General features: G+C 51.5%; 51 protein-coding genes, 1 tRNA gene and 7 pseudogenes (2 of these 59 cut by a window edge). 40 read left to right on the top strand and 19 right to left on the bottom strand.

From position 1 onward, the window contains the following. Positions 1–1,566, top strand: a pseudogene (locus tag MKQ70_RS04940) (bifunctional alpha,alpha-trehalose-phosphate synthase (UDP-forming)/trehalose-phosphatase); it begins 590 nt to the left of the window's first position. A gap of 67 nt (positions 1,567–1,633) precedes the next feature. On the opposite strand, the gene MKQ70_RS04945 reads toward MKQ70_RS04940, so the two are convergent. The 12 genes and pseudogenes from MKQ70_RS04945 to MKQ70_RS05000 all read right to left on the bottom strand — a co-directional run bounded on the left by MKQ70_RS04945 (position 1,634) and on the right by MKQ70_RS05000 (position 11,065). Continuing rightward, entirely contained in the window at positions 1,634–3,418 is a 1,785-nt protein-coding gene (locus tag MKQ70_RS04945; protein ID WP_248068755.1) for a glycoside hydrolase family 15 protein, read from the bottom strand. A gap of 42 nt (positions 3,419–3,460) precedes the next feature. Further along, entirely contained in the window at positions 3,461–4,015 is a 555-nt protein-coding gene (locus MKQ70_RS04950) for a DUF8685 domain-containing protein (RefSeq protein ID WP_248068757.1), read from the bottom strand. Positions 4,016–4,162: 147 nt separating this feature from the next. Further along, positions 4,163–4,786: a hypothetical protein gene (locus MKQ70_RS04955; protein WP_248068759.1), complete on the bottom strand. Its 624-nt coding sequence runs from the start codon at positions 4,784–4,786 to the stop codon at positions 4,163–4,165. Between the two features lie 305 nt (positions 4,787–5,091). Further along, the gene (locus tag MKQ70_RS04960; RefSeq protein ID WP_248068761.1) at positions 5,092–5,403 is read right to left on the bottom strand and encodes an iron-sulfur cluster assembly protein; all 312 of its coding nucleotides are present in this window, start codon (positions 5,401–5,403) and stop codon (positions 5,092–5,094) included. Between the two features lie 3 nt (positions 5,404–5,406). Then, complete coding sequence (locus MKQ70_RS04965; RefSeq protein ID WP_248068763.1) at positions 5,407–5,838, bottom strand: SufE family protein; 432 nt, start codon at positions 5,836–5,838, stop codon at positions 5,407–5,409. Positions 5,839–5,840: 2 nt separating this feature from the next. Beyond that, on the bottom strand, positions 5,841–6,017 hold the full coding sequence (locus tag MKQ70_RS37715) for an aminotransferase class V-fold PLP-dependent enzyme (RefSeq protein WP_308199411.1): 177 nt from the start codon (positions 6,015–6,017) through the stop codon (positions 5,841–5,843). An 88-nt stretch (positions 6,018–6,105) separates the two neighbouring features. Next, positions 6,106–7,084: pseudogene (locus MKQ70_RS04975) on the bottom strand (aminotransferase class V-fold PLP-dependent enzyme); the annotation flags it as partial. A gap of 27 nt (positions 7,085–7,111) precedes the next feature. After that, positions 7,112–8,436: pseudogene (sufD, locus tag MKQ70_RS04985) on the bottom strand (Fe-S cluster assembly protein SufD). Between the two features lie 6 nt (positions 8,437–8,442). After that, positions 8,443–8,613, bottom strand: a complete 171-nt coding sequence (locus MKQ70_RS43215) for a hypothetical protein (RefSeq protein ID WP_443656936.1) — start codon at positions 8,611–8,613, stop codon at positions 8,443–8,445. After that, on the bottom strand, positions 8,610–9,206 hold the full coding sequence (gene sufC / locus MKQ70_RS04990; RefSeq protein ID WP_443656937.1) for a Fe-S cluster assembly ATPase SufC: 597 nt from the start codon (positions 9,204–9,206) through the stop codon (positions 8,610–8,612). Before sufC ends, MKQ70_RS43215 begins: the two co-directional genes overlap by 4 nt. Positions 9,207–9,228: 22 nt before the next feature. Further along, positions 9,229–10,566, bottom strand: coding sequence for a Fe-S cluster assembly protein SufB (sufB, locus tag MKQ70_RS04995; protein ID WP_308199415.1), 1,338 nt, complete (start codon positions 10,564–10,566; stop codon positions 9,229–9,231). Between the two features lie 172 nt (positions 10,567–10,738). Beyond that, complete coding sequence (locus MKQ70_RS05000) at positions 10,739–11,065, bottom strand: HesB/IscA family protein (RefSeq protein ID WP_248068770.1); 327 nt, start codon at positions 11,063–11,065, stop codon at positions 10,739–10,741. Between the two features lie 109 nt (positions 11,066–11,174). Here MKQ70_RS05000 and MKQ70_RS05005 point away from each other — a divergent pair, with 109 nt between their 5' ends. The 14 genes and pseudogenes from MKQ70_RS05005 (at position 11,175) to MKQ70_RS05055 (ending at position 32,983) form a co-directional block, all read left to right on the top strand. Beyond that, positions 11,175–11,819, top strand: coding sequence for a helix-turn-helix transcriptional regulator (locus MKQ70_RS05005; RefSeq protein ID WP_248068773.1), 645 nt, complete (start codon positions 11,175–11,177; stop codon positions 11,817–11,819). A 210-nt stretch (positions 11,820–12,029) separates the two neighbouring features. Continuing rightward, positions 12,030–12,374, top strand: a complete 345-nt coding sequence (locus MKQ70_RS05010; RefSeq protein WP_248068775.1) for a hypothetical protein — start codon at positions 12,030–12,032, stop codon at positions 12,372–12,374. A gap of 1 nt (position 12,375) precedes the next feature. Then, positions 12,376–13,239: an IS3 family transposase gene (locus MKQ70_RS05015; RefSeq protein WP_248068777.1), complete on the top strand. Its 864-nt coding sequence runs from the start codon at positions 12,376–12,378 to the stop codon at positions 13,237–13,239. A gap of 739 nt (positions 13,240–13,978) precedes the next feature. Then, a complete protein-coding gene (locus tag MKQ70_RS05020; RefSeq protein ID WP_248068779.1) occupies positions 13,979–14,935 on the top strand; it encodes a hypothetical protein in 957 nt (318 codons plus the stop codon). Between the two features lie 106 nt (positions 14,936–15,041). Then, on the top strand, positions 15,042–16,022 hold the full coding sequence (locus MKQ70_RS05025) for a DUF11 domain-containing protein (protein ID WP_248068781.1): 981 nt from the start codon (positions 15,042–15,044) through the stop codon (positions 16,020–16,022). Beyond that, positions 15,989–16,570: a DUF8696 domain-containing protein gene (locus MKQ70_RS05030; protein WP_372490091.1), complete on the top strand. Its 582-nt coding sequence runs from the start codon at positions 15,989–15,991 to the stop codon at positions 16,568–16,570. Before MKQ70_RS05025 ends, MKQ70_RS05030 begins: the two co-directional genes overlap by 34 nt. Continuing rightward, positions 16,555–16,623, top strand: a pseudogene (locus MKQ70_RS43705) (hypothetical protein); the annotation flags it as partial. The gene MKQ70_RS05030 and the pseudogene MKQ70_RS43705, both read left to right, overlap by 16 nt. Before the next feature lie 27 nt (positions 16,624–16,650). Next, the gene (locus MKQ70_RS43710; protein WP_248068785.1) at positions 16,651–19,101 is read left to right on the top strand and encodes a cadherin-like domain-containing protein; all 2,451 of its coding nucleotides are present in this window, start codon (positions 16,651–16,653) and stop codon (positions 19,099–19,101) included. After that, complete coding sequence (locus MKQ70_RS05040) at positions 19,007–30,601, top strand: Ig-like domain-containing protein (protein WP_248068787.1); 11,595 nt, start codon at positions 19,007–19,009, stop codon at positions 30,599–30,601. The genes MKQ70_RS43710 and MKQ70_RS05040 overlap by 95 nt, the downstream gene beginning before the upstream one ends. Positions 30,602–30,605: 4 nt before the next feature. Next, complete coding sequence (locus MKQ70_RS37725; protein ID WP_282456230.1) at positions 30,606–31,040, top strand: PorP/SprF family type IX secretion system membrane protein; 435 nt, start codon at positions 30,606–30,608, stop codon at positions 31,038–31,040. Then, on the top strand, positions 31,037–31,411 hold the full coding sequence (locus MKQ70_RS37730) for a type IX secretion system membrane protein PorP/SprF (protein ID WP_282456231.1): 375 nt from the start codon (positions 31,037–31,039) through the stop codon (positions 31,409–31,411). The genes MKQ70_RS37725 and MKQ70_RS37730 overlap by 4 nt, the downstream gene beginning before the upstream one ends. Continuing rightward, complete coding sequence (locus tag MKQ70_RS42000) at positions 31,366–31,533, top strand: type IX secretion system membrane protein PorP/SprF (protein WP_372489933.1); 168 nt, start codon at positions 31,366–31,368, stop codon at positions 31,531–31,533. Before MKQ70_RS37730 ends, MKQ70_RS42000 begins: the two co-directional genes overlap by 46 nt. A 9-nt stretch (positions 31,534–31,542) precedes the next feature. Beyond that, entirely contained in the window at positions 31,543–32,679 is a 1,137-nt protein-coding gene (locus tag MKQ70_RS05050; protein ID WP_248068790.1) for a tetratricopeptide repeat protein, read from the top strand. Further along, positions 32,660–32,983, top strand: coding sequence for a hypothetical protein (locus MKQ70_RS05055; RefSeq protein ID WP_248068792.1), 324 nt, complete (start codon positions 32,660–32,662; stop codon positions 32,981–32,983). The genes MKQ70_RS05050 and MKQ70_RS05055 overlap by 20 nt, the downstream gene beginning before the upstream one ends. Positions 32,984–33,056: 73 nt before the next feature. Here MKQ70_RS05055 and MKQ70_RS05060 read toward each other — a convergent pair whose 3' ends face one another. Further along, on the bottom strand, positions 33,057–33,356 hold the full coding sequence (locus MKQ70_RS05060; RefSeq protein WP_248068795.1) for a hypothetical protein: 300 nt from the start codon (positions 33,354–33,356) through the stop codon (positions 33,057–33,059). Between the two features lie 429 nt (positions 33,357–33,785). Here MKQ70_RS05060 and MKQ70_RS05065 point away from each other — a divergent pair. From MKQ70_RS05065 to MKQ70_RS05095, 7 genes and pseudogenes are all read left to right on the top strand, one after another. Beyond that, a pseudogene (locus MKQ70_RS05065) lies at positions 33,786–35,062 on the top strand (circularly permuted type 2 ATP-grasp protein). 17 nt (positions 35,063–35,079) lie between these two features. Next, positions 35,080–36,024, top strand: a complete 945-nt coding sequence (locus MKQ70_RS05070; protein ID WP_248068798.1) for an alpha-E domain-containing protein — start codon at positions 35,080–35,082, stop codon at positions 36,022–36,024. A gap of 9 nt (positions 36,025–36,033) precedes the next feature. Then, a complete protein-coding gene (locus tag MKQ70_RS05075) occupies positions 36,034–36,969 on the top strand; it encodes a transglutaminase family protein (RefSeq protein ID WP_248068801.1) in 936 nt (311 codons plus the stop codon). A gap of 178 nt (positions 36,970–37,147) precedes the next feature. Beyond that, positions 37,148–38,068: a DEAD/DEAH box helicase gene (locus MKQ70_RS05080; RefSeq protein ID WP_248068804.1), complete on the top strand. Its 921-nt coding sequence runs from the start codon at positions 37,148–37,150 to the stop codon at positions 38,066–38,068. Then, positions 38,065–38,535 (top strand): hypothetical protein, encoded by a 471-nt coding sequence (locus MKQ70_RS05085; protein ID WP_248068807.1) that lies wholly within the window; start codon positions 38,065–38,067, stop codon positions 38,533–38,535. Before MKQ70_RS05080 ends, MKQ70_RS05085 begins: the two co-directional genes overlap by 4 nt. A gap of 141 nt (positions 38,536–38,676) precedes the next feature. Beyond that, on the top strand, positions 38,677–39,150 hold the full coding sequence (locus MKQ70_RS05090; protein WP_248068810.1) for an RNA polymerase sigma factor: 474 nt from the start codon (positions 38,677–38,679) through the stop codon (positions 39,148–39,150). After that, the gene (locus tag MKQ70_RS05095) at positions 39,137–39,664 is read left to right on the top strand and encodes a hypothetical protein (protein ID WP_248068812.1); all 528 of its coding nucleotides are present in this window, start codon (positions 39,137–39,139) and stop codon (positions 39,662–39,664) included. The genes MKQ70_RS05090 and MKQ70_RS05095 overlap by 14 nt, the downstream gene beginning before the upstream one ends. 40 nt (positions 39,665–39,704) lie before the next feature. Here the strand turns inward: MKQ70_RS05095 and MKQ70_RS05100 are convergent, their stop codons facing one another. Then, the gene (locus MKQ70_RS05100) at positions 39,705–40,691 is read right to left on the bottom strand and encodes a carboxypeptidase-like regulatory domain-containing protein (protein WP_248068815.1); all 987 of its coding nucleotides are present in this window, start codon (positions 40,689–40,691) and stop codon (positions 39,705–39,707) included. Positions 40,692–40,912: 221 nt separating this feature from the next. On the opposite strand from MKQ70_RS05100, the gene MKQ70_RS05105 reads away from it, so the two are divergent. Next, positions 40,913–41,230, top strand: coding sequence for a hypothetical protein (locus tag MKQ70_RS05105; RefSeq protein ID WP_248068818.1), 318 nt, complete (start codon positions 40,913–40,915; stop codon positions 41,228–41,230). A gap of 3 nt (positions 41,231–41,233) precedes the next feature. Here the strand turns inward: MKQ70_RS05105 and MKQ70_RS05110 are convergent, their stop codons facing one another. Beyond that, the gene (locus MKQ70_RS05110; protein ID WP_248068821.1) at positions 41,234–41,656 is read right to left on the bottom strand and encodes a hypothetical protein; all 423 of its coding nucleotides are present in this window, start codon (positions 41,654–41,656) and stop codon (positions 41,234–41,236) included. A gap of 106 nt (positions 41,657–41,762) precedes the next feature. Continuing rightward, positions 41,763–42,233 (bottom strand): hypothetical protein, encoded by a 471-nt coding sequence (locus MKQ70_RS05115; RefSeq protein WP_248068824.1) that lies wholly within the window; start codon positions 42,231–42,233, stop codon positions 41,763–41,765. Positions 42,234–42,627: 394 nt separating this feature from the next. Here MKQ70_RS05115 and MKQ70_RS05120 point away from each other — a divergent pair, with 394 nt between their 5' ends. The 7 genes and pseudogenes from MKQ70_RS05120 to eutC all read left to right on the top strand — a co-directional run bounded on the left by MKQ70_RS05120 (position 42,628) and on the right by eutC (position 50,089). Next, entirely contained in the window at positions 42,628–43,452 is an 825-nt protein-coding gene (locus MKQ70_RS05120) for a carboxypeptidase-like regulatory domain-containing protein (RefSeq protein ID WP_248068827.1), read from the top strand. Next, positions 43,397–44,455, top strand: a complete 1,059-nt coding sequence (locus MKQ70_RS05125; protein ID WP_248068829.1) for a hypothetical protein — start codon at positions 43,397–43,399, stop codon at positions 44,453–44,455. The genes MKQ70_RS05120 and MKQ70_RS05125 overlap by 56 nt, the downstream gene beginning before the upstream one ends. Further along, positions 44,434–45,441: a TonB-dependent receptor domain-containing protein gene (locus tag MKQ70_RS05130; protein ID WP_248068832.1), complete on the top strand. Its 1,008-nt coding sequence runs from the start codon at positions 44,434–44,436 to the stop codon at positions 45,439–45,441. The genes MKQ70_RS05125 and MKQ70_RS05130 overlap by 22 nt, the downstream gene beginning before the upstream one ends. A gap of 10 nt (positions 45,442–45,451) precedes the next feature. Beyond that, a complete protein-coding gene (locus MKQ70_RS05135) occupies positions 45,452–46,540 on the top strand; it encodes a phytase (protein WP_248068834.1) in 1,089 nt (362 codons plus the stop codon). 70 nt (positions 46,541–46,610) lie between these two features. Beyond that, positions 46,611–47,899: pseudogene (gene eat, locus MKQ70_RS05140) on the top strand (ethanolamine permease). Positions 47,900–47,961: 62 nt separating this feature from the next. Next, a pseudogene (locus MKQ70_RS05145) lies at positions 47,962–49,325 on the top strand (ethanolamine ammonia-lyase subunit EutB). After that, positions 49,322–50,089, top strand: coding sequence for an ethanolamine ammonia-lyase subunit EutC (gene eutC, locus MKQ70_RS05155; protein WP_248068839.1), 768 nt, complete (start codon positions 49,322–49,324; stop codon positions 50,087–50,089). Before MKQ70_RS05145 ends, eutC begins: the two are co-directional and overlap by 4 nt. On the opposite strand, the gene MKQ70_RS05160 is transcribed toward eutC, so the two are convergent. Then, on the bottom strand, positions 50,072–50,608 hold the full coding sequence (locus MKQ70_RS05160) for a DinB family protein (protein WP_248068841.1): 537 nt from the start codon (positions 50,606–50,608) through the stop codon (positions 50,072–50,074). The two genes, eutC and MKQ70_RS05160, sit on opposite strands and share 18 nt — an antisense overlap. A gap of 110 nt (positions 50,609–50,718) precedes the next feature. Here MKQ70_RS05160 and MKQ70_RS05165 point away from each other — a divergent pair, with 110 nt between their 5' ends. The 3 genes from MKQ70_RS05165 to MKQ70_RS05175 are packed head-to-tail and all read left to right on the top strand — an operon-like array spanning position 50,719 to position 52,729. Beyond that, positions 50,719–51,465, top strand: a complete 747-nt coding sequence (locus MKQ70_RS05165; RefSeq protein WP_248068843.1) for a putative DNA modification/repair radical SAM protein — start codon at positions 50,719–50,721, stop codon at positions 51,463–51,465. Then, on the top strand, positions 51,426–51,971 hold the full coding sequence (locus tag MKQ70_RS05170; protein WP_248068846.1) for a radical SAM protein: 546 nt from the start codon (positions 51,426–51,428) through the stop codon (positions 51,969–51,971). The genes MKQ70_RS05165 and MKQ70_RS05170 overlap by 40 nt, the downstream gene beginning before the upstream one ends. Next, entirely contained in the window at positions 51,971–52,729 is a 759-nt protein-coding gene (locus MKQ70_RS05175; protein ID WP_248068847.1) for a TIGR03915 family putative DNA repair protein, read from the top strand. The genes MKQ70_RS05170 and MKQ70_RS05175 overlap by 1 nt, the downstream gene beginning before the upstream one ends. Position 52,730: 1 nt before the next feature. Here the strand turns inward: MKQ70_RS05175 and MKQ70_RS05180 are convergent, their stop codons facing one another. Further along, on the bottom strand, positions 52,731–53,030 hold the full coding sequence (locus MKQ70_RS05180; protein WP_248068848.1) for an energy transducer TonB: 300 nt from the start codon (positions 53,028–53,030) through the stop codon (positions 52,731–52,733). A 306-nt stretch (positions 53,031–53,336) separates the two neighbouring features. Here MKQ70_RS05180 and MKQ70_RS05185 point away from each other — a divergent pair, with 306 nt between their 5' ends. Together MKQ70_RS05185 and MKQ70_RS05190 are read left to right on the top strand one after the other, a co-directional pair. Further along, the gene (locus MKQ70_RS05185) at positions 53,337–54,134 is read left to right on the top strand and encodes a HipA family kinase (protein ID WP_248068850.1); all 798 of its coding nucleotides are present in this window, start codon (positions 53,337–53,339) and stop codon (positions 54,132–54,134) included. After that, positions 54,112–54,495, top strand: a complete 384-nt coding sequence (locus MKQ70_RS05190) for a DUF3037 domain-containing protein (RefSeq protein WP_248068852.1) — start codon at positions 54,112–54,114, stop codon at positions 54,493–54,495. Before MKQ70_RS05185 ends, MKQ70_RS05190 begins: the two co-directional genes overlap by 23 nt. Before the next feature lie 41 nt (positions 54,496–54,536). Here MKQ70_RS05190 and MKQ70_RS05195 read toward each other — a convergent pair. Beyond that, positions 54,537–54,609: transfer RNA gene (locus MKQ70_RS05195), tRNA-Lys, on the bottom strand. Between the two features lie 211 nt (positions 54,610–54,820). Between MKQ70_RS05195 and MKQ70_RS05200 the strand changes: the two genes are divergently transcribed. The 5 genes in view from MKQ70_RS05200 to MKQ70_RS05220 are tightly spaced (at most 60 nt apart) and all read left to right on the top strand, a layout consistent with a single transcriptional unit that may run on beyond the window. Then, complete coding sequence (locus tag MKQ70_RS05200; protein WP_248068854.1) at positions 54,821–55,099, top strand: DUF2185 domain-containing protein; 279 nt, start codon at positions 54,821–54,823, stop codon at positions 55,097–55,099. Beyond that, on the top strand, positions 55,099–55,935 hold the full coding sequence (locus MKQ70_RS05205; RefSeq protein ID WP_248068857.1) for a helix-turn-helix domain-containing protein: 837 nt from the start codon (positions 55,099–55,101) through the stop codon (positions 55,933–55,935). Before MKQ70_RS05200 ends, MKQ70_RS05205 begins: the two co-directional genes overlap by 1 nt. Before the next feature lie 60 nt (positions 55,936–55,995). Further along, complete coding sequence (locus MKQ70_RS05210) at positions 55,996–56,658, top strand: ferredoxin reductase domain-containing protein (protein WP_248068858.1); 663 nt, start codon at positions 55,996–55,998, stop codon at positions 56,656–56,658. A gap of 12 nt (positions 56,659–56,670) precedes the next feature. Then, positions 56,671–57,570, top strand: a complete 900-nt coding sequence (locus MKQ70_RS05215; protein WP_248068860.1) for a cation diffusion facilitator family transporter — start codon at positions 56,671–56,673, stop codon at positions 57,568–57,570. Between the two features lie 34 nt (positions 57,571–57,604). Further along, on the top strand, positions 57,605–57,671 hold the 5' portion of the coding sequence (locus tag MKQ70_RS05220) for a hypothetical protein (RefSeq protein WP_248068862.1). 344 nt of this gene lie beyond the right edge of the window; the window shows 67 of its 411 coding nt (coding positions 1–67); the start codon lies at positions 57,605–57,607; the stop codon falls past the right edge of the window.

The following is a 57,671-nucleotide window of genomic DNA, read 5'->3' on the forward strand; positions in this document are numbered from 1 at the left end:
GTGATTACTTCGTCTAACATGATCACCTATAACGACCGTTCGGTGGTGGTGGAGACGTTCCCGATGGGCATCGATTATAAAAAATATGAATCGTTGTCTAACATGCCTACTGTAGCTCACCAGGTGCGCAATTTGCGCGAACGGTTCCAGTTGCAGCACATCGTGCTCACGATCGACCGGCTGGATTACAGTAAGGGCATTCTGCAGCGCCTGCAGGCGTTTGAACTGCTGTTGCAGATGCACCCGGAATACATTGAGAAAATTGGCATGTGCATGATTGTCGTGCCCTCGCGCGATAACGTACAACAGTACGCCGCGCTCCGCGATGAAATAGACAAACTGGTCGGCAATATCAACGCCCGCTATCGCACCATGGGCTGGGCGCCGATCCATTATTTCTATCGCTCGTTCCCACTTGAAATTTTATCTGCTTTATATAACCTGGCGGATATCTGCCTTGTATCACCAATGCGCGACGGGATGAACCTCGTTAGCAAGGAGTACGTAGCCAGCCGTGTTCATCACGACGGTGTACTGATCCTGAGTGAAATGGCGGGCGCCTCCAAGGAGCTCATTGATGCGATCATCGTGAATCCTAATAACATCGGCGCTATTGCCCGTGCCATCGATGAGGCCATCAATATGCCCGTCCTGGAGCAACGGCGCAGGATGCTGCCGATGCGGCAGCTCGTGGAAAAGTTTAATATTCATCACTGGGTAAAATTATTTATGGATACGCTTAATGAAGTGAAACGTAATCAGCAGTCAATGCTCGCGAAGAGGATCAATACAGAAATGGCACAACAGCTGGCGGCTAAGTACGCCGCTGCGAACAAACGCGTACTCTTCCTCGATTATGACGGTACACTGGTTGGGTTTAAAGTAAACATCGAGCAGGCTAGCCCGGACGAAGAATTGTATGCCCTGCTGGAAGAGCTGGCAGCCGATCCGCGCAACAGTCTTGTCATGATCAGTGGCCGTAAATTCGAAACCATGGAACAGTGGTTCGGCCGCCTGCCCATCGACCTGATCGCAGAGCACGGGGCCTGGTTTAAGTTGAAGGACAAGGAATGGAGACAACAACCCGGGCTGCATGATCAATGGAAAAAGGATATTCAGCCGATACTGGAAACCTTTACCGATCGTACGCCTGGTTCTTTTATTGAGGAAAAGAGTTACTCGCTCGTGTGGCACTATCGTAAAGTGGAAGAAGGGCTTGGAGAGCTGCGTGCAAACGAGTTAATGAATACCCTGCGATATTACACGAGCGACAAAGCGTTACAGCTGCTCGCGGGGGATAAGGTGATCGAAGTGAAGAACGTGGAGATCAACAAAGGCAAAGCGGCCAATAGTTGGCTGCAATCGCGTGACTACGATTTTATCATGGCCATGGGCGATGATCTGACGGATGAAGACATCTTTAAAGCATTGCCGGAAGAAGCGGTGACGATCAAGGTAGGAAGCTATATGAGCGCGGCGCGGCTTTACTTACGGAGCCACCGGGAGGTGCGGCATGTGCTGAAGATGCTGGCCAAGGCAGCGGCGCCGGCGGTAACGGAGAAGTAATTAATATGTATAATGGAAAAGGCGGGCCATCTTTGGGATAGTCCGCCTTTTTTATGGAAAGTCTTATTTACAGGAATATCGGCCTGTCCAATTTCATCGCAATCCTATAAGCTGCATTCATCAGCCCCACATGGCTGTACGCCTGCGGGAAATTTCCCCACTGGCTGCCATCCTTTTCATCCACGTCTTCACTGAACAACAGCAGGTGATTGGAATACTGCAACAGGTGCTCGAATTCACGCATCGCGTCATCGAGGCGGCCCACGCAGGCCAGGGCCTCCACGTACCAGAAGGCACACACCAGGAACGTGGTTTTCGGTTTCCCGAAATCATCGGAGTGCAGGTAGCGGTAGAAAAGACCGTTTTCGCCTTTCAGTTCTTTTTCGACGGCAGCGAGGTGATCGCGGGCGCGCTCGGATGCCGGATCCGGGTAGTTCATCATGATCAGCTGCAGGGTAGAGGCATCCAGGTTCAGGCTCCCTGCTGCATTCGTGTACACCTTGCGGGTGGCATCGTAGCAACTTTCGATATGGATGCCAGCCTGGTCCTTCAGCTTCACCGCCTTGGCCTCCAGCTCTTTGTTGCCGATCGTCTTCGCCATCTTTTCGGCCGCAGCGCACCCCGCCCACTGGAACAGGTTACTGTAACAGTGAATGTTCGCGATGTTGCGGAACTCCCATATGCCGGCATCGCGCTCGTCGATCGTACGTTCAATCTTGTTAAGAATGAACTCGATCCAGCGCTCACTATCCTTTCTTTCCGAGAATATAAAGCGGTGGTCCGTATACAGCGGCAGCATCGAAATCAATACCTGCCCGTAAATATCATTTTGTATGTGCTCGTAGGCCTGGTTGCCGATGCGCACCGGCTGATTGCCCATGTAGCCGTCCAGGTGCGGCAGGATCGTTTCTACCAATGCCTTTTTGCCGGTTATACCATATAGCGGCTGATACCTGAAGTCTTCCGACAACGAAATATCCGTTACATAGTTAAAGTAATGCTCCATCTCCTCGAAGTGCCCGATGTGGTTCAGGGCCGTCAGTACGTAATAGGTATCGCGCAACCAGCAGTAACGGTAGTCCCAGTTACGGCCGCTGCCGGGAGACTCGGGTAGACTGGTGGTGCTGGCGGCAATGATAGCGCCGGTATCCTCGTACTGGTGGATTTTAAGGGTTAAGGCGGACCTGATCACATAAGTCTGGAAGAAACCCGCGATCGAAGAGTGTTTGATCCAGGTGCGCCAGTAGGCGGTGGTTTCGCGCAGGAAGTGTTCCGCAGTGCTTTGCAGTGGGGCTTCCAGCGGATTGCCGTAGGTCATCACCAGGTATTTTGTTTCATTCAGTACAAAATACTGCTCTTCGATGAGGTAGTTGATGGGAATATTGGTGGTTACACGGATACGCTCCTCGCAACCTGCAAATTCAATGTGGTTGCTGCCCCTGAACATGCCCAGCTGCGCGCCACCGTAATCGCATACCGGCCGGCAGGTTACTTTGATACGCGCGGAACTCGTCAGCGGTTCTATTTTCCGGATCAGCATCAGCGGTTTAAAGAAACGCTCGAACTGGAGGAAACGCGGCGCAAAGTCCGTTATCCGGTAGCTGGTGTCGCCATGTGTGATCTCGGTACACAGGATATTGGTGTTATCCATGTAGTATTGTCGGGAGGTGTATTCCCCCTCAGGCAATATTGAAAACTCACCGCCCTTTTGCTTGTCCAGCAGTCCCCCGAAAATGAAGGAGCTGTCCATTCGCGGCCAACAAAGCCAATCTACGTTCGTATTGCGGTTAATGTGCGCCAGGAAAGCGCAGTTTCCAATAATGCCGGTCTGGTAGGTATGTCTTGTTTTCATCTTGGATGATTAACAAAACATGTTCCAAAATGGTTGATTCCGCTAATCTTCTTTTGCCCCTTTTTCTCCCGTGAACCAGTGTTCTTTATCGCGGAAAAGTACATTGAAGGTCGTCAGCGAGCCATAAATGCGCGTAATGTATTGCTGCAGGTTCACTTTGTCCTCGTCGCTGAGCAGTTTATGGGCGTTCAACTGTTGCTCCAATACGCGTAACCGGTCGCGCACCATGACGATTTTGTGGAAGAATACATCGATCGGAATTTCCTTCGGTTTCATACCACCGTCTTTAGGTTGCAGTATCAGTGTACCGCCCGTCCAGCGGTCACCGAGTTTCACGGTTTCGGTAACGCCGCCCCATAAACGAAGGATTTTCAGCAGTGATTTCTCCACTTCCGATACCGTTTCCACCTCGGTGGTCTTATTCTCCGAATACAGCACCTCGAAGCGCGGATCTGTTTTGTCGACCTCTTTAATGCCGTCGTTCATGAATGTCACCACGTATTGCGCGTATTTTACGCCTATAACCACGCCGGGACCATATTGCGTATGTTGTACACGAGATCCGACGCCCAGTACCAGTTCTTCCATTTCCTCCATAAGAATGTGAGTTTTAGAAAGGCAATATAATAAATATGGCGACAAACATTAATGCTTAATAAAGGCCCTGTGCAACCTTGCCGGCCAACCACTGCCGGTGAGTTGCACAGGGACATTTCTATTCCTGACCGAAAATCAACAAACAATTTAGAAAGACCGGAGCCAACCTGTAGGGTCTTCGTTGGTAGCCTTACAAAGGCCATCGTTACCTGTTTCGCTCAGGTTCAACGCACATTCCAACTCATCACCCGCCAGGTAACTGTGGCGACCCTCGTTACGGATAATTAACCGTCCATTGGATTCGCCGAGGGCGTGCGACAAATACATGGTGCCGATAGCGCCATAGTAATCGTGATCGCTGCATTCCATGACGAGGCCGGGCGTGTTTACACGCATGCCCTTGCCCGCGCAGTCGAAAGAGCGCATCAGGTAGCCGTATTCAGATACTTTATTGGTATCTGTATGCGGTAAAAGGTGACGGCGACGAATGTAAATGGTGTGGTTGCCATCGTGCCGGTATACAATGAATGTTTCCAGGAAACGCTCCGCCACCGCGGATTTACGGGCGTCGGGTAAAATGGTTACGGATTTGCTGTTCAGCAACTCAGCTGCGTTTACTGCATGGTAACCTAATTGTTCAGGGTCCGCCATAGCTAATGTAGACAGGGATGGACGGGTACTGATCCGTTGTTTTTTGTGGTCCTGCTTGCAGGCGCCGAAAAGTACGACCAGCGCTATAAGCGCCAGGAGGGCAACAAAAGTCTGTTTCATTTTTCTTTTAAAAATGATGATGAAATAAATGATTAATTACGGAATTAATGGGCTAACTGTGTGGAGAAGTACACAATGGTTTTACATAAAATCTGGAGGAACGTTTTGCATTCTTTGCTAAGTTTTTAGTAATGCAAATATAGGCAATCCTCCGTTTCTTCCAAATATTTTTATTCGTTCAAGAAGCTTGCTGCTGTTGAAGTGTGCGACGCAACGGCTGACTGGTAGCGGGTTTGGGCTGACTAAAATAAATAAAAAAGCTGAAAGGTAGGCTCCTTTCAGCTTTTCAGTGCGTTATGAATGCATTACATAAAACCGAGTTCCAGTCGTGCTTCTTCGCTCATCATCTCTTTATTCCACGGTGGGTCAAAGGTGAGGCGAACATCGGCAGTGGAAACGCCTTCTATGGCTTCGATTTTTTGCGTTACTTCTTCTATAATGCTTCCTGCTACCGGGCAACCGGGAGCGGTAAGGGTCATAATCACCAGCACGCGGCCGTCTTCCATAACATCCGTCTGGTAAACGAGTCCAAGCTCCACGATATTTACCGGGATTTCCGGGTCAAAAACAGTCCTTAATGCTTCGTCTACTTTATCTCTGATCTGTGCTCCGTCCATAAGCTAGTTTTTTTGTGCCTGTTGAACTTTATACCCCAATGCGTACAGTTTGATCTGCTTCACCATGGAAGCAAGTCCGCCCGCGCGCGTTTGGCTCAGGTGGCCTGTAAGCCCTATTTCATTGATGAAATACAACTCTGTATCTGCAATATCCGCCGGCGTATGCCCCGACACCGCGCTGATCACCAGCGCCACCAGTCCTTTCGTAATCTGTGCATCACTATCTGCCGTAAAATGCAGTAAACCATCTTTAAAATCCACATGCAGCCATACTTTCGACTGGCAACCGCGGATCAAATTCTCGTCTACCTTGTATTTCGGGTCCATTTCAGGCAAATCTTCGCCCATCTGGATAATGTGCTCGTATTTATCTGACCATTCCTCAAACAGCGAGAAATCCTCTACAATTTTATCCTGGCTCTCTTTAATCGTCATTGTTACCTATTAAGCAGTTTCATGGCTTTGTTGATGCCTTCTACCAGGCGGTCGATTTCTTCCGGCGTGTTGTAGAAGGAGAGGGAAGCGCGCGCTGTGCCGGGGATGCAATACCAGTCCATTAACGGCTGGGTGCAATGGTGCCCGGTGCGTACTGCGATGCCTTGCTGGTCCAGCAGCTCGCCTACATCCGTAGGATGGCTTTCCGATCACGAAGGAGAAAGTAGGGCCACGGTGTTCGGCCGTGCCTATCAGTCTTAGTCCGTCGATCGCGGAAAGGCGCTCCAGTGCGTATTCAGTGAGCAGGCGTTCCGTAGTGGCGATTTTGTCCAGCCCGATACCAATGAGGTATTTTACACCGGCAGCCATACCGATGGCGCCTGCAATATTAGGCGTACCGGCTTCAAAACGCAGGGGGATCGGCATACACCGTTTTATCGAACGATACGGTTTTGATCATATCGCCGCCGCCCTGGTAGGGTGGAAGCTGTTCCAGCCAGCTCAGTTTGCCGTACAGCGCGCCGATGCCGGTAGGACCATACAACTTGTGTCCCGAAAAGGCCATGAAATCTACGTCCAGTTCCTTCACATCGATCGCGATATGCTGCACGGCCTGTGCGGCGTCCAGCATTACCGGGATGTTGCGGGCATGGGCGAGTTTGATGATATCGCGTACGGGGTTTACCGATCCCAGTGTGTTAGACACATAAGTGATGGCAACCAGTTTCGTTTTATCTGATAACAGCTTTTCGAACTCGTCCATCATCAGTTCGCCCTTTTCGTTGATAGGGGCTACTTTGAGGATGGCTTTCCGTTCTTCGCAGCACAACTGCCGGGGCACTATGTTAGAGTGGTGCTCCATGGCCGAAATGATGATTTCGTCACCTTCTTTGATAAACTGTTTTCCGAAGGTGTAAGCCAGCAGGTTAATCGCGTCCGTAGTGCCTTTCGTGAAGATCAGCTCTTCCGGTTGCGCGTTAATAAAGCCTGCAACGGTGGTACGTGCTTCTTCATACGCCATGGTAGCCTTTTGGCTAAGGGTATGAACGCCGCGGTGCACGTTGCTGTTATAGGTGTTATAATAGTGTTCGATCGCGCGGGTAACAGCCAGCGGCTTCTGCGTGGTGGCCCCGTTATCGAAGTACACCAGCGGTTTGCCGTTCACGGTCGTATGAAGAATGGGGAAGTCCAGTCTTATCTTTTCAATATCCAGCGGTATTTGTATCAACGTTTCTACAATCTTCATGACACTATCAAATTTAAGCCGCGCTTTTTAGTTTGGCAGATGGCTGGCGATCAGCTCATCCACGTGTGCGCGGAGTGCGGGGATCTTGATTTTTTCGGTAATGTCGAACGCAAATGCGTGTACCAACATGGTACGTGCGGCTGCTTCGCCGATACCGCGGGAACGCAGGTAGAACAACGATTCTTCGTCGAACTGACCCACTGTCATACCGTGGCTGCATTTTACATCATCTGCAAAAATTTCCAGCTGTGGTTTGCTGTACACCGTTGCTTCATCGCTCAGCAGCAGGTTGTTGTTCTGCTGGAAAGCGTTGGTTTTTGTGCATCTACGTGTACATACACTTTACCGTTGAACACACCTGTTCCCTTGCCGGACAATACGCCTTTATAGTGCTCATTGCTGTTGCAATTAGGAATACGGTGGTCCATTAATGTGTGGTTATCTACCAGTTGGGTGCCATTCACGGTACAGGCCGTACAGGTTTGTTTCCGGTGTTCGCCTTCATGGCGGATTTGCAGGTTATTGCGCACCAGGTCTGCATCAGAAATGGTGAGCGTATAATTGCTGTACACGCTGTCGCGTTCCTGGCGGGCCACTACAGTGTTGATCAACCGGGCATTTTTACCGCCACTTTGCAGGTGGTAATGCGTGAGGTTGGCCGTGGCTTCGGTCACGATTTCAGTAACGCTGTTGAGCAGGATGGTGGCCTTGGTGTCGAGGCAAACAGCCGACTCAATTAACGTTGCTACGCTGCCTTTGCGGGCCACCCAAAGGTGACGCGGCTGCAGGAAAGCGTTAGCCGAAGTATGGTACAGGTGAATGATGTGCAGTGGTTTCTCTACCGCTTTTTTCGCTTTCACTTCAAAGAAAAGACCATCGGTGAACATCGCGGTATTCAGATTACCGAATTGTTGTTTACCAAGGATTTCGTTCGTGTTGAAGTATTCGCTGTAGGCGGCTTCGCTGCGTGCTTCGCTCAGTCGGCTGATGGTCATTTCTGCTGCATCGGGCAGGGAAGAAAGACTGGGGATCAGCTGCCCGTTCAGCAGCACCAGGCGATAAGCGTCAAGCGCAGGAATGATCGCTTCTTCAGGCAGGGAAAGACCTTCGGCAGCATCGTACAGTTTGTTCGTATCTGTCTCAAACTGGTCTTTCAGGAAGGGGAGGATATTGGTATATTTCCACTCTTCCATCTGCGTGGTGGGGAAGCCCATTGCACGGAACTGCGCAAATGCGGACTTGCGCAGCTCAATGAGGTCGGCCGTTTCCTGCTGACCGCGCTGGCTGATAAAGCCGGCGAAGCTTTTGGAAAGGCTTTCGTATAATGGTATATTTTGTACTTGTGTCGTCATGTTTGCTTATTGTACTTCCTGAATAGCTGCTTCTTCTTTCAGCCAGTCGTATCCTTTTTCTTCCAGTTCCAGTGCCAGTTCTTTAGTGCCGGATTTGATGATGCGGCCATTCCAGAGCACGTGTACGAAATCGGGAACGATATAATCAAGCAAACGTTGATAGTGTGTGATGATCACGAAAGCATTGTCCTGCTGCGCAGCTTGTTCACACCGTTAGCCACGATGCGGAGGGCATCGATGTCCAGGCCGGAATCCGTTTCGTCGAGGATGCTCAGCTTTGGATTCAGCATCGCGAGCTGGAAGATTTCGTTACGTTTCTTTTCGCCACCGGAAAAACCTTCGTTCAGGGAACGGTTCATCAGTTTAGCGTCAAACTCCACCAAAGCCTGCTTTTCGCGGGTAAGGGCTAAAAATTCTTTTGCAGAAAGAGCGGGCTGATTGTGGTAAGTGCGCACTTCATTCACCGCTGTTTTCAGGAAGTTGATATTGGAAACACACGGAATTTCTACCGGGTACTGGAAGGCGAGGAACATGCCTTCGCGCGCCCTGTCTTCGGGCGACATTTCCAGCAGATCTTTACCATCGAAAATCACTTCGCCGCCTGTTACTTCATACTGGGGACGACCACTCAGCACAGAAGCCAGGGAGCTTTTGCCGGAACCGTTAGGTCCCATAATGGCATGTATTTCGCCTGCGTTGACCTTCAGATCAATACCTTTCAGAATTTCTTTGCCTTCTACTCCTGCTTGCAGGTTTTTAATGTTAAGCATGTCTTACTTTAATTTTTATAAATCAGCCCACGCTGCCTTCCAGCGTAATGGACAATAATTTTTGTGCTTCTACCGCGAATTCCATCGGCAGTTGATTCAATACTTCTTTTGCGTACCCGTTAATGATCATCGCCACTGCTTTTTCAGAGTCGATGCCGCGGGCGTTCAGGTAAAAACACCGGTCTTCTCCGATCTTGGAGGTAGTAGCTTCGTGCTCTACCATCGCAGATGCATTTTTAGACTCGATGTAAGGGAATGTGTGCGCACCACAGCGGTCGCCGATCAGCAGCGAATCACACTGGGTAAAGTTGCGCGCATTTTCGGCCCTGGGGCCTATTTTCACCAGTCCGCGGTACGTATTGTGACCGTTGATGGCGGAAATACCTTTAGAGATAATGCGGCTGCGGGTATTTTTACCAAGGTGGATCATTTTTGTTCCGGTGTCGGCAATCTGTTTTTTAGACGTTACCGCTACGGAATAAAACTCTCCGATCGAGTTATCGCCCGCCAGGATTACACCAGGATACTTCCGGGTGATGGCGGAGCCGGTTTCTACCTGCGTCCGGGAAATTTTTGAATTCTTACCTTTGCAGATACCGCGTTTGGTCACAAAATTATAGATACCGCCTTTACCGTCTTTATCACCGGGATACCAGTTTTGCACGGTGGAGTATTTGATTTCAGCGTCGTCGAGGGCGATCAGTTCCACCACGGCCGCATGCAGCTGATTTTCATCGCGCATGGGGGCGGTACAACCTTCGAGGTAGCTAACATAGCTGCCTTCGTCGGCAATAATGAGCGTACGCTCGAACTGGCCGGTATTTTTTGCATTGATACGGAAGTACGTGCTCAGCTCCATCGGGCAGCGAACACCTTTCGGAATATATACAAAAGAGCCGTCGGTGAATACGGCGGTATTAAGTGCGGAGAAAATGTTGTCGGAATGGGGCACTACAGAGCCTACATATTTCCTTACCAGGTCAGGGTGTTCCTGCACCGCTTCACTAAATGAGCAAAAGATGATGCCCAGTTCAGAAAGCTGTTTCTTAAACGTGGTGGCTACCGATACAGAATCAAACACGGCATCAACGGCTACACCGGTGAGCGCCATCTGCTCTTTCAAAGGGATACCCAGTTTCTCGAAAGTGGCCAGCAGCTCAGGATCTACTTCATCCGGGCTATTGTATTTCTTTACATTTTTAGGGGCAGCATAATATGATACAGCCTGAAAATCAATTTCGGGCAGGTCAAAATTCTGCCACTTCGGCATACGCAGTTTCTGGAAGGTATGGAAACCCTTCAGCCTCCACTCCAGCATCCACTCCGGTTCATTTTTCTTTTGCGAGATAAGACGGATGATATCTTCATTGAGGCCCGGGGGGCTATATCCATGTTGATATCCGTTTCAAAGCCGAACTCGTACTCCCGTTCCGCTATCTCTTGTAATATTTCGTTGTCCGTACTCATACCTTGGTTGTGTATATATTCAGTTCTTCTTTCCTTATTAAATAACCCTGGGCTGCAAAAATAAGCTAAACCGCGAAGCTTTCCCCGCATGAGCAGGTGCGCGACGCGTTCGGATTATTAAAAGTCAGGCCTTTACCGTTTAATCCGCCGGTGTAGTCCAGTTCTGTGCCGTAAAGGTACAGCAGGCTTTTGGTGTCTACTACTATTTTTACGCCTTTATCTTCAAAAACCTGGTCATGAGGCTTTTGCTCGGTATCGAACTTCATTTGATACTCAAGCCCGGAACAGCCGCCGCCTTTCACACCCACGCGTACAAATGTACCCGCTGCATGATTTTCGCTCACCATCAGCTGATCTATATAATTCTTCGCCTGTTCAGAAACTGTTATCATAATTCGCTGTATTTTAATGAGTTATTGAACCATAAGCGAAAAAATATTTTCGCCAATGATTGAAATATGGGGCAAAGTTACGACATTTGCTATTAAAACAAGTAAGAACTTGGAAAATTATAAGACCCAAATATCCACCGCGGCAGACCGTTTTTTAACACTGCTGAAAACCGGCGGCCCGCAATCGGCATCCGCTATGGCGAAGGATTTGGGCATTACCGGCGAAGGCGCCCGCCTGCACCTTTTAAAGCTGCAGGAAGAAGGCCTTGTTGAAGCCGTTACCGAACCGAAAGGAGTGGGGCGCCCCCAGCAGATCTGGTCCCTTACTGAACGTGGCAACCGCCGTTTTCCCGACTCTCATTCCGATCTTACCGTCCAGTTAATTAATACGATCGGCGACGTATTAGGTCCCGACGCCCTCGACGAAGTGATCGTTGCGCGCGAACGCGCCATTAGCGACCGCTATTACGATGCATTGTCTTCCCTTACCGATTTGTCCGAAAAACTGGCCCGCCTTGCCGAAATGCGGCACAAGGAAGGCTACCTGGCCGAGTGGCGCCAGGACGGCGACGCTTTTCTTTTTATTGAACATCACTGCCCCATCTGTTCCGCCGCTAAAGTTTGCGGCAACATCTGCCAGGCCGAACTGATTACTTTCCGTCGCCTCTTTGGCGATCAGGCATCCGTAGACCGTGTAGACCACCTGCTCTCCGGCGCAAAACGCTGCGTCTACAAAATCGTTCCCCTTTCTTAATTTTTTGCACTAGCTTAAGTAGCCCCCTTCAACCGCAGTTGTGTCACTCCCTTCAACGGCTGTTTCGCTATTGCATTCCCGGATTGACGTAGTAGGTATTGCTATCGTTCCTGTGGGGATGTAAACCTTTACAGGGATTACTAACGATAAGTGTAAACTGTCTATTCCTAAAATCACTTGACAGCGATAAGGGCTTAAATTTGTAGCACTATGGTACAAAAAGGTAGAAAAGGAAAAGCCGGTGGCATGCCGGTATATCCAGAATCTTTAAAAATCGCTGTTGTACATGAGTATCAGACTGGCACGCTGAGTCAGCAGCAGCTATGTGAGAAGTATCAGCTTCGTAGCGCCAGTACAGTTCGCGATTTTGTTCGTTGGTATGAAAAGTGGTCGTCTCAGCCGGCAGCGCCGCCTGCGTTGCCAGGGGAAAGCGAGTCGTCAGCAGCACTCAAGGAGGCGCAGTTGCGTATCATGGCTTTAGAGTTATTGATAAAAAACGCCGAAAAGGAGCTCGGGGTTGATATCATAAAAAGTCTGGTACCAAACAGCCACTGAAATGAAGGAACTGTTGCAAGAGGTTTCATTTTCAAAGATTTGTGGCTTGTTTGGCAAAAGTCGCCAGGCGTGGTATGATATCAGAAGCCGGGATACAGATCCCGGGCTGCAGGAGTCGCTGGTGCTTGACTGGGTAAGAGAAATCCGCTCTGCCTTGCCTCGTATTGGTACCATCAAGCTTTATCATATGCTTAAACCCCGCCTGGAAGCCCATCGGATCAAACTTGGCCGGGATGGACTCTATCGTTTACTGGCCGGGCACCAGCTACTGATACAACGGCGTAAAAAGCGTGTTTATACCACCGACTCTAATCACATGTTCCGCAAATGGCCTAACCTGGTTACCGGGCTTGCTGTTACCAGGCCGGACCAGCTTTGGGTAAGCGACATTACTTATCTGACAACAGATAAGGGTTTTATCTACTTATCACTAGTAACTGATGCCTACTCCCGTAAAATCGTGGGGTATCATCTGAGTCAGCACTTAAAAGCCGTCGGTTGTATCAGCGCTTTACAGAAAGCAATAAAAAGCCGGCGTACGCCTTTGTTGGAGCTTATTCATCACTCTGACCGTGGTATTCAGTATTGCTGCGATGGCTATGTTTCTATTTTGCAGGATAAGTTCATTAACATCAGTATGACGCAGTCCGGAAGCCCTTATGATAACGCCCTGGCAGAGCGGGTAAATGGTATTTTAAAACAAGAGTTTGGCCTTGATAGGCGCTTTGGGTCTTATAAACAGGCCATAGAGCCGGTCGCTAACGCAATCCATGCCTACAATCATCTTCGGCCTCATCTGTCATGTGGGCTTAAAACCCCGGACAGCATGTATTATCTTGAATCCCAAAATGCTTTGTCAAGTTAAAACAGGAATTAATCCACATCTGACAAGCTTATTTAGTAATCTTCCCATAAGCTGTCAAGTTTTTCTAGTATAAGACAAACCTATTTCCGGACGAGGTAGCTTATAGCATCCTGGGTTCATCCTAGGTTCATCCTAGGTTCATCCTAGGTTCAAGGTAGGTTCAAGGTAGGTTCGTGAACCTATCCCGAACGAATGATAAACCTAAGATGAACGAACTATATCCCTAGGTTGCTTATAGCACTGTCGACTGTTCGTTGTAAAAGCGTATTCAGGTCGATTAGCCGCAATCGTATTCACACCTGGGGGCATAGCAGGGAAGCAAACGCTGCGTATAGTTGTGCCCGTTATTGCCTGAAAGCCGCCACAGCTATAGCTATTAACAAACGGCTAACATTTTATTTTCGGATCAGGAAATGAAAAATTGCGAATTTAACGGCGGAAACAAATCGCACTTTAATTACGCTCACGGATACACGAAAAACCATCGTAAAGTCTAAAGTTTAACACCAATAGTTTCTGATGTAAAGCCTCACCAGCTTTGGCATTAGCCCCGGTTTGGCCCTGATTGAAGGTTGGGTTGACATAACCATAGTTTAGAACACATTATATCACCATATTCCTGAAAATGATGGCTCAATTTTACAAAGCATGTAAATTGAATGGATTTCTTTTGCCCGGATTTTTGTTATTGTTTGTTTTTATCCCGTTAAAACAAGCGTTCGCAGAGGGTAGTAAGGAGATGAACGCCAATGGCGGCAGCCGTGCTTTTATGTTTAGCACCGCGAATGTCAGTGGTACCAATCCATACCCCACACTCGGTACGGTGAAGGTGTTTGTTCGTCCTGGTGAAACGATCAATGTGGGGTCGAGCGCGCAGAACGTAGGTAACGGGTACATTGTCCTTCGTGCGCCCAATGGCACCACCTACACAACACAAGGGTTGGGTAACGTAGGTAAAATTCTCAATCGCTCGCAGGAAGTGGCGGGACCGTTTATTTTATTGCTCAATCTCGGCGGTTATACGCCGGCAACCTATACGGTAGGCGCTAACCAGGGAGGGATATGGGAAATTGATTTCCTGCCGCCGAACCAGGCCAGCACTACACAACCCACCGCCATCAGCGCTTCTGCGGCATGGACGCAGCCAAGTACTTCGTACATTGCGGCCTGGGACGTATCGGTGCGTAATACTGCAGGAACAGCCCGGGTAAATGGTCGTACGTTCATGAACGTGTTTACCGGCAGCCTCGGTAACTTCAATCAGCCTTTCAACGCCGTTTTTAATATTCTTACCCGCGATGGTTACCGCTATACGGTTAATAATAATGGTCAGACAGGTTACGGTTTTTCTTTCTTTGTAAATAATAAAGGCGTACAAACTGCAGCCGGAGCGCCCAGCTACAAAAGTTTTAATGATCTTTCCGGCTTCAACATGCAGGACCCCGCGACGAAGACACCGAAGCCGACTATACTGCAAAAATCTTTTTTAACGCGCCTGATGAAACTATGCCTGCTTCAGCTGCCACGCGTGCAGGCAGTACGTGGCTCATTACTTCGCCTACCAGTCCTGTGGCGTCAAACTATACCTTCAACGGTGCGGAAGGTACGCCCAATGTGTCCGGGACCAATCCCACCGGCGGTAATATCGGATTTACTTCCAATGTGGCTACCAATTTTGCGGTTGATATTGACGTAAATAGTAATGGCATTTATTCGGATGCCGTGGATCGCCGCCTGACGGGAACGGCCGTCGTCGGCGCCAATACCGTGTTCTGGGACGGTTTAAACGGGCAGGGGGCAAAGTGACAACAAGCGGCAGTACGTCCGTCAACATGCGTGTGTTATTATTCACCGGGGAAGTACACTTCCCCTTTATTGATGTAGAAAATAATGTTAACGGCATTATTATCACCCGAACGAACGGCGCAAATCAGAACAGTATCGTCTATTGGGACGATACTGATATTACGTTTACCGGAACTTCTTCCAATCCGGTCAAAACCACGATCGACGGGGTGAACAGCACCATAAACGGGCATAAGTGGGGCTCCACCGCATATAGTTCCTCCGATTTCGGTAACGAAGTAATACTCGATACATGGACTTACACCACGAACACGCCACTCACTTCGTCCGTCGCGATCGTACTGCGGGAGGCAGATTTAGAAACGGTGAGCATCACGCCAAACACCACAGCCCTGTGCGTAGGGCAAAGTGTGTCCTATACGGTCGTAATGCGCAATAATGGTCCGAGTGCCGTAACCGGGGCAAAAGCCCGTATTACTGTTCCTGCCAACCTTACCGGCGTCTCCTTCGGCACACCAACTTTATCGGGCACTACCGTCACCGCGTCATCCGCTACCGCTACGCAATATGATGCTATCTTAACGATGAATAACGCGGGTACGTTTACCATTACCTTCTCCGGTACAATAACCTCCGTACCCAGCGGCGGCAATCTAAACGCTGTGGCGAGTATCATGCGTCCCGCCGACGTAACCGACCCGGATGCCACCAATCCGGATGCCGCCACACCTACAGATCCGCAGGGAGAGTGTGATAGTGCGCCTTCCGGGGTAGGATGTAATAATATCAAGACCTCCTCCCTGGTAGTCAGCCCGGTACCAACTACCGCTAATGCCGGTACAGATCAGTCTCTGTGTGCCGTTACCTCCACTACGCTCGCGGGTAATACGCCTACTGCGGGCACCGGTACTGGACACAGGTCAGCGGTCCCAACACCGCCACCATTACTACGCCAACCGCAAATAATTCAACGGTAACAGGGCTTGTTACCGGTACCTATCAATTCCGCTGGACGATTTCCAGCGGCGCCTGTACGCCAAGCAGTGCCACGGTAAATATCACGGTACTGCCGGCGCTCGCAAGTAACACCGTAACCGCACCCGCAGTGGTAACTTTCTGTGCGTCCGGCGATCCGGCGATAATCAACGGATCAACACCGACAGGCGGCACCGGTAGTTATGTTTATCAATGGCAGAGCGCTGCGGACAACGTTACGTTCACGAATATCAGCGGCGCCACGGCTGCCTCTTACGATCCGCCGGTCATTACGGCCACCACATATTACAGGAGGCAGGTAACATCAGGTGGTTGCAGCACGCCCCTTTCCAGTAACGTAATTACGGCAACGGTACAGTCCGCGATTGGCAATAATACTGTTACAGCGCCCGCTACGACCTTGTTCTGCGGTTCGGGTAATGCGGAAATCATCAACGGTACAACACCAACGGGCGGTAATGGAAGCTATATTTACCAATGGCAAAGCAGCACGGATAACAACACCGGAATAATATCAGCGGAGCGGTAGCACAGGCATATGATCCGCCGCCAGCAGCAGTAACAGTATATTACAGGCGACAGGTAACTTCGGGCACTTGTACCACGCCGGTGAACAGCAATGTAATCACCATTTCGGTAAACGCCGCACTCACTTCGGGCACAGTGGGCACTAATCAGACGTTCTGCGTAAGCGGTGACCCGGCGGTATTTACACAATCAGTGGCGCCTACCGGCGGCAATGGTACGTATACCTACCAGTGGCAAAGTTCCGCGGATAACGTAACGTTTACCAACGTTGCCGGAGCCACTGCCGCTACCTACGATGCGCCGGTAGTATCGGCCACCACTTACTTCCGCAGGGTAGTAAGCTCCAGCGGATGTGCAGATGCGAACAGCAATGTTATCACTGTCACCGTAACGCCGGGTGTTACACCCGGCAGTATCGGAGCGTCGCAAGCCTTCTGTGCCAGCGGTGATCCGGCGATATTCACGGCTACAGCCGCACCAACGGGCGGTAACGGTACTTATAGCTATCAATGGCAAAGTTCAACTACCAGCGCCAGCACCGGCTTCGCCGACATCAGCGGCGCGACTACCGCTACTTATGATGCGCCGGCATTGTCGACTACCACTTATTTCCGTCGCATCGTTCGGTCCGATGCCTGTGCCGATGCAATCAGTAATGTAGTGACGGTGACGATCAACCCGGCTATCAGCAACAACACGATATCTGCCGCGCAAACGATCTGTTCCGGCAGCGCGCCTGCTGCGCTTAACGGGGCTTTGCCCACCGGCGGCAGCGGTACATTTAGCTATCGATGGGAAAGCAGCACTACAGGTGCAGCGAACTTCGCAGCAGCCGGCGGTACCAATACCGGGCAAAACTACGCGCCCGGCACTTTAACGCAGAACACGATTTACAGAAGGATAGTAAGTTCCGGCGCCTGTGGCGAAGTAGCGAGCAACATCGTACAGATTACGGTGACTGCTGGTCCTACCGCTTCGAATGCCGGTCCCGACCAGGGCCCGCTGAATGCAACGGTAGTAACGCTCGCCGGTAATGCGCCCACAGTGGGTGTTGGCGCCTGGACACAGGTATCCGGTCCCAATACCGCCACTATACAGAATCCGACACAGCCGGGAACGCGCGTAAGCGGATTAATAGCGGGAAGCTACACGTTCCGCTGGACGATCAGCAACGCACCCTGCGCCGCTTCGGTGGATGAGGTGGTGATAACCATCAATGCGGCGCCGGTAGCGCAGAACGACGTGGTAACCACCAGTGAGGATACCCAGGTGATCATTAACGTGGCCGCGAACGACAGTGATCCGGACGGTACCCTGCAGCCAGGCAGCGTTGTAATCGTGACAGAACCCGCTCACGGTACCTTGACCGTAAATGCCAATAATACAGTGACCTATGCTCCGGCAGCCGATTATAATGGCACGGATAATTTCAGTTATACAATTAAAGACAACCTGGGTACTGTATCGAATACCGCTACCGTATCGATTACGATTACACCGGTGAACGATGCGCCCATAGCGGGTGATGATAAAATCAACGCCCTGCAGGACCAGGCGCTGAACCTCCCGCCGCCAGGCCTGCTGGCGAACGATTACGATCCGGATGGCGAGCAGTTGTCGGCCAGTGTTGTAACCTTCCCCGCCAACGGCACGCTGGTCATCAATTCTGACGGCTCGCTCGTATATACGCCAAGGGCAGGTTTCGTGGGACCCGATGTATTCACCTACAAAGTATGTGATGCCGCTAATACCTGTGATACCGCGTCGGTAACCATCGATGTTGGTAACGTGAATGACGCACCGGTGGCGGATGGCGATATTTATACCGTATTGGAAGACAACACGCTGACGGTACCGGCCGCAGGTGTGCTCACCAACGATACCGATGCGGACGGTGATCAGCTCGCAGCCTCGCTGGTAACTGGTCCGACAAAAGGTACGCTGACGCTGAATACAAATGGCTCGTTCGTGTACACACCGAACGCAAATGCGAATGGCGTCGACAACTTTACGTACAATGCCTGCGATGCAAGCGGCGCCTGCTCGTCCGCAACAGTAACCATCAACATTACCCCGGTAAATGATAAACCACTGGCAATCGATGATGCGTACAATACCGCGGAAGATATTCCGCTAACAGTGGCTGCTCCGGGCTTGATCACCAATGATTCCGATCCGGACAATGATGCGTTGACCGTATCGGTAATTGCGCAGCCGGCGCATGGTACACTGAGTTTTAATGCGAACGGTTCGTTCGTGTATACACCAGCCGCCAACTACAATGGCATCGACAACTTTACGTATCGCCTGTGCGACAATGGTACGCCACAGCTTTGTGATACCGGCCTGGTAACGATTACTGTAACGCCGGTAAATGATACTGCGATTGTCGTAAATGATACTTACGCCACTGCTGAAGATGTACCGCTGAGCGTAAATGCGCCGGGCGTATTGGCAAACGACAGCTCCGGACGGCGATGTACTGACGGCCGCCATCGTAACACAACCACAACATGGGACACTTACATTTAATGCCAACGGTAGCTTTATCTATACACCCGCTGCTAATTATAACGGGCCAGACAGTTACACTTACCGCGCCTGCGATGGCTCAGGCGCATGTCGTACCGGCACCGTAAACATCACCGTGACAGCGGTGAACGACGCGCCGGTAGCAGTAGATGACAATTACACGTTGAATGAAGATGCGCCGATTACGGTAAATGCCCCGGGCGTACTCTCGAATGATTCCGATGTGGACGGAGATCCGCTGACTGTGGCCGTAGTGGCTGGTCCGCAGCACGGTACGCTGACGCTGAATGCAAATGGCAGCTTTACCTATACGCCGGCGGCGAACTACAACGGTACGGACCAGTTTACTTACCGCGTATGCGACAATGGTGCACCGCAGCGCTGCGATACCGGCCTGGTGACCTTCACCATCAACCCCGTAAATGACGCGCCGGTAGCAGGGGATGATACCTATACGATCGCCGAAGATGGCACATTGACCGTGGCCGCACCGGGTGTGCTGACCAATGATTCGGATGTCGATGGTAATCCGCTCACGGTGAGCGTACTCGCCAACCCGGCACACGGCACGCTTACACTGAACAGTAATGGCAGCTTCGTGTATACGCCGGCCGCGAATTACAATGGTCCGGATGCGTACAGTTACCGCGTTTGTGATAATGCGGGCGCCTGCGATACCGGCCTGGTAAGCTTTACGGTGACGGCCGTAAACGATCGCCCGGTAGCCACTGCGGATGCCTACACGATTACTGAAGACAGCTCACTGACGGTGGCTGCGCCGGGTGTGATGTTCAACGACCGTGATGTGGACGGCGATGCGCTGACGGCATCACTTGTATCTGCACCTCCTAATGGTACCCTTACCCTGAATGCCAATGGCGGTTTTACGTTTGTACCTGCCCCTAATTTTAATGGCGCGACGAGCTTCCGTTACCGCGTATGCGATCCGGCAGGACTGTGCGATACCACAACGGCTACGATTACGGTTACGCCGGTAAATGATGCACCGGTGGCGGCAAACGATACCTATACACTTTCTGAAGACGTACTACTGAATATCGCAGCGCCGGGTCTGCTGGCCAACGATACCGATGCCGATGGCGACGTATTGAATGCCAGCCTGGGCACCGCACCGAAGCACGGTACACTTACTGTAAACAGCAATGGCAGCTTTGTTTATACGCCTGCCGCTAATTATAACGGGCTGGATTCCTTTACCTATCGCGCCTGTGATGGTTCGGGGGCCTGTGCAACGGCAACTGTCCGACTGACGGTAAATGCCGTGAATGACGCGCCGGATGCCGTGAATGATGCCTACGCCGTTTCGGAAGATGCAACACTGACTATTGCCGCCAGCGGTGTGCTGTTCAATGATACAGATATTGATAGTGATCCGTTGACTGCATCTGTTGTAAGACTGCCATCACATGGTACACTTACACTGAATGCGGATGGCAGCTTTGTGTATACACCCGCTCCGAATTATAACGGTCCCGATACTTTCGTTTACCGCGCCTGTGATAACGGCACGCCTTCACTTTGTGATACCGCGCTGGCCATTATTACCGTAACACCGGAGGCAGATGCGCCGGTAGCGGGAGACGATAATTACACCACGGCGGAAGATACTCCACTGAACATTGCTACGCCCGGATTGCTGGCGAACGATACCGATGCTGATCAGGGCCAGACCTTGTCGGCCAGCATCGCAGTCCCGCCAACACACGGTACGCTCACCATTAATGCAAACGGCAGCTTCCTGTACACACCGGCAGCTAACTATAATGGCATCGACCGTTTCGTGTATCGTGTGTGCGATAATGGAGCACCGTCACTTTGCGATACCGCAACGGTAACGATAAACATTACGGCGGTGAATGACGCACCGGTAGTGGCGAACGACAACTACTCAGTGGATGAGGATGTGGTACTGACCGTGCCGGCAGCGGGCGTGTTGCTGAATGATGCGGAAGCAGACGGGGAGACCATGACCGCATCGCTGTTGGTACAGGCCGCACATGGCACTGTAGTGATGAATGCGAACGGAGGATTCACCTATACACCTAACCCGGATTTCAACGGACTGGATAGCTTTACCTATCGCGCCTGTGATCCGTCGGGCGCCTGCACGCCGGGTGTGGTAAGGATCGTGGTAAATGCCACGAATGATATTCCCCTGGCTGTGAATGATACTTACACCTTAACGGAAGATACCCCGCTGAACGTGGGAGTGCCAGGCGTATTAAGCAATGACACCGATCCGGACGGCGATCCGCTGACGGTGAGTTTGACCGTTGCTCCGACCAAAGGTGCACTGACGCTGAACGCGAATGGAGCCTTTGCATACATCCCGAATGCGGATGTGAATGGGGTAGACAGCTTCACTTACCGGGTATGTGATCCAGGCGGCGCTTGTGCGACGGCTACAGTGACATTGAACATTACACCGGTGAATGATACCGTGCAGGCCCGGGATGATGAATACAATACCCCGGAAGATACGCCGCTGAATGTACCGGCGCCAGGTGTATTGGCCAACGATGTGGATGTAGACGGGGATCCGTTGACGGTTACGCTGATCGGCACTATTCCGGCCACAAAAGGAACGCTGACCTTACAGCCGGATGGAGCGCTCAACTTCACGCCAACTACTGATACAACGGGCACCATCATCATATCTTACCGCGTTTGCGATCCGGGCGGCGCGTGTGATACGGCGAATATCATCATCAATGTAGGGGAAGATAATGATCCGCCGGTAGCGGTGGATGACAACCGTCCGGAATACTCGGTGGGAGAGGATGCTGTCCTGGTGATCCCGGCATCCATTGGTGTGCTGGCGAACGATACCGATCCGGATAATACCACCTTGTCTGCCTCCCTGGCCACACCTCCTGCAAATGGTGCCGTAACGCTGAATGCAGATGGCTCGTTCACTTATATTCCGAACCTGAACTATAACGGCACCGATCAGTTTACTTATAATGTGTGCGATGCGAACAATGCTTGCGATGTGGGTACTGTTACCATTACCATCAGGCCGGTAAATGATGCGCCGGTAGCTGCGCAGGATAGCGTGTCTACAGCCGAAGATACGCCTGTCAGCGGCCAGATTACGGCTGCACAGGATGTAGAGGGTAATACGCTTACCTATACTACATTAACAACCACTACCTTCGGTACGATCGTGATCAATAACACCGGCGGTTATACCTATACGCCTAACCCGAATTACTTCGGGCAGGACGTGCTGCTTTATTCGGTTTGTGATGACGGCACACCGTCGCTTTGCGATACCGGGAGGCTGATTATAACGGTAACACCTGTCAATGATGTGCCGGTGGCGGGCAATGATAATTATACCGTAAATGAAGATAATACCCTGGCGGTGGCATCTGCGGGCGGTGTGCTGAACAACGATTCCGATGTTGATGGCGAGCCCATCGTGGCTACACTCGTGACGCCAACACGCGGACAGCTGACGCTGAACTCGAATGGCTCCTTTATCTATACGCCGCTCCGTGACTTCAATGGAATAGATAGCTTCACGTACCGTGCCTGCGATGTTAGCAACGCCTGTGCGATCGCTAAAGCCTATATCACAGTATTCCCGGTAAATGACAGGCCAATAGCGGTGCCGGATACCTTCTATCGTGCGGAAGACACGGTGATTACGTTCCCGCCTGCCGTCGTGCTGGCCAACGATATTGATGTGGATGGGGATGTGCTTAGCGGGTACCCGATTGGCTCACTGAGCAACGGTACGTTCACGGCTAATCCCGATGGTACTTATACTTACAGGCCTGCACCAAACTTCATCGGTACAGATTACATCGATTATGTGGTGTGCGACAACGGTACGCCGTCGCTTTGCGACACCGGCCATATCGTGTTGATTATCCAGGCTAGAAATGACGCCCCTATAGCGCTTGGGGATACCTACAACTTGTTGGAAGATAATATACTCACAATCGATGCTGCCAACGGGGTATTGGCAAACGATAACGATCCGGACGGAGAGGCGCTGGCATCCACAATAGTGGAAACAGCGAATGGCCAGCTGGTACTGAATACCAATGGCTCATTTGTTTACACGCCTAATCGGGATTTTAATGGCGTAGATTCCTTTACTTACCGTGCCTGCGATGTTGCCGGCGCTTGTGATACAGCCGTGGTCCGACTGGTGGTGCAACCGGTAAATGACAGGCCGGTAGCAGTAGATGATGTGTTTACCCGGTCAGAAGATACGGTGATTACCTTCCCGCCTGCGGTGATTTTAGCCAATGATTATGATCCGGATGGCGATGTACTGACGGGGACCCCGCTTGGTTATCTTGCCAATGGCACATTTACTACGAATCCGGATGGTACGTATACCTACCGGCCGGCACCGAATTTTAACGGTGTTGATAGTATCTATTACGTGGTATGCGATCCGGGAGGACTTTGTGATACTGGTTTGATAAGGTTGATTATCACACCGGTGAATGATGCGCCTGTTGCAACCCCGGTATTCTATACCGTAACCGAAGATCAGCCTTTGACAGAGCCGGCGCCGGGCATTATCGGGGATGATAAAGATCCGGATGGAGAAGACATCGTAGCCGCCGTGGTAACAGGTCCATATCATGGCACGTTCACATTGAACCCCGATGGCAGCTTCACGTACACCCCTGACCAGAACTTCAACGGCCGGGATAGTGTATTGTTCTCGCTTTGCGATATCCAGGGCGCCTGCGATACTTCCTTCGTTTATTTTGATGTGATTCCTGTAAATGACCCGCCGGTAGTGGCTGGCATCACCTTCGCAGCAACTGAAGATACTCCGCTGACCGCAGGAGCTCCGGGTGTATTGGGAAATAGCTCCGATCCCGATGGCGATCCACTGACCGCGACGCTCGTCGATAGTCCAACATCTGGTACCCTCGTACTGAACCCGGATGGCAGCTTCACCTATACACCGAACCCCGACTTCAACGGGCAGGATGCATTTACGGTGAACGTTTGCGATAGCGGTTCACCACAATCCTGTGGTATTATTACTGTAGTGATCAATGTAACCGCCGTGGACGACTACCCGGTTGCGAACAGCGATTCACTGGTAACCGCGGAAGATAACGTACTGAACGTACCTGCCCCGGGCATACTGGCCAACGACACCAACCCGGATGGCGACGTGTTAACCGCGAGCATCGTAGCGCCGACCCAACACGGCCAGATTACGCTCAGCGCCAACGGCAACCTGCAGTACGCACCGGCACAGGACTATAACGGTCGCGACAGCGCCGTTTACCAGATCTGCAAAGCAAACGGTCTTTGCGATACCGCTAAAATCTATATCAGTATCACCCCGGTAAATGACCGCCCGATAGCGGTGGACGACATATTTACCCGTGCCGAAGATACCGTGATTACTTTCCCGCCAAGTGTGGCGTTGATCAACGATATTGACGTAGACGGCGACGTGCTGACGGGGCACCCTATCGGTAACCTCACGAAAGGCACTTTCACTGCCAACCCTGACGGAACTTATACCTATCGTCCGCTTCCAAACTTCAATGGCGTGGATAGCATCCAGTACGAAGTTTGCGACCCGGGAGGGCTGTGCGACACCGGTTTGATCCGCCTGATCATCGAACCAAGAAATGATGCGCCGGTAGCTGCCGATGACTATTACACAACCAATGAAGACATCGCCCTGAGTGTGCCCAGTCCGGGTGTATTGGCCAACGACGTGGACGTGGATGAAAACGATGTGCTGAATGTCACCATCCTCCGCACCCCGTCGAACGGTACCCTCAGTGTAAATAGCAATAACTCCTTCCTGTATACCCCAAGTCCGAACTATCATGGCGTAGATACCTTCTGGTACGTCGTATACGATGCCGCCGGCGCCCGCGATACGGGCACGGTATACATTACGGTGAATTCCGTAAATGATCCGCCCATTGGTGTAGATAACGTGTACACCCTGAACGAACGCACAGCTGTGTCAGGCAACGTTCTGACTAACGACAGTGATCCCGATAATGATCCGCTTACAACGGGTGTGGTAACTGGTCCGGGCAATGGTGTGATAGTGCTGAACCCGGATGGCAGCTTCACGTACACGCCCAACATCTCCTTCATCGGCATTGACCGTGTCGTGTACCAGGTCTGCGACACCGGGGGCCTCTGCGATTCGGCAAACATCACCTTTAATGTACAGAATGTGAATGACCGTCCGGTGGCGGTTACCGATAACGTGAATGTGACAGAAGATACCCCGGCAACAGGTAACGTATTAACCAATGACACCGATATCGACGGCGACGCGCTGACCGCTTCGCTGGTGATGGCCCCAGTTAATGGTACCGTAGTGCTGAATGCCGATGGCAGCTTTACTTATACGCCGAATGCCAACTATACCGGTGCAGACAGTATGCGCTACCGCGTATGCGATAATGGCGCGCCTGTATTATGCGATACCGGTATCGTAAGATTTACCGTGATTAACGTAAATGATGCCCCGGTTGCGGTGGACGATACCGCTGCTGTTGTGGAAGATACGCCGGCTACGGGTAATGTGTTGACCAATGATACCGATATTGAGGGTAATGCGCTGACAGCTTCGTTGTTGACGGCTCCGGTTAATGGTACGGTTGTGCTGAATGCCGACGGTAGCTTTACTTATACATCGAATGCGAATTACAATGGTCTCGATAGCCTGGTTTACCAGGTTTGTGATAACGGTACGCCTTCGTTGTGTGATACAGGTGTGGTTCGATTTAGTGTTTCTGCGGTGAATGATGCTCCTGTTGCGGTAGATGATAATGTGGCTGTTGTAGAGGATACGCCGGCTACGGGTAATGTATTGACGAATGATACGGATGTTGAGGGTAATGCGCTGACGGCTTCTTTGGTTACTGCGCCTGTTAATGGCACTGTGGTGCTGAATGCTGATGGTAGCTTCACTTATACGCCTAATGCGAATTATAATGGATCTGATAGCCTGGTGTATCGCGTTTGTGACAATGGTACGCCGTCTCTGTGCGATACAGGTTTGGTAAGATTTGCCATCTCGGCAGTGAATGATGATCCAGTTGCCGTGAATGATACGGTTGCGGTGGTGGAAGATACCCCGGCTTCTGGCAACGCCCTGTCGAACGATATCGATCCGGATGGCGGAACGCTAACCGCTACCGTTATAGGCAACCCTGTCCACGGTACACTGGTATTCAACGCCAATGGCAGCTTCACGTACACACCAGCCACCAACTACAACGGTCTGGATAGTCTCGTATACCGCGTATGTAACAATAGTGGTCTCTGTGACACTGGCGTAGTTCGCTTCGCAATATCCGCAGTGGACGATGCACCGATCGCTGTACCGGACACCATCCCTGTAGTCGAGGATACACCAACAACGGGCAACGTCCTGTCCAACGATATCGATCCGGATGGCGGAACGTTAACGGCCACCGTAATAGGCAACCCTGTCCACGGTACATTGGTGTTCAATGCCAATGGCAGCTTCACCTACACGCCAGGCGCTAATTATAATGGTTTGGATAGTCTTGTATACAGGGTATGTAACAACAGCGGTCGCTGTGACACTGGCGTGGTTCGCTTCCCGATTTCAGCTGTGAACGACCGTCCGATCGCTGTACGTGATACGGTAACGGTGAATGAAGATACGCCGACGCCTGGCAATGTGTTGAGCAATGATGTGGATCCGGACGGTGACGCGCTGGAAGCATCTATGATTACCGGCCCGATACATGGAACGATCATCTTCAGGCCTAATGGCGACTTTGAATATACGCCTGCGGCCGACTACAACGGCCTTGACAGTATCACTTATCAAATCTGTGACGGCGGTAGTCTCTGTAGTAGATCGGTGGTGATTTTCTCGATCATACCGGAAAATGATCCGCCGGTGGCTGTAAATGATGTAGTCAATACGAACGAGGATACACCGGTTACGGGTAATGTGCTGACGAACGATTCAGATCCTGAAGGGGATGCGCTGACAGCTTCGCTGGTAGCTGCTCCGGAAAGCGGTACAGTTGTGCTGAATGCTGATGGTAGCTTCACTTATACGCCTGATGCGGACTTCTATGGCCTTGACAGCATGATTTACCAGGTGTGCGATAATGGAACGCCGTCGCTTTGTAGTACAGCGGTCTTGCATTTTGTGGTAGCATCTGTGAATGATGCGCCCGTAGCTAATTCGGATACGGTAATTGCCAATGGTACAGGTCCAATTACCGGCAATGTACTCGTTAATGATTACGAGCCGGAAGGGGATGAGATGACCGCCTCGCTGGTAACTGCGCCGGTGAACGGTACGGTGGTGCTGAATGCCGATGGCAGCTTCATTTATACACCTAGTGCAGGTTATAAAGGGCTTGATAGTCTGGTTTATCGCGTTTGCGATAACGGAACGCCGTCTGCCTGCGATACGGCAAAAGTGTTGTTCGTGCTGGCTAATCAACCGCCTGTAGCGGTAAATGACACGGTATTGGTAACAGTGCCGCAGCCTGTAACCTTTAATGTGCTGAATAACGACGTCGATCCGAACGGAGATGCACTGACGGTTTCGCTGTTGAATGCGCCGTCAAGTGGTACGATACAAACGAATGGCAACGGCAGCTTCACGTACACGCCGGATAATACCTTTACGGGTACGGTAACGATCCGTTACCAGGTTTGCGACAATGGTTCACCAGCCCTTTGCGATACGGCGATCGTTGTACTGCAGGTGCCGAATCAACCGGTATTCGCAAGAAATGATACGCTGCGCACATTGTCGTCGCAAATGGTGACAGGCAACCTGCTGGCAAATGATACCGACCCGAATGGTAATACGATCCTGAGTGCGACGCTGCTGCAACAACCTGCGCACGGGCAAATGGTAGTGAATGGGTTCGGTAGTGCGACCTACATGCCGGATGCAGGTTTTGTGGGTATCGATACGGCTGTTTACCAGGTGTGTGATAACGGTACGCCGGTATTGTGCGATACGGCTTATGTATTCATCATCGTAGGACAGGGCAACCTGAAACCGGTAGCGGTGGATGATACGTTGCGCACGAATATCGGTACCGCGGTAACAGGTAATGTAGCAGCGAACGATAGTGATCCGGATTTCAATACGCTTACCACTTCGATCGTAACGCAACCGGCTCATGGTACAGTGGTAAGAGAACAGAATGGTTCGCTGACTTACACCCCGGCTGCCGGCTTTACCGGCCGTGACAGCATGCTGTACAGGATTTGTGATAATGGTACGCCATCACTTTGTGATACGGCGAAGGTGCTGATCTTCGTTACACAGGGTAACCAGGCGCCGGTCGCGAATAATGACACCATCAGTGTAAATAACCTGCTGCCTGCGACCGGCAATGTCCTGACGAACGACAACGATCCGGATGGCAATACGTTAACTGCTTCGCTGGTAACGGCGCCGGCCACTGGCACGGTAGTGCTGAATGCGAATGGCAGCTTCACTTATACGGCTAATCCTGGCTTCACGGGCAACGATGCGATGGTTTACCAGGTTTGTGATAATAGTGTGCCGTCGCTTTGCGATACCGCTCGTGTGGTGTTTGTGGTCGTGAGCGGCAACCGTGCACCGATCGCTAATAATGATACGGTGAGTGTAAATAATCTGCAGCCTGCCACCGGTAATGTACTGGCGAATGACAGCGGTCCTGACGGTAACGCGCTGACGGCTTCACTGGTAACAGCACCGGCCAGCGGTACGGTAGTACTGAATGCAGACGGCAGCTTCACCTACACCGCGGATCCGGGTTATATTGGAACAGACTTCATTGATTATAAAGTTTGCGACAACGGTACACCGTCACGTTGTGATACGGCCAGGGTGATCTTCCTGGTGGTGAACGGCAACCGTGCGCCGATCGCTAATAATGATACGGTACGTACAGATAATCAAACACCGGCCACTGTCAATGTACTGACCAATGATATGGATCCGGATGGTAACACGCTGACGGCTACGGTGATCACCGCACCGGCAAATGGTACGCTGACGCTGAACGCGAACGGCAGCTTCACTTACACACCGGCAGCCGGCTTTACCGGTACCGATTTTGCGGACTACCGCGTTTGTGATAATGGTACGCCGCAGCGTTGCGATACAGGCCGGCTGGTGATCGTAGTGGGACAGGGTAACCGTGCACCGCTGGCAGTGGATGATACGGCACGCACGTACAGTCCGCAACCTGTTACTGGCAATGCGCTGAGCAACGACCGCGATCCGGACAATAATCCGATGACAGCTACGCTGATCACACAGCCTGCACATGGTACGATCACGTTCAATGTGAATGGTACGTTTACGTATACACCAGCTGTAGGCTATGTTGGCACCGATAGTATGGATTACAAAGTATGTGATAACGGCACGCCGCAACGCTGCGATACAGCCCGCATCCGCTTCGTGATTACGCCAAACCTGCCGCCGGATGCGAAGGATGATACCCTGCGCGTAACCGGACCTGCACCAGTAACTGGTAATGTGCTCACCAATGATACCGATCCGAACGGACGTACGGGTATGACTGCCAGCCTGGTAACAGGACCGCGCAACGGTACGCTGGTCATCAATGCAAACGGCAGCGTTACCTACACCGCCAACCCCGGTTACTACGGTCTGGACAGTGTGATTTATAAAGTGTGCGACAATGGTACACCGGCGCTTTGTGATACGGCGAAGATCATCATCGTGATCGCTGATATTAACCGGGCTGTGATCGGTGTGTCCAAAGCCGTATCTGAACCACAGCTGCTGCCGGATGCGTCTTACGAATTCACTTACACCTTTGTGCTGCGAAACATGGGTAACATTCCGCTGACTAACATCACGCTGACCGACGATTTATCAACGGTATTCCCGGCGCCGATGGAAGTAACGGTAACGGGTGTAACGGCTACAGGTATGCTGGTGGCAAACGCACAGTACAATGGTCGTGGTAACGTGAACCTGCTGACGAACAGCAGTGCGTTGGCCGCCCGTGTAACCGATACCGTGAGGCTGAGCCTGAAAGTGTTCCCGCGTGGACAGTCCGGTACATTCAATAACCATGCGACAGCAGGAGGCGCGTCCATAGGCGGCGGTGCAGTTTCCGATCTGTCGACCGCAGGGCTGAACCCTGACACGAACAACGATGGTATACCCGATGAGAGCGACGCAACGCCTGTTGGCCTGCCGGAAATCAAGACCAGGATACCTGGCGGTTTCTCGCCGAACGGAGACGGTAAAAACGACTTCTTCGTGATACAGGGCGTAGGTTCCGACAGGATTGCGCTGGAAGTTTACAACCGCTGGGGTAACGTAGTGTACCGGAGTGACAATTACCAGAACAACTGGAATGGTAAGAGTAATACGGGCGTCCGCTATGGCGAAGATGTGCCGGACGGTACTTACTTCTACATCGTCAGGAACCTGACCACAGGAGAGAAATTCGTTAGTTACATCACCATAATCCGTTAATCCGATGAAAAAGCTGTTATTGATACCAGGGATGCTGCTGTTGGTGTTGGCCGCGAAGGCACAGCAGGATGCGATGTACACGCAATACATGTTTAATACCATGGCCATCAATCCCGGGTATGCCGGAAGCCGTGGGACACTGAGCGCTACCGCTTTATACCGCAGGCAATGGATCGGGGTGGAGGGAGCGCCCGAAACCCAGACCGTGTCGCTGGATATGTCTACCCGCGACAAAAAGATAGGGTTGGGGTTGCAAGCCTTTAATGATAAAATAGGTATTACCCGGTCTACCGGTTTTTACGCCACCTATGCTTACCGCATCAACTTCAGGGATGATGTGAGTTCGCTGTCGGTGGGCCTGCAGGGTGGCTTTACCAATTTTAAAGCGGACTTCACCAAAGTGGATCTTATCGATCAGGGGAACGATCCTGCTTTATGACGAACGTAAACGCTATGATGCCCAGCTTCGGCGCAGGTATTTATTATAACAACGACCGGTTTTATGCAGGCTTTTCGATTCCCAACATCGTACGCACCTACCTGCGCAAAGAGCAGTATTTGTATAAAACAGATGTGGTGGCGCACCGTTTCATGCACCTGTTTTTCATGACAGGGTATGTGTTTGATCTTGGCGAAGATTACAAACTGAAACCATCATTGCTGGTAAAGGCGGTGAAGGGCGCGCCGATAGAGGCCGATATTAATGCGAACCTCTGGATCAAGGACCTGGTTTCGGTAGGTGCTTCGTACAGGACGGGGATGCGGTGTCCGGGTTGCTCGAGTTGCAGCTGGGCAGCCAGTTCCGGTTAGGATATGCTTACGATCACAGTATTTCCAAACTGGTGAAATACAACCAGGGCACGCATGAAATTATGCTGCGTTTTGAGTTTGGATGGGAAAGAGGCGAAATACTTTCACCACGATATTTTTAAGCGAACGGTATGAAATTTTTTACAACATTATTTTTGTTGATCCTGTTGTTGATTGGCAACGCTACTATGGCCCAGAAGGAAGTAAAAAAGGCAGACCGGGAGTACGCAACCATGCGCTATCGTAACGCGATCCCGATCTACCTGAGGGCATTGAAGAAAGATGCTGCCGACGCGGCAGTGGTGATGAAACTGGCTGACTGCCTCTTTAAAATAAGGGATTATCAGAACGCCTTGCGCTGGCATGAAAAGGCTGTGCAGATGGCCCCGGCGAACAGCCGGCTGGTATTGCCTTACGCACAGTTGCTGGCTGCCAATGGACAGTACAGTAAGGCTGCTCTCTGGTACGAAAAATACCTCGACGAACATGGCGAGGATGAAATCGCCGGGAACTTCCTCGATACCTACATGCACCTGGACCGTTATCTCGATTCCAGCCGCTGGACGATCAGCTTTTTGAATATTAATACGGGGTATGATGAATTCAGTCCCTCGTGGTGGGACGGCGGCCTGGTATTCGTGAGTAATCGTCCGCGCACCATGGCGCGCCGCAGTACGTTCGAGTGGGACCGTACCGAGTTCCTGACGCTCTATTACGTGCGTGATACTGCGATCATCAAAGAGGTGGCTACGCCACCGGAGCCGGAGATTTCGATGGACAGCTACCAGGGCGTGTTCCGGCCAACGGCAAACGATACACGCCGGGTGTCTGCCCCGGCGGCGGAGGTGCGGTTGACGGTAGAGATGCCGCCGGTGCCCAAAGAGAGCGTGACCACCCTCAATAAACAACTGGAATCAAAGTTTCACGAAGGCCCCGTGACATTTAACAGTCGGGGTGATACCATTTTTATGAGCCGCAACAACATCTTCAGAGGCAAGGTGGGAAAAGATAAGAAAGGTGTGAACCGGTTGAAGATTTACTCGGCCGTTTACCGGTATGGCGACTGGAAAGATTTCACAGCGTTCAAATATAACAGTGATGAATACTCGGTAGGACATCCCATTGAACGAACGCGGAGATATGTTGTACTTTGTATCGGATATGCCGGGTGGCTTTGGCGGTATCGACATCTGGTATTGCCGGAAAACGGCAGATGGCTGGTCAGCGCCCGTAAATGCAGGGCGTCCGGTGAATACAAAAGGAAATGAAATGTTCCCCTACGTCAGCAAAGATGGAATCCTTTACTTTTCGTCGGATGGACATGGAGGATTGGGAGGGCTGGACGTGTTCTGCATCCGGCTGAAGGATGGGTTGCCGGGCGGTACGGTCGCCAACTTAGGCTATCCGGTAAATTCATCGCGGGACGACTTTGGATGGTTGCTGAATAAAGATGGTTATTCCGGCTACTTTAGCTCAAACCGCTCCGGGTCAGACGATCTGTATCATTTTAAATTTACGGGCCCGGGATACCCTTCCGGAATCATTACGCCGCCTGCACAGGCGAGCCGTTGATAGCGAAAAGAAGATGAAGGGAGTGACACAACTGGGGCTGGGTAGCGTGTTGCGGTCCGTGCCCGAAAAAAAACTAACCCATCGCAGGGCCGTCTGGTTGAATATTGGACTCGCGGCCCATTTGTGCCTTTAATGCAATGTAAATTTCCTGCGCAATAACACGACCTTCCGGCGAGGCAATAGCTGGCTCAAAAGCAATACCCGTGTCTTTTTCTATCAGCGTCAGATCGTTCGGGATGAAATCCTGAAACAATCTGGAAGAGTCGTTATATAAAATATGATAGGCTTTCCACCCATCCCGAACTTTCTCCTCCACAGTAAGCTGATACAGTTTATCGTTTATCCTCGCAGGGAACTGGTGGATTACTGCCATACTGTTTCCATTTTAATGCAATTCTAACGCAAGTTTGGGGCCAAACCGATGAGTTTACAGATGAATATATTTATTATTAATGTCTATTAATAATTGATTATTTAAACTATCTTATGAATAAATAGCTGGAATATTGTTTGTTTTTTGGGATTGGGCTTATTTTAGTTGATATTATTTTAAGATTATTTATATTCTGATAATTGTTTATTTAATCGACCCACCTGCTGACCGACACCATTTTATTAACCAAACCAACGACACATGAGCCTGGAGAATTTATTAGATGCCTACAGTTGCAGTAATGGCATTTGGGATGAGATGTGCGACGAGCGTCAGATTCGCGACCATTACAGTCATGTTTTCACATCCCTGAAAGAGCTGGATGTGGCTGCCCTCCAGCAAAAGGATCGCCTGGCCGGGGAATTGTTCATGAACCAGGGCATCACTTTTACCGTGTACAGCGATGATGCGGGCATCGAACGCATTTTTCCTTTCGACATCATCCCGCGCATCATTACGGGGAAGGAGTGGGAACATGTGGAAAAGGGGATCGCGCAACGCCTGAAGGCCCTGAACCTGTTCCTGAAAGACATTTACAATGAACAACAGATCCTGAAAGACCGTGTGGTGCCGGCTTCGCTGATCGCTTCCTGTCCGCACTACACCCGCGAAGTATTTGGCATTAAAGTGCCGCATGACATTTACGTACACATTTCCGGCATTGACCTGATCCGCGGCGAAGACGGTTCCTTTTACGTGCTGGAAGATAACCTGAGAACCCCTTCTGGCGTAAGTTACATGCTAGAAAACCGCGAGGTGACGAAACGAATTTTCCCCGACCTGTTAACATCGAATAAAGTGCGGCGCGTGAGTAATTATCCCTTGCTGCTGCACGATATCCTCAAACAGATGGCGCCCGACCAGATCGCCAATCCTACCGTGGTGCTGTTGACGCCGGGTATTTATAATGCCGCCTATTACGAACATACCTTCCTGGCCCGGCAAATGGGGATTTCGCTGGTAGAAGGCCGCGATTTGCTGGTAGATCATCACAAAGTATACATGAAAACTACAAATGGGCTGGAGCAGGTGCATGTGATTTACCGCCGCATTGACGACGAATTCTGGACCCGCTGCTGTTCCGCCCGGACAGCGCCCTCGGCGTGCCCGGCCTCATGAGCGCGTACCGGAAGGGCAACGTGGCCATTGTAAATGCGGTAGGTAATGGGGTGGCAGACGATAAAGCGGTATACGCATACGTGCCCGCCATGATCAAATACTACCTGAACGAAGAGCCTATTTTATCCAACGTGCCTACGTACCAGTTAAATAACGCCGAAGCCCGCGAATACGTGTTCGGCAATATCGGCAATATGGTGGTGAAACGCACCAACCAGAGCGGCGGTTACGGTATGGTCATGGGTAATCGCGTAACGGACGAGGAGTGGAGCAAAGCACGTGTGGAGATTGAGAAAGATGCGCGGAGTTTCATTGCCCAGCCGATCATTAAACTCTCGACCGTACCATGTTTCATCGATGGGGTGTTTCAGCCGAGGCATGTGGACCTTCGGCCATATGCGCTTTGCGGCCCGCAAGGTGTGCAGATCGTGCCGGGAGGTCTTACCCGAGTGGCTTTGCGTAAAGGCTCGCTCGTGGTAAACAGTTCGCAGGGCGGCGGTAGTAAAGACACCTGGGTAGTAGACTGATTCAAAATATTTATCTCATGCTTAGTAGAATAGCCGACTCCTTATTCTGGCTGAACCGTTATATGGAAAGGGCCGATGCCCTGCTCCGCGTTGCTTCCACGCATTACATTCTTTCGCTGGATAAAGACGTACACGGCAGCTTAACCTGGAAGCCGGTGCTGGAAATGTATACCGCCCTGGCTCCTGAAGATATTGCCAACATCGAAAATGACACGATCGCATCACTTAAAAAGTTGATGACCGATACCGAAAATGCCAACTCGCTCCGCAATCTCGTAGCCCGCGCCCGTGAAAACGCCCGCGGGGTGCAGGATCATATTACCAAGGAAGTATGGGAAGAAGTGAATGCGATGTACCACCTCATGAACCAGCAAACACTGCATAAGATGTTCCAGGGGTATCAAGTGGTGGAGGTGCTGGAACTCTTTACCAAACACTGTGTAACCTACACCGGGGTAACTGATATCACCATGTCGCGCGGCATGGGCTGGATTTTTATGAACCTCGGCAAGTATATCGAACGCGCGCTGAACAGCATTACGCTTACCGGTAAACAGTACGAGCAGATTGGTTACTGCATTGAATCGCCGCAGGATATTATGCACTGGCGCTACCTGCTGCAACCGTTGTCGGGGTACGAAACACATTTGAAGCATTACCGTACGGCCAATTACAATTATAATGTGCTGCACCAGGTATTGTTTAACGAGGAGTTTCCACACTCGATGGTGTATTCGCTGGGGAGGATCGATCGTCACCTCGACGAAGTGTTCAAGCGCCACACACGCTCTTCCGAAAACGCTGCACTGATGCGCTGTTTCGGCCGGGTAGACGCCAAGGTGCGGTACACCGACCTGGAAACGTTGAATAACCAGAACCTGCAGCCTTATTTGAACGGGTTACGCGGCGACCTGCTGTCTTTCATCGGGCAGTTCAGCCAGCATTTTTTCTCTTACGCTTAAATTGACGTTATGCCGATTTTCAGGATTCATCATGTTACGAAATACAGCTACGACAAACCGGTTAAAGAAAGCATGAACGAAGTGCGCATCTTTCCATTTCAATGCGCCGAACAGGAAGTGTTGCAACACGACCTGGTGATTACGGGGCAACCTGATATGCTCACCTTTAACGACTATTGGGGCAGTAAAACCGGCATATTCAACATACTGGAACCCCACAAGGCGCTCTCTATCGAAAGTCGCCTGCTGGTACGCACTACCGCATCTTCGCAATTAAAAATCAACTTCCATAGCGGGTTCGATGAATTGGCCGCAGAGGTAGACAATAACCTGCAACTGCTGGAGCTGGCCAGTCCCGGCCGGATCACCTCACAGGCGGAAATGAACGAGATCGTGGAGAACGTACGTTGCGCGGGGAACGAAGTGGCTGCCGTGGTGGAGCGTTGCGGCGAATACATCTTCAAAAACTTCAAGTACATCAAGGGGATTACTAATATCGAAACCACGGTGGACGAGATATTGGTACACCGGGCGGGTGTTTGCCAGGACTTTGCCCACCTGATGCTGCATGTATTGCGCAGCATCGGTATCCCGTGCCGTTATGTGAGCGGGTATGTGTGCCCGAATAAAAACGGGATGCGCGGGGAAGGGGCCACGCACGCCTGGGTGGAAGCCTTTATTCCCGGTTTCGGCTGGGCAGGCATCGATCCCACGAACAATGTTTGGGTCACTAACAAGCACGTAAAATTGTCGGTCGGACGGTACTTCCAGGATTGCAGCCCGGTGAAGGGAACATTCAAAGGCATGGCTAAACAACTCCTTTCCGTGTTTGTTTCAGTGGGTTATGAAGACGGGCACATCTTTGAAGAGCTTAATAATGTGCACCTTGCGGGCGAAAAAGAAACGGGGGAGGAAGCCTTTGAAGGAGCACTGGCCGGTCAATAGCTATTTTCGTTATCTTTACCGTATTGTGAGAATGTTCTCTAATTAATACGGATTATTTTGAATTTACAGAATTTGGTTTTGATGACAGGTTGCTGGATGGCATAGAGGCCATGCGATATGAAAAAGCAACCCCTATACAGGAGCAAGTAATACCCCCATCATAGAAGGCCGGGACATTATGGCCTGCGCGCAAACCGGCACCGGTAAAACCGCTGCGTTCCTGCTTCCCGTTATGCATAAGCTGCTGACCGAAGATCACGATCCGCATAAGATCAACTCCATGGTGATTGTGCCTACGAGGGAGCTGGCGGTGCAGATCTCGCAGACGCTGGAAGGTATTTCTTACTTCACGAATATCAGCTCTATAGCCGTTTACGGCGGCAGCAGCGGCGCCAACTTCGCGATTGAGAAGAAGGCCCTCGCTTCCGGCGTGGACATGGTAATTTGTACGCCTGGCCGTATGATCGCCCACCTGAACATGGGTTATGTGAAGGTAGACGCCCTGCGCTACCCGGTATTGGACGAGGCAGACCGCATGCTGGACATGGGATTCCACGACGATATCGTGAAAATCATTTCCTACCTGCCGAAGAAGCGCCAGAACCTGCTCTTTTCCGCTACTATGCCGGACAGGATGCGCAAACTGGCGATGTCTATTCTGCATGATCCGGTACAGGTTAACATTGCGATCAGCAAGCCGCCTGAAAAGATCCGCCAGGAAGCCTTTATCGTGTTTGAAGAACAGAAAGCCCCGCTAATCAAGGAAATCCTGCGCGAGCGCGATTTCACCAGCGTGGTGGTCTTCTGTTCGCGCAAACAGAACGTAAAGCAGCTGTGTGCTGAACTGAAACGGGCCAAACTGTCGGTAGAGCAGATTCACTCCGACCTGGAACAGGACGCACGCGAGCAGGTGCTGATGGACTTCCGCAGTAAAAAATTAAAGATCCTTGTAGCGACGGACATCCTGAGCCGCGGTATCGATATTGAAGATATTGACCTGGTCATCAACTATGATGTGCCGAACGATGGAGAGGACTATGTACACCGTATTGGTCGTACTGCCGCGCAGCGGCCGAAGGCACAGCTTATACATTTGTGAGCCCGAAGGAGCAGGGTAAGTTTCGCCGCATCGAGCAGCTGATTGGCCGCGAAGTGCCGAAGGCGCAGGTGCCGGAGAAATATGGCCCTACGCCGGAATATGGAGCGGGATCAGGCAAGCGCAGCTCTGGCCGCGGCGGCAAAGGCGGCGGCAGGCACCAGGGTGGCGGCCAGCGCCAGGGCAACAGGCCCCAGGGCCCGCGTCCGGAAGGCGGCAATGGAGAAGGCGGCCAGCGCCAGGGCAATCGCCCGCATGGGCAGCGTAACGGCAATCGCCCGCACGGTCCACGTCCGGAGGGTGCTAATGTAGAAGGTGGGCAGCGTCCACGGCCCGAAGGCGGCGAAGGCCAGCCACAGGGTGAAAACGCGAACAAGCACCGCCGCAACAACAATAACCGCCGGAGAGAAGGAGGGCCAAGGCCCGAACGTCCCGAAGGTGGACAGGAACAAAAACAACCACAGGAATAAATGATATCATGCCGGCACATCCAGTTGCCGGCATTTTCTTTTAATGCCCCGAGCTTTTACACGCTACTCCCCGGAAATATTTTCCCCGCCCTGTAAGTTTTTCCCTCCTTCCGCAACTAATAATATAACTTTTTAACCGATATGGAATTTGAACAACTGTTAGCGGAATTTCAGGGAATCATTCATAAGGTATGTCGCCTTTACCGCGACACACCTGCCGATCGCGAAGACCTTTTCCAGGAAATCGCGTACCAGCTGTGGCGTGCCTACCCGAACTACCGCCACGAAGCCGCGCCAACGACCTGGATTTACCGTATTGCGCTTAACACCGCGCTGGCAGCTTTTCGCCGGAAGCGGCCCGACCTTCGTTATCCAGGCGAGATGCCGGACAGGCCCGCCGATGTGACGAATGACGAACAGGAGCACCGCCGGGAGTTATTCTGGCGGGCGTTGCGGCAGTTGCCAGATGGAGAAAAAGCGCTCATGATGCTATACCTCGAAGACCTGAGTTACCAGGAAATCGCCGCGGTGACCGGTATTTCTGAAAATAACGTAGGCGTTAAACTGAACAGAATAAAAACAAAACTTAAAAACCTTCTCAATGGACGAATTTAAATCCGCCTGGAACGACGCGGCAAGCGGCCTGCCCAGGCAGGCTCCGGCCTTTAAACAGCAGCCCCCTGTGGCGCGGCAAATCAAAAGACAATTGCTCATAGAAGCTGTTGCCTGGGTCGTTTTTATCGCCGTATTCCGCGATGCGTTCGATGGCGATACTAAACCTTTGTACCTGAATATCCTGCTGGTAGCCGCCTTTTTGCTGATGTTGGTACATAACGTTACCGGCTACCTGGCCGCCCGCAACCTCGTTAACGGCCCCGACCTGCGGGCCTCGCTGGCGCGTTACGCGGAAAAGCTGCGCGTGTTCGGGATAATTTCAGTGGGCTGCCGGGCGCTGGCGATTGGGGTGTTGCTGTGGTTCTTTGCTTCGGCTATTACGTTTACTGCCACGAAATACTGGATGCTGGCAGGTATCGTAGCGGTGGTCTTCGTGCAACTCTTCCTGTTGGGTCGCATTTGGGCGGGGCGGGTAAAAAAGGTCAGTGTAGCGTTAAAAGAAATGTCTGTATAAAAGAAAAGGCCCTCTGTGGGTAGAGGGCCTTTTAATATCATCAGAGTTCCAGCTTCAGGTTTAACGTTTGCCAGTTACCGTGATAGTAACTTACTTTCGTTTTATCCACCTGCCATACTGGTATGAACATCAGTTTCGCATTGCCGGTAGCTGTTCTGGGCATCAGGCCCCAATGTTCGTAAGAGCCGGCATACGTACCCGTTTCCGTTATTTTCAGGTTGCGGTTATCTTTCAATTTAGCAGTAATCGTGTACTTGCCAACCGGTATATTCACCACCGAAAAAAGCGCCACACCTATCTTTTTGGAAATCGTAAAACTTTTTGTTTCGCCGAACAGTCCGGGGCCGTCGGGCGTCAGCGTAATCTCAATTTCTCCGTTATAGGGCAGGTAGTTCGGTACGGGAATTTCTCCCTCGTAGTTCAACTGGTAATCGAAGTGGATGGCGCCGCCGAAGTAGTTAGCGGAGTTGCCGGGTTGCTGGGCGACCTCATCGCGGTTGCCTATACCGTAAGAAGTCATCACAAAGTTCCTCACTTTGCCATCCGCAGAAGGAAAGGTAGCAATGCTCTCATCCGAGGGCAGAAGGGATACAGTGGCGCGTCCTGCGCCATAATCGATCGTGTAGCCGGCCGCAAAATAGTGGCAGGTGCCGGTTGGCAACTCCATTTCGTAATATCCATTATCATCTGTTTCGGCAGTAGCCCCCGAGTAACTGCCGCCTACCAGTGTGCCGCGCACACCGATATAAGCCCCTTTCAGCGGTTTGCCGCTAAGGTCGGCCACATACCCCCGGGCGTATCCTTTTTTGACGTCCAATTTGGGGAAAACGGGCATCCTGGGTTGGTCGTTCCCCATTACGTTGATGGCGAACTGGTCGCCGTTAAGGCTAAAGGTAGTATTGCCGTTTACAACGGGAAGGGGTGGTTGCTGGCCCCAGACGGCGCCGCCGCCGCCGGCAGGGTCCTTCTTGTCTTCGTTTTTGAACAGGCGGTTAACAGCAACATGGCCATCAGTAAGTGTTTGCATTTCATAGCTTGTATTTTGGAGTTGCAAGGTAATACGGCGGCTGGGCAATATTCAGGGCCGGCGACAGATGCATGGAGAGTACATGTACAAGCAGTAAAAAGGGGGACGAATGGCGTTGGTCGACAAAAGCTGTTTTAGAACCAGTCCCATCCAAAAACTTAACATTGGATGAGCCGCATTAGTGTTAATTTTATATTATCAAATTGTAAACAAGCTAAGATATGTCTGATAACAAAGAAACCCGTAAAAAGGTAGCCTCATTACTCGAAACCGCATTAACAGGATGGAAGGAAGAATTGGGAGAGAAGAAGTTCGCCAAACGCATTGAAAAAGCCGCTAAGCTGTTTACCGAAGGGATGCACGACGAAAAAGCGCAGAAAACCGAAAAGCCTAAAAAGGAAAAGGCAGCCCCGGCTGAAAAAGCGCCCAAAGCTGAAAAAGCAGTGAACGCACCCAAAGCAAAAGCTAAAGTAACTGCAAAGCCGAAAGTGGCAAAGAAAGCGGCCGCTAAAAAGAAGGCGAAGCCAGCCGCCAGATAACCACTACGATAAACGACCAACGACCTCGAACAGCTCCTCGGAAAGGGCTTTGTTCACCCTTGCCAGCTGTTCGCGGCTACAGTCGATATACCCCAACTCGAAAAAGGTCTGCCAGGTCATGTCGGCGTCTTCACCGCCAAGGGTAGTGCCATCGAGAAAATTCACCGTAATATGATCGCCCGTAGGCTCCAGCTCGAACTTACCCCTGTTGTTATACAGGTAACGCACCAGTGCGCTGTCTATTAAAAAACTAATCGCCTGACGTGGGCCCAGCCGGTACAACTTCTCAAATAACATGTAGCAGATAAACGCTTCCGGCAGTTTCATCTGTTGCGCCACGCTGCGGCACACTGCATTGAAGTCAACTCCGCCCTTTTGATCATGATGAAAAATGAAGGTATCTGTGCCTGAAGAAATTGTGGTCATAAATGGTCTGAATTGATGGCTCTCGAATGCTTAGGTAATAACCATAACAAATTAAACTATTTATTACTTCCAATGGTTAACGGTATGTTATTGTAACATATTAGTTTCACGTTGTCGCACCACATTTTTCAAAGAAGAGGCGGATCAAATTTACGGATGCATGCTGTAACGCGCTGCGTCCGCGGGTGGAGGGTTCGGTGCTGATTTGCCGGATCAGGCTGATTTCATCTTCCCCGATGACGCAGGGCCCCACTTGCAGAAATGCCCCCATGGTTTGCTGGGCCGCGTCCACTTCCGGCCTGATGCGCGGGTACGATTCGAACAATTGCTGCCATACGATAAAAGAGGGGTCGATCTGTACGAATGTATAATGCCCGGGTGATAAGGTAATCTCGTAATTGATGTTCCGCAGGTACAACAACGAGGTTTCTCCCTGCCGGAAGGTATGCGTATAGCCATGCAGTTCGAACTTCATATTATTCTCCAGCATATAGTGAAAAGAGGTGGCCGGAACATCCGGGTAAAATTCAAATTGCGTGGTCTGTTCCACGGTAAGGTCGAAATGCCAGAACATCATATTTGACAGGCTTACTCGTTGTATGAGCAGTTTTCCAAAAGGAACGGGCGGCAGAAAGGCCTGTGCATTGGGAATCAGTTTGTCGTGGAGTTGCTCCCTTAGTTGCGGGTCTCTGAGCTGATATAGGTGCTGTAGTTTATTACATTGTCGTATCCTGAAATTCATGAAACGGAGGCAGGTTAGTGTGATTGAGTGATGTCTTAAGCGCTGATCAGGGGGTATAACAGTAATGAATGGCAATCCCGCAATATTAGGCCACAGGGCTGCATTATTGCAGCATATCAGCAGTAGCGTTAATAATTCGGAAACAAATTCTTAATGTTTACTTAATGTTTTTCGTTGGGGGATAGGTCTGCAGTAGCTAATCTTGCACCTCAAACTATATTCTCCTGATATGCGCAAACTTTTACTCTTCGTGTTGATGTTCATTTGCAGCGTCAGCGCCTTTGCCCAGATTGGCCCGGTAACCGGTACGGTTACCGATAAGGGACAGCACCTGTCGCTCCCGGGCGCCACACTGAAGTTAACCCCAGGCAACCATTACACCATATCCAACCAGTTCGGTAAGTTCGAGTTCCTGAAAGTGCCTGTAGGCGACTACACGCTGACTGTTACGTACCTCGGTTATCAGACCGCGTCGCAATCAGTATCGGTAAAAGCCAATGAAGCTGCCTCCGTGAAAATCGCCCTCGAAAGCGGCGGCGTTTCCGGTAAAGAGGTAGTGGTAATGGGCGACCGTCTTCGTGGCCAGGCGAAGGCCCTGAACCAGCAAAAGAACAAACCCAATATTACCAACATCGTGTCTGCCGACCAGATCGGCCGCTTCCCGGACGCCAACATCGGCGACGCCATTAAACGTATTCCCGGTGTTACGATGCAGAACGACCAGGGTGAAGCCCGTAACATTATCATTCGCGGTCTTGCGCCGGAGCTGAATTCCGTGACGCTTAATGGCGACCGTATCCCTTCTGCCGAAGGTGATAACCGCCGTGTGCAGATGGACCTGATCCCTTCAGACATGGTACAGACCATCGAGGTAAATAAAACCCTCACACCGGATATGGACGCTGATGCGATCGGCGGTTCCGTAAACCTGGTAACGCGCGCGGCGCCGACCGGTCCGCGTGTTTCTGCAACGCTGTCCGGCGGTTACAACCCGATCCGTGAAAAAGCGTTGTACACCGGTTCCCCTGGTACTGGGCAACCGTTTCTTGAATAATAAACTGGGAGCTGTATTAAGCGCATCTTACAATAATAACGACTACGGCTCCGACGATATGGAGGCTACCTGGGCAAAAGACGATGCCGGTAATACCTGGGTGGAAGAAGCGGAAGTACGTACCTATAACGTACAACGTATTCGCCGCAGCGGCTCGCTGGCGCTGGATTACCAGTTCAACGCCCGCAACGTGATCTTCGCCAACGCTATGTATAACTGGCGTGATGACCGCGAAAACCGGTTCCGCCTGCGTTATAAGGACATTGAGCCTGCCTACGACGCGAACGGGAACATCACCGGTTATACCGGCACTGTTACCCGCGAAACCAAAGGGGGTATCGAAAATAATCGCAACAAAGGTCGCAGGCTTGAAGATCAGCGCGTACAAAACTACTCCCTGCGAGGCGAGCACCTGCTGGGCAGCAAAGTAAACATGGACTGGGCTGCAGCTTTCTCTACCGCGAAAGAAGACCGTCCGAACGAACGTTACGTAGAATATGAACTCGAAGACCAGCCCCTGACGCTGGACCTGGCTAATCCACGCTTCCCGATGGCCAGCGCGCCCGGTGCAGCCAATGCGGATTATTCCCTGAATGCTATTTCAGAGAACCACGATTTTACCCGCGAAAATGAATTGGGACTGAAACTCAACTTCCGCGTACCATTGTCAATGGTTCCCGGCCAGAAAGGCCGCCTGCGCTTCGGTGCACGCCTGCGCCTGAAAGATAAAAAACGTGAGAACAACTATTTCGAATACGAGCCGTTGAATGAACTGCCGGCCTTTGGCAGCGCAGCGACTTCTTTCGCTATCAACAGCCGCTACGAGCCGGGCGCCAAATATGACAACCGCGGTGCTTTCATCAGGAAAGAGTATCTCGGTAGCCTGAAACTTAATGATGGTACACTGTTCGAGCAAAAAGACGAACCGAAGGAATACCGGCTGTTAACTTTAAGGCAAAAGAAACCATCACCGCCGGTTACGTGCGTTTCGACCAGGACCTGACCAGCAACCTGTCTATGATCGCAGGTGTTCGTTTCGAAAACACCAGCATTGATTACACCGGGAACGTGGTAGAAAACGAAGAAGACTTCGCAGGTGAACGCACGATTACCAACAGCTACCTGAACGTGCTGCCAGGCCTGACTTTCAAGTATAATGTGAACGATGATCTTGTGCTGCGCGCCGCAGCTACTACGGCTATCGCCCGTCCTAACTACTACGACCTTGCGCCGTATGTAAGCACCGTGGCCGATGATGAGGAATTGTCTGCCGGTAACCCCAACCTGAAAGCGGCTTACGCGTGGAACTTCGACGTGATGGGCGAATACTATTTCAAATCTGTAGGTATTCTTTCCGGTGGCGTGTTCTACAAAAACGTTAAAGACTTTATCTACGTATACCGCGATCAGCAGTACACGACCGCTAAATATGCGGCCGAATACCCCGATCTGGCCAACCCGATCCCTGCGGGTGACAACTGGGTGTACAAACAATCCCGTAACGGCGATAATGTAAAAGTATATGGCTTTGAAGTAGCGCTGCAACGTCAGCTCGACTTCCTGCCAGGCGCGCTGAAAGGTTTGGGTGTGTACGCCAACTATACTTACACGAAATCTAAAGCAGACGGAGTATACAATGCAGACGGTGATAAACGTACCAACGTCACCCTGCCAGGCACTGCGCCGCATATGTTCAACGTATCCCTGTCGTTCGAGAACAAACGCTTCACCGCGCGTGTTTCCGGCAACTACGCCGCCGCTTACCTCGACGAACTGGGTGGCGATGACTTCAGCGACCGATACTACGATAAACAATTTTTTCTCGACGCAAACGCATCTTACAAAATTGCCAATCACTGGCGTATTTTCGCGGAAGCGAATAATCTGACCAATCAGGCACTGCGTTATTACCGGGGTATTTCTTCCCGCACCATGCAGGATGAGTACTATCGCCCCCGTTACAACTTCGGGGTGAAATTTGACTTATAATATCAACTGAATGTTTAGCATACAATTCAAGCACGCAGCCTGCCTCGCCACGCTGGCGCTGGCGGCCTGCGGCGAAAAGAAACTGCCGGTACATGCAGATGCAATTAAACCGGTAGTGGTCACGGCGCCTACAAAATTCGATACCGACGATCCGGCGATCTGGATCAACAGCGCGGATACCGCGCACAGCCTGGTGGTGGGCACCGATAAGAACACGAACGGCGGACTGTATACGTTTAATCTCGATGGTAAAATACAGCACAGCGTTCCCCTGAAACGTCCTAACAACGTAGATCTTACTTACGGATTTATGTTGAATGGCGTGCCGGTAGATATTGCCGTGGTAACAGAGCGCGAAGCCAATAAAATCCGCATCTTCAGCCTGCCCGACCTGAAGCCGCTCGATAATGGCGGCATCCCGGTATTCGAAGGCGAAAAAGACCGCGATCCAATGGGAATTGCTGTTTATACCCGTCCTTCCGACTCGGCCATGTTTGCGATCGTTGGCCGCAAATCCGGTCCTGCACAGGGTTATCTGTGGCAGTATCGGTTGGAAGACGCTGGCAATGGTACGATCAGGGCAAACCTGGTACGCAAATTCGGCGCCTACAGCGGCAAAAAGGAGATTGAGGCTATTGCTGTAGACAATGAACTCGGCTTCGTATACTACTCCGACGAAACCCAGGGTGTACGTAAGTATTACGCCAATCCCGGTAACGACCGGGAGCTGGGTATGTTCGCAAAAGAGGGATTCGCTTCCGACCACGAAGGGATTTCTATTTACAAAACGAGCGACAGCACCGGTTATATCCTCGTATCGAATCAGCAGAACAATACGTTCGAAGTGTTTACGCGCGAAGGCAAAAACGTGAAAGTGGCTACCATCCCGGTTGCTACCGACGAAAGCGATGGTTCCGACGTAACGTCGCTGCCGCTCGGTCCCAGATTTCCGAAAGGAATGTTTGTGGCGATGAGCAACGGCAAAGTGTTTCATTACTACGACTGGCGCGACATCCAACAGCGAATCGACGCGCAGAAAAATAACGGGAAGGCAGAAGCACACAGCTTCTGCCTTTTGTTTTTAAAGGGATTTGAGTAAATTAACAACACATCAACCAAATATCTCAATGGCGGAAACTCAGATCGGCCTAAAGAAAGCCATACGTCCTATGCATTTGTGGGCCATTGCCGTTGGCCTTGTCATATCCGGCGAATACTTTGGCTGGAACTATGGCTGGGGAGTCGCCGGCACCGTGGGGTTCCTTATCGCCACGCTCATCATCACCCTGCTGTACGTCACTTTCATCTTTAGTTTTACAGAATTAACAACCGCGGTGCCACATGCCGGTGGTCCGTTCGCTTATTCCTATAAAGCGCTTGGTCCTTTGGGCGGAGCAATTGCAGGATACGCCACCCTGGTCGAATTTGTGCTGGCAACACCCGCTATTGCACTGGCGTTGGGTAATTACATGCATTTCCTGTATCCGGCGTTGCCGGTGATGTGGACAGGTATTGGGTTTTACGTGGCGTTGACCCTGTTGAACCTCGCCGGCATTAAGGAATCGGCCACCTTCGCATTGGTGATCACGTTGCTGGCAGTAGCGGAATTGCTGATTTATATGGGTATCGTGGCGCCGTCTTTCAAGATGGGTAATTTCCTTCAACATCCAATGCCATTTGGCTGGAAAGGTGTTTTCGCTGCGTTGCCATTTGCCATGTGGCTGTACGTTTGTATCGAGGGAGTAGCCATGGTGGCCGAGGAAGTAAAGGATCCGGCGCGCAATATTCCCAGGGGTATATTTCGGGCATTCTCACCCTGATGCTGCTGGCGATCGGGGTGATGGTATTAACGGGCGGTATTACGGACTGGCGGTTGCTGGCGAATATCGATTATCCGTTACCCGAATCGGTGGGGTTGGTGTTGGGTAAGGACAGCGGGGCGACGAAATTCTTTGCGGGGATTGGGTTATTCGGACTTATCGCATCGCTGAACGGCATTATATTAGGATATTCAAGGCAGCTGTACGCCCTTGCCCGCGCGGATTATTTGCCTAAAGGACTCGCCAGCGTAAGCCGTAAACGCCAAACACCGGCGCCTGCATTGTTGTTAGGTGCTGTGGTGGGTATCGTCGCGTTATTTTTCGGCCGCACCGACCAGCTGGTGATACTTTCTGTACTGGGTGCTGTGGTGATGTACATCCTTAGTATGATCAGCCTGTTCGTACTGCGAAAACGGGAGCCAGGATTGCTGCGGCCATATAAAGTGCCATGGTATCCATGGTTTCCGGGCATTGCTTTAGTACTGTCTATAGTCGCCTTGTTTGCGATCGTATTTTATAATCCCTGGCTGGGCCTCATATTTATCGGCGGATTAGTGGTCGTATTGATTGTTTTTCTGCTTTCCCGCAAGCATCTTCGCGAAAGCGCAGACCAGGTGTTAGATATAAACAGGGCTTAGCTTTTGATTTTCTTCCCAGCCGCAGTGGTGTCACTCACTTCAACGGCAACACGCTAATGAATATGGCTTATCAAACTACCATACGACAACACCGCTACCAGTTCGGCGATCTCAAAACGCTGCTCGCCAAAGCCTCGCCGCACCGCTCCGGCGATGTGTTGTCCGGCCTGGCCGCCGCGTCCGCAGAAGAAAGGGTAGCTGCGCAAATAGTCCTCGCGGATGTGCCACTCCGCCACTTCCTGCAACAAACGATCATCCCGTACGAAACGGATGAAGTTACCCGCCTCATAATTGATACGCACGATGCCGCTGCCTTCGCGCCTATCGCACACTTCACTGTCGGAGAGCTGCGCGACTGGCTGCTGGGCAACGATGCGGACACACTTACCCTGCAAAAACTCGCACCTGGCTTCACCCCGGAAATGATCGCGGCAGTGTCCAAATTAATGCGTAACCAGGATCTCATCGCCGTTGCTAAAAAATGTGAAGTAGTAACCCGCTTTCGCAATACGCTCGGGCTGAAAGGCCGCCTGGCGGTTCGCTTGCAACCCAACCACGCCACCGATGATCCGCGGGGCATTGCGGCGAGCATCATCGATGGGTTATTATATGGTGCCGGCGATGCGGTCATCGGCATCAATCCGGCAACTGATAGCCCTGCTGCCACCATCACTTTGCTGAACATGCTCGCGGAACTGATAGAACGTTTTGATATTCCTACGCAATCCTGCGTACTCTGTCATGTCACCACCGCCATGCAGGTGATGCGGCAGGCCCCGGTAGACCTGGTTTTCCAGTCGATTGGCGGCACTGAAAAAACGAACAGCAGCTTCGGTGTTAACCTGGCTGTGTTGCAGGAGGCACATGAGGCGGCGTTGTCGCTCAGGCGCGGACAAAATGTAATGTACTTTGAAACCGGCCAGGGAAGCGCACTCTCAGCCAACGCGAACGAAGGCGTGGATCAGCAAACCTGTGAAACCCGCGCATACGCGGTCGCCCGTAAGTTCAATCCATTACTGGTGAATACCGTTGTAGGCTTCATTGGCCCCGAGTACCTGTTCGATGGCCGGCAGATCATCCGCGCCGCCCTCGAAGATCATTGCTGCGGAAAGCTGCTGGGCTTACCGATGGGGTAGACGTTTGTTACACTAACCACGCCGAAGCCGACCAGGATGATATGGACAACCTGCTTACTCTACTGGGCGTGGCAGGTTGCAATTACATTATGGGCGTGCCCGGGGCAGATGATATTATGCTGAACTACCAGTCTACTTCCTTTCACGACGCGCTGTACCTCCGGAACGTACTGGGATTGCGGCCTGCACCCGAGTTTGAGATATGGTTGCAGCAACAGGGTGTCATCAATGACCAGGGAGAATTGCTGCCGGTGCAACAGGAACACAAACTTCTACAACCGTGGACATGAATGAGCTATCTAAATACCACTCGCCCGTACAGGCAGATCCCTGGGAAGCGCTGAAAGCCTTTACCAGTGCCAGGATTGCGCTGGGGCGAACAGGTCACGCCGTACCCCTGAAGGAAGTACTGAACTTCCGCCTGGCCCATGCCAACGCCCGCGATGCCGTTTACTCCGGCATGGATGTCGATTTGCTGACGAATACGTTGCGACGTTTCGGGCGGGTGAACCTGTTACACAGCCAGGCCCGCGACCGTTTTGAATACCTGCAACGCCCGGACAAAGGCCGGCGGCTCGATAAACATGCGCTCGAAGCCCTGTCGGGCGGCAGCTTAGATAAGGATGTGTGCTTTGTGATTACCGATGGATTGTCGGCCACGGCGGTGAATGATCAGGCCATTCCCATGATGACGTATTTGATCCCGCTGCTGGTCGCTGCGGGCTTTTCTATAGGCGATATCAACCTGGTACAGCAGGGCAGGGTCGCGGTGGGCGACGAAGTGGGGGCATTGCAACGGGCAAAAGCGGTAGTGGTGTTGGTTGGCGAGCGGCCCGGGTTGAGTTCGGCGGATAGTATGGGAATGTATCTTACGTTTGGCCCAACACCGGGGCTTACAGATGATAGCCGCAATTGTATATCCAATATCCGTCCCGGCGGGCTTGTACCGGAAAAGGCAGCGCAGAAAACGGTTTATCTGCTGAAAGAGGCCTTCCGTCTGCAATTATCGGGCGTGCAATTAAAAGACGATCACGACTCACTGATGCTTTCCTAACAGCACAAAAAACAGGTAGTCTGTCATCGGCGCATCATGCAACCCCACCTGGTGCCCCATCGACGTAAGCTGTCCGCGATGATACATACTATGAAGCAACGTGTGCAGCAACAACTGGGCTCTTGGCCGCGCCGGCGTCATACCATATGATTCTGAAATATGGCAATGCGCTGCCAGCGTATCATCATCGACCGACTGCACATATTCGTTCAATACCTCGGCCTGCTCTAATACCCCGTCATATAGTTCTTCCAACGAACCGTCAAATGTTTGCTGGATATTCACACATTCCCGCCCCGCTACCATCCACGAAAACCAGTGTGCCTCCGTAGCCCAGATGTGGAGCAGCGTATTGCGGAGGCTGTAGAAGCTGGAATTGACGTGCGCCTCCACGATAGAGGCCGGTTTGCCTTTTAACCAAACGATCAGGCGTTTCGTAGCCCATTCATTAAAAGCGGCATAGTCGCGCAACATAGCGCCCATGCTCGTTTCGGGGAGGATTTGTAACGTTTGCAGCATAATATATGATTTATACGACAAAGAAAAATGTAGCAGGTGACAGCAGTATGTTAGGAGAAAAATTTTAGCAAAAGGAATTGTTTTGCTAAAAAAATTAGTAATTTAGTAGTATGTCGGATGCAATTAGTGAGAAACTGAAAATACTTGCCGACGCCGCCAAATACGATGTGTCGTGTTCGTCCAGCGGCAGCAAGCGCAAGAATGACAATAAGGGTTTGGGAGATGCTTATGGCAGTGGCATTTGCCATACGTACACAGAAGACGGTCGCTGTGTATCCCTGTTGAAGATCCTGTTAACCAATTTCTGTATTTATGATTGTGCCTATTGTGTAACCCGCAGGAGCAACGATATTAAACGTGTGGCGTTCACCGTGCAGGAGGTGGTAGACCTGACCATCAACTTCTACCGCCGCAATTATATTGAAGGGTTGTTCCTCAGCTCTGGAATTTTCAAGAATGCGGATTATACAATGGAGCGACTGGTGCGTGTTGCAAAAAAGCTGCGCACAGAGCACAAGTTTAATGGTTACATCCATCTAAAGTCAATTCCCGGCGCCAGCGACGAGTTAATGCAGGAAGCGGGACTATATGCAGACAGGCTGAGCGTAAATATTGAAATTCCTACTGAGCAGGGCTTGAAATTATTGGCGCCGGAGAAAGACCGCAAGGATATGATCGGCCCGATGAATTACCTCAAAGGCGCGATCGTAAAAGCAGAGGACGAACGTAAAACTTTGCGGCATGCGCCATTGTTTGCCCCGGCGGGACAAAGCACCCAGATGATCATCGGGGCTACGGGGAATCGGACAAAGACATTATGTACACCGCGCATCAGTTCTATAAGGGTTTTAGCCTGAAGCGCGTGTATTACTCGGGGTACGTACCGGTGAGTGCGGACAGTCGCCTGCCCGATATGCAAAGCCGGGTGCCGCTGGTGCGGGAGAACCGGTTGTACCAGGCGGACTGGCTCATGCGGTTTTACGGTTTCGATGTGCGGGAGTTATTGAACGACGAGCATCCGCAATTGGAAACCGAAATTGATCCCAAGCTTAGCTGGGCGTTGCGAAATTTGCAGGTGTTTCCGATAGATATCAATAAAGACGATCTGCAGTTAATCTTACGCGTGCCGGGGATTGGGGTGCAATCGGCCCAAAAGATTGTGAAGGCGCGGGGCTTTGGTCGGCTGGGATGGGAGCAGTTGAAGAAGATCGGTGTCGCTGTGAACAGGGCGCGTTACTTCATTTCCTGTGCGGGCGAGCAGCATCACCGCGACAGACCGCAGGAGCAGATCCGGCAATTTATATTGAATGAATCCAAAAGCAAGTACCAGCGTGGGGCGGTGCAACAGGGGAGTTTATTTTGATGGAAATAGTGATGGTATACGATGGCAGCTGGCCAGGACTGCTGACCGTTGTGTTCGAAGTATATGAACGACGTGCGCAGGTGGCGGGCATCCGTGCGCAGGATCATGCCGCTCAACGCGATGCATTTGCCAGTGAGGTAGATGTTCCGACGGACGCCGCTAAAGCGGCCCGTGTATGGAAAGGGTTGCAGGGGAAAGTGCCGGCTGATGCATGCCGGCAATTATACTGCTGTTATTTATCAGGGACGCCCGGTATCGAAATGGTGATCCTGGCATGTGTACGATTCTATTTCTCCGGGGTAAAAGATCCGCACCGGGCTTACGGACAGGCCGAAGTGCTGCGCGTAACGCAGGTGGCAAAGTCGGTAGACCGGGAACGGCATCGGATGAAGGCGTTTGTGCGGTTTCAACGAACAGGAGATGAGTTGTATTACGCCATGGTGGAGCCGGATTTCAACGTGCTGCCATTGATTGCTGACCATTTTCAACATCGCTATGCCGACCAGCGGTGGCTGATTTACGATATGAAGCGCGGGTACGGTATTTACTATGACCTGGAAACGGTGACGGAAGTAACGATAGACTTGCAGGAGTCGTCGGATACGGGTGGTATCTTTCACGAAGGCGAACAGTTATACCGGGACTTGTGGAAGGAATACTTCAAACATGTGAATATCGGCGCAAGAAAGAATATGAAGTTACATCTGCGGCATGTGCCGAAGCGTTACTGGCGCAGGCTGACGGAGAAGTGGCTGTAGATTATTTTTGTGGCATGATGCACAAAATGGGAATAGCTGTATAACAATGAACGGCATGGCCACCCTGTTTGGCAGGAATCCATAGTGGCATTTTCGCTATCATTTGCAGCAGGGCTTTGTCCATGGCGTTCGATGTATCTGGCGTCCGTCCATCAATAGTGATAGATTGCCTGCGAATGTTACCATCGCTCTGGACAATAAATTTAAGCCGCGCGGAGTAGCGGGTGTCCATATCCGGAAGAAGCAGGTTTTTCCAGATGAACTTGTTTAACGCTTCTTCTCCGCCGGGGAAAGAGGGCATCCTCTCCGTGAATGTGAATGTTAACGTGGTGTCCTTGTTTGATGTCTTTGGCTTCCTCTCCTTGGAAGTGGTATCTTTCTTTGAAGCCTTGGGATTTTGGCTGTAGGCAGATAAGGCGGTAAAGAAAAAGGAAGTAGCAGCAGATATCGGGTCAGGCGCATGTTTTTTATTATTACAGCTAAGATATTATAGCTGCAATTTTCCATAAAATCGGCGCTATTTCAAAAACTTGCTCTAAATTTCGCAGGATTATAGGTGGGCGGTCTGTCTGCTGCACCTTTGGCGATGTAAAAAAGGAGAGGAATTATGACCAAACAAATACCCGCGCTCCGCAGCGTAAACGTTGTGCGTTATGTAACGCCGCTGCGCGAAGGAGGATCGCTTCCTGCCATCGTGGAAGCAGACGACGGTTTCTTATATGTATTGAAGTTCAGTGGGGCAGGACAGGGGGTTAAAGCGCTTATTGCAGATTTAATCGGTGGGGAGCTGGCCCGCGCATTGGGCTTTAAAGTGCCCGAAATTGTGTTCGCGCACCTGGATAGTTCTTTTGGCCGCACCGAACCGGATGAAGAGATTCAAGACCTCCTGCGTGCCAGCGAAGGTCTGAACCTGGCATTGCACTACCTGTCTGGCGCAATCACCTTCGATCCTGCGGTAACAAAGCTGGACGAACGCCTGTCGTCGCAGATCGTGTGGCTCGATTGCCTGCTCACCAATGTAGACAGGACCCCGCGCAACACCAATATGCTAAGCTGGAACCGGGAATTGTGGCTGATCGATCATGGCGCCTCGCTATACTTTCATCACTCCTGGGACAATTGGGAGGAACAGGCGCGTAGACCGTTCGTGCAGGTAAAAGACCATGTGCTGTTTGCCCGGGCATCGCAGCTGCCACAGGTAGATGCGGAGTTCAAAGCGATCCTTACACCGGAACTGGTGCGGCAGGTGGTGGCGCTCGTGCCGGAGGAATGGCTGACCGGCAATGGCATCGAAGCCTCTCCGGAGGAAAGGCGCGAAGTATACACGCAGTTCCTGCTCACCCGAATCAATTCTTCCGAAATATTTCTAAACGAAGCACAAAATGCAAGAAAAACACTTATTTGAGTACGCCGTTCTTCGCGTTGTACCAAGAGTGGAACGTGAAGAATTTATCAATGTCGGGATTATCCTTTACTGCAAGAAACAGAAATACCTGAAGGCGAAGTTCTTCCTGAACGATGCAAAACTGAAAGCGTTTTGCCCTGACACAGATTGCATAGAGCTCAAAGAATACCTGTCCGTCATAGAAAACATTTGCCTCGGAGATCCTGCCGGCGGCCCCATCGCCCGCCTTGATATGCCTACCCGCTTCCGCTGGCTGACAGCGACGCGGAGTACTGTGGTGCAATCGTCTAAAGTGCATCCGGGATTAACGGATGACCTCGACGGGACGTTGGAGCGGCTGCACGCGCAATTGGTACTATAAAAACAATGCCTCAGGTCTGGTAACGACCTGAGGCATCTATGTGACCTCGCAGGGACTCGAACCCTGGGCCCGCTGATTAAGAGTCAGCTGCTCTACCAACTGAGCTACGAAGTCTTAAGTAATATTTAAAATAGTGCAATTTCTGCTGAATTCCAAAAATGGAGTGGTGGTTACTCACACGCCACTATGTTAAATTATCCTGCCCCGTTCCCTCTTTTCTCTCAATAATCGTATTTTCGGTGAATACACTACTTAAACACCCGGTCATGCGAAAAGAGAAAAATTTTAAATTGAAAGCGGAGGAGATCGTTGACCTGATCCCCCAATGGGCGGCTGTATCGCAACCGACAAGGTTACAGTAGAAGGGGAGCCCGTCGTGGTCATGTACCGGGGCGAACCAATCAACGATATCGATAGCGGCTGGCAATTCTACTCCGGCACAGAAACCCAGGAGTACCTCGATGACGCCGCTAATTCTTCTATATACGATGTAAATACGATTGCCAATTACGATCCGGCCATTATTCCTTATCTCAAATTCCCGGTAGGGACTGAGTTGGAACGCGTTCCGGGGACCGATAAATTCGACATTGTCAGCGGCTGATGGCTAAGAAATCGAACATTCCGGTCCATTCCATCCGCGATACTACCGCACATGGCCTTGCCATCGAGAACAGCGCCGATTTCGGGGAAACCAACGCCTACAATCCGCACCGCGATGAGCATTATATCTTCGGTCTGCAGTTAAAAGGGTATTCGCGTTTCATGGTCGACTTTGAAACCGTGGAAGTGCGGGGTGCCAGCATTATTTGTGTATTGCCCGGACAGGTGCACCGCCTGCTAAGTTCGCGCCGTGCGCAGGGATGGGTGATTGCCGCGGATATGTCATGGGTGAGCGAAAATTGCCGTAATATTTTAGAGTCGCAGTCGCTGCCACCGCTAGCCCTCGATGCTACTACGGCCCGGTTGCTGGCTGAATCTATCCGCCTCTTTGCGGAGTTCTTTCAACGCGAAGGTGATTCGCCTGTTACACGCAGTTTTGCGGATGTTTGTACCGGTCAGTTCGCCGCTGCTTACCTCGCGCAGGATCAAAATGAACAAAGCGCGCCCTCGAGGCTCCGCAGCATTACCCGCCAGTTCCGGAAAATGCTGGCCCGCGATTATAAAACACTGAAAAGCCCGGCCGCTTACGCCGCCGCTTTTAATATCTCCCCGGCTTACCTGAATGAAGCCGTTAAAGCAGAAACAGGCTTTCCCGTCAGCTATTGGATCCACCGCGAAGTAGTGCTCGAAGCCAGCCGCATGCTGTATTACACCAATAACAGCGTGAAGGAAATCGCCTACGCCCTGGGTTACGATGATCCTGCGTATTTTACCCGCCTCTTCTCCAAAACCGCCGGCCTGTCGCCGCAGCAATTCAGACAACAACACCGCGATTAGTCCAAGACTCACAGCCTTTTGTTCATTGCCCGGAGCACACGATTGTCGTTGCTTTGCAGTATGAATATTATTAAGAAAGCCGCAACATCCCTGCTCGAAAGCGCCTTTGCAAGGGAAGGCCGGATATTGTCGGTGAAGTCCTGGCAGCCCGATACCGTCTTTGAACTGGAAGTGCATTTCCCCGAAATGTCCATGTCGAAATGGACGACCACGCAACATATGAAAGTGAAAGTCGCGGAAGGCGCCTACCGCGATTATACCCCCACGATGTGGAATGCCGCGAAGCAAACCTGTACGCTGGTTGTGGACGCGGTACATGACGGTCCCGGTAGCCGCTGGGCGCGACGGCTAAGGGCCGGCGATGCGCTTGTACACCTGGGGGTAGCATCAGCGCTGGACAAGCCGGAGCTGGATACGCCGATGTTCGCCATGGGCGACCTGAGCGCACTGGGACATTTCACGGCATTGCGGCAGCTCGCAGCGGGCCAGCCGGTGCAGATTGCCGTGGAAGCTCACGCGGCTGGTCATGAATCTTATTTGCGGGAGCTGCATGTAACACCGGTAGCCAGTGAAGCGGCACTATTGCAATGGTGGCGCAACCAACAGGCAACTGGTGGTATGGTATATCTCGCCGGCAACATGCGTTCCTGCATCAACCTGAGAAAAACAATTAAAGCGGAGGGCTTTAACGGGCGCGTTAGAGCACACGGTTTCTGGAAATAAAAACAAATTAACATGGCACACGAACATTGCAATCACACACATGCGCACCCGGTGGTAAAGAACCTGCTCATTGCCTTCGCACTGAACCTCGGCTTTTCTGTCGTCGAGTTTGTGGGAGGGTTGCTGACCAATTCGGTCGCTATCCTGTCGGATTCGATACATGACCTGGGCGATAGCGCTGCGATTGCAGCTTCCCTGGTGCTCGAAAAGCAGGCGGGCAAAGGCCGCACCCGGATATTCAGTTATGGCAAACGTCGCTTTTCTATATTAGCGGCTTTTATCACCTCGCTTATCCCGGTGGTGGGCGCTACCGTGATCATTTTCGAAGCCGTGCCGCGTTTCTTTCATCCGGAACCGGTGAAAGTGGTGGGCGTGCTTTGGCTCGCGGTGGCCGGACTGGCCTTCAACGGGCTGGCGGTGTTACGATTGCGTAAAAGCGGGAAATCATCCCTGAACCAGCGCGCGGTGATGCTGCACCTGGTGGAAGACGTATTGGGCTGGATAGCCGTACTGGCAGGCGGTGTGGTGATGTATTTCACGCAATGGTACTGGATAGACCCTTTGCTGTCGCTGGGCATAGCCGCTTTCATCTTGTACAACGCGGTCCGTAACATCTTATCAGTGTTAAAGATTTTCCTGCAGGCGGTGCCGGAGCATTTCGACGAAAATGGTATTGCAAATGCGCTGCAATCCCTTCCCGGGGTAAGGAGTGTGCACGATCTGCATGCCTGGACGATGGACGGTGAGCGGAATGTGCTAACAGTGCATCTCGTGGTCGATAAAAACCTTGCACCGGCGCAGGTGTACAACGTAAAGCGCCTGGCGCGGGAAGTGCTGATCACGTCCAATATCCAGCATCCAACCCTGGAAATAGAAAGGGAAGGAGAGGGCTGCCAGCTGGTGAGTTGTTAGCAAAACGCTCAACTTACCTATCTTTGTTCACCAAATGATAGACCTGTCAGACATCCGCATCGGTAACTTCGTCTGGTATTACGACCGGAACATGGAGGAAA

This window comes from Chitinophaga sedimenti, from assembly GCF_023156195.1.
GTDB lineage: Bacteria > Bacteroidota > Bacteroidia > Chitinophagales > Chitinophagaceae > Chitinophaga > Chitinophaga sedimenti.

What these genes read in the sequence shown, in the direction of transcription:
- MKQ70_RS05205 (WP_248068857.1), top strand. Translation starts at nt 55,099, where the DNA reads ATGGCTAAGAAATCGAACATTCCGGTCCATTCCATCCGCGATACTACC.
- MKQ70_RS05175 (WP_248068847.1), top strand. Translation starts at nt 51,971, where the DNA reads ATGGAAATAGTGATGGTATACGATGGCAGCTGGCCAGGACTGCTGACC.
- MKQ70_RS05180 (WP_248068848.1), bottom strand. Translation starts at nt 53,030, where the DNA reads ATGCCCTCTTTCCCCGGCGGAGAAGAAGCGTTAAACAAGTTCATCTGG.
- MKQ70_RS05070 (WP_248068798.1), top strand. Translation starts at nt 35,080, where the DNA reads ATGCTTAGTAGAATAGCCGACTCCTTATTCTGGCTGAACCGTTATATG.
- MKQ70_RS37725 (WP_282456230.1), top strand. Translation starts at nt 30,606, where the DNA reads ATGAAAAAGCTGTTATTGATACCAGGGATGCTGCTGTTGGTGTTGGCC.
- sufC (WP_443656937.1), bottom strand. Translation starts at nt 9,206, where the DNA reads ATGCTTAACATTAAAAACCTGCAAGCAGGAGTAGAAGGCAAAGAAATT.
- MKQ70_RS05120 (WP_248068827.1), top strand. Translation starts at nt 42,628, where the DNA reads ATGCGCAAACTTTTACTCTTCGTGTTGATGTTCATTTGCAGCGTCAGC.
- MKQ70_RS05060 (WP_248068795.1), bottom strand. Translation starts at nt 33,356, where the DNA reads ATGGCAGTAATCCACCAGTTCCCTGCGAGGATAAACGATAAACTGTAT.
- MKQ70_RS05110 (WP_248068821.1), bottom strand. Translation starts at nt 41,656, where the DNA reads ATGACCACAATTTCTTCAGGCACAGATACCTTCATTTTTCATCATGAT.
- eutC (WP_248068839.1), top strand. Translation starts at nt 49,322, where the DNA reads ATGAATGAGCTATCTAAATACCACTCGCCCGTACAGGCAGATCCCTGG.
- MKQ70_RS05115 (WP_248068824.1), bottom strand. Translation starts at nt 42,233, where the DNA reads ATGATGTTCTGGCATTTCGACCTTACCGTGGAACAGACCACGCAATTT.
- MKQ70_RS04950 (WP_248068757.1), bottom strand. Translation starts at nt 4,015, where the DNA reads ATGGAGGAAATGGAAGAACTGGTACTGGGCGTCGGATCTCGTGTACAA.
- MKQ70_RS05020 (WP_248068779.1), top strand. Translation starts at nt 13,979, where the DNA reads ATGAACGCCAATGGCGGCAGCCGTGCTTTTATGTTTAGCACCGCGAAT.
- MKQ70_RS05185 (WP_248068850.1), top strand. Translation starts at nt 53,337, where the DNA reads ATGACCAAACAAATACCCGCGCTCCGCAGCGTAAACGTTGTGCGTTAT.
- MKQ70_RS05095 (WP_248068812.1), top strand. Translation starts at nt 39,137, where the DNA reads ATGGACGAATTTAAATCCGCCTGGAACGACGCGGCAAGCGGCCTGCCC.
- MKQ70_RS37730 (WP_282456231.1), top strand. Translation starts at nt 31,037, where the DNA reads ATGACGAACGTAAACGCTATGATGCCCAGCTTCGGCGCAGGTATTTAT.
- MKQ70_RS05090 (WP_248068810.1), top strand. Translation starts at nt 38,677, where the DNA reads ATGGAATTTGAACAACTGTTAGCGGAATTTCAGGGAATCATTCATAAG.
- MKQ70_RS05010 (WP_248068775.1), top strand. Translation starts at nt 12,030, where the DNA reads ATGGTACAAAAAGGTAGAAAAGGAAAAGCCGGTGGCATGCCGGTATAT.
- MKQ70_RS04945 (WP_248068755.1), bottom strand. Translation starts at nt 3,418, where the DNA reads ATGAAAACAAGACATACCTACCAGACCGGCATTATTGGAAACTGCGCT.
- MKQ70_RS05165 (WP_248068843.1), top strand. Translation starts at nt 50,719, where the DNA reads ATGTCGGATGCAATTAGTGAGAAACTGAAAATACTTGCCGACGCCGCC.
- MKQ70_RS05200 (WP_248068854.1), top strand. Translation starts at nt 54,821, where the DNA reads ATGGGCGGCTGTATCGCAACCGACAAGGTTACAGTAGAAGGGGAGCCC.
- MKQ70_RS05190 (WP_248068852.1), top strand. Translation starts at nt 54,112, where the DNA reads ATGCAAGAAAAACACTTATTTGAGTACGCCGTTCTTCGCGTTGTACCA.
- MKQ70_RS05210 (WP_248068858.1), top strand. Translation starts at nt 55,996, where the DNA reads ATGAATATTATTAAGAAAGCCGCAACATCCCTGCTCGAAAGCGCCTTT.
- MKQ70_RS05215 (WP_248068860.1), top strand. Translation starts at nt 56,671, where the DNA reads ATGGCACACGAACATTGCAATCACACACATGCGCACCCGGTGGTAAAG.
- MKQ70_RS04955 (WP_248068759.1), bottom strand. Translation starts at nt 4,786, where the DNA reads ATGAAACAGACTTTTGTTGCCCTCCTGGCGCTTATAGCGCTGGTCGTA.
- MKQ70_RS05160 (WP_248068841.1), bottom strand. Translation starts at nt 50,608, where the DNA reads ATGCTGCAAACGTTACAAATCCTCCCCGAAACGAGCATGGGCGCTATG.
- MKQ70_RS05170 (WP_248068846.1), top strand. Translation starts at nt 51,426, where the DNA reads ATGTACACCGCGCATCAGTTCTATAAGGGTTTTAGCCTGAAGCGCGTG.
- MKQ70_RS05135 (WP_248068834.1), top strand. Translation starts at nt 45,452, where the DNA reads ATGTTTAGCATACAATTCAAGCACGCAGCCTGCCTCGCCACGCTGGCG.
- MKQ70_RS05080 (WP_248068804.1), top strand. Translation starts at nt 37,148, where the DNA reads ATGGCCTGCGCGCAAACCGGCACCGGTAAAACCGCTGCGTTCCTGCTT.
- MKQ70_RS05075 (WP_248068801.1), top strand. Translation starts at nt 36,034, where the DNA reads ATGCCGATTTTCAGGATTCATCATGTTACGAAATACAGCTACGACAAA.
- MKQ70_RS04960 (WP_248068761.1), bottom strand. Translation starts at nt 5,403, where the DNA reads ATGGACGGAGCACAGATCAGAGATAAAGTAGACGAAGCATTAAGGACT.
- MKQ70_RS05040 (WP_248068787.1), top strand. Translation starts at nt 19,007, where the DNA reads ATGCGCCGGGCGTATTGGCAAACGACAGCTCCGGACGGCGATGTACTG.
- MKQ70_RS04965 (WP_248068763.1), bottom strand. Translation starts at nt 5,838, where the DNA reads ATGACGATTAAAGAGAGCCAGGATAAAATTGTAGAGGATTTCTCGCTG.
- MKQ70_RS05100 (WP_248068815.1), bottom strand. Translation starts at nt 40,691, where the DNA reads ATGCAAACACTTACTGATGGCCATGTTGCTGTTAACCGCCTGTTCAAA.
- MKQ70_RS05015 (WP_248068777.1), top strand. Translation starts at nt 12,376, where the DNA reads ATGAAGGAACTGTTGCAAGAGGTTTCATTTTCAAAGATTTGTGGCTTG.
- MKQ70_RS05105 (WP_248068818.1), top strand. Translation starts at nt 40,913, where the DNA reads ATGTCTGATAACAAAGAAACCCGTAAAAAGGTAGCCTCATTACTCGAA.
- MKQ70_RS05000 (WP_248068770.1), bottom strand. Translation starts at nt 11,065, where the DNA reads ATGATAACAGTTTCTGAACAGGCGAAGAATTATATAGATCAGCTGATG.
- MKQ70_RS05050 (WP_248068790.1), top strand. Translation starts at nt 31,543, where the DNA reads ATGAAATTTTTTACAACATTATTTTTGTTGATCCTGTTGTTGATTGGC.